The organism is Rhodopirellula sp. MGV (genome assembly GCF_002251265.1).
Taxonomy (GTDB): Bacteria; Planctomycetota; Planctomycetia; order Pirellulales; family Pirellulaceae; genus Stieleria; species Stieleria baltica_A.
In genome coordinates, this window is record NZ_NPDI01000010.1 from 57,672 (window position 1) to 115,342 (window position 57,671).

A 57,671-nucleotide genomic window follows, 5' to 3' on the forward strand; every position below is an offset into this window, starting at 1 on the left:
AAACGGTTGATCCAACTTGTCAGCAGGTACTTGCCATTTGACTTTTCCTGAGGTGGTTGCGGCCAGCACGGTGGGACGCGACGCGATTGGAAGTTGGACGGACAGTTTCGGAGCGAGAGATTCCCAGTCGATGTCAAATTGATGGCTACCGAACGAGTCGGTCGACAAGGTCACGTCGCCGGTGACCGAACCGTCAAAGACTTTGGCGTCGAGTGCGGTCAGGCGAAAGGCGTTGTCGTCAATGGCATAGTCTGCTTTTAAAGATCTCAGGACGACGCTGTCGTCTGAATCGCCAATCGGCTCGCGCGGCGTCAGTCTAACTTCATTGGGTGCGAGGACGACGTCATGTTCGATGCGTCCCAGGTCGAGGCCAGCTAAGCGAAGCCTGGGAGAGGCAATTGCGGCATCGATCTGCAACGGGTTGTCGTTGGGCTTGCCGGAAATCGTTCCCTGTACTTTGCCTTGAAGGTCGATCTTGCCGTCGATCAGTTCGGTAAACGACCCGGCCGGAAAGTCGTCCGCGGTGAATCGCAGGTCAACTTTGGGGGCGTTCGCCAAGTCCATTGATCCGGCCAGTTCGGCCTTGAACGGCGGAGTGCTTTTGGATTCGACTACAGCGCCGCCGATGTCGACTCGTTGTTGTTTGACTTGGATGCTTGGAACGCTGACATCGAAGTTTAATTTGGGGCCGTACTGGACGTTCTTTGCCGCGACCTTACCGGTGATGTCCCATTTCAGTGGGGCATTCAAGTCTGTTGCTCGTCCTTTGACGTTCACCTGGCCATCGATCGTGGCGATCGACCACGCTTTCGCCCAATCGCCACCGAACTTCTCTAACAGGTCGAACACCGCATCGGTTTTCAATTCCGATAGAGTCAGGTTGCCTGCGAAATTCCCCCGCGGGATGAGTTCCATCGAAGCGTTTCCGGCAATCTTTCCCTGTCCTTGCTTGGCATCGAGCTCTTGCAGCGTCAGTTTCCCATCGCGAAAGTCAAGCACGGCACGGAGCGAATCGAAGATCAATTGATCGGATCGCACGTTTTGCCCCGAAACGGTCCCGTGAATTTTGTATGCCTTGCCGGTTCGAAGCGCATTCAGTGGGACTGAGACTTCGAACTTCACAGTGACGTTACCGTCGACTGCGACGGGGATTTCAATCCCCAAGCGTTCCAATCGCGACGCCAGCTTCCCGACTTCGATGTCCTCAAACGACCAGTCGGTTGTCCAGTAGCGATAGTTCGGCGCTTGTGCCAGACAGGACTTCGAGGACCCGAGCAGCCCAGTGGCAAGTAGGGCGGCAGCCAAGATTGTCAGGCGAACTTGGAAAAAATTACACATGCTTGGTCGTTTTCAGGACGGGAAGTCGTCTGGGCGAAGGTGAGCTGGACGCAAGAGTCACTGCAAAATTGGGGCCGCTAACATCCATCTGAAACGCTCTGCCGGTCTGCGGAGTCATGAGTTTTCCCGTCGATCGGCATATCGTTTGCATCAACGGTGGGGCAACAAAGAGGCGTCGCGTGTTGCGGTGCCACATGTTGAATTTCTCAGTGATGGAGTCCCAAATTATGTCTGCCGACGGCATGGCAAGCTATCAAACGGTTCATGGATTGTCGTTCCCAACCACGATTGCGGTACTGAAGTCCCAGTATCAGGAGCGTCGCAAGCAGCGCAAGAAAAACGCGCAACAAACCAAGTCAACGAACGACAACGCCCGGTTGCGTCTTAAACAGTCTGCGGAATTTTCGACCACCGCTTGATTTCGTCATCATTGGGCTCGTGATTATTCAGACCTTCGGCGAGTCCGCTATTTCAATGAAGTATCCCTTGGGGTGAACCGGTTAGGCGGGCTGTCACCCCAAGCGTTCACCGCATCGGTGGCAATACACCGCGCCGGTCAAGTGTTTTTGGGTCTCGCATCGCGGACAAGGGCGATCGGTCGTCGTTGCGTCCAGGTCTTTCTTATCGCCGGCGTCTTCTTTATCACTGGCATGGGATGTTAGCTCTGCCGTCACAAAGCCGCTTGGTACGATGATCAGGCTGTAGCCCAGGAGGATCAAAGTCGCGGAAATAACTTTGCCAGTGGTCGTCGTCGGCACGATGTCACCGTATCCAACGGTTGTCATCGTTACGATCGCCCAGTACATCGCCTGCGGGATCGAATCGAAGCGGCTGTCGAAATCCTGCGGGGGCACGCCGGCGACGAGTGCGGGCATGATCGTTTCGACAAAGTACATCAGCGTGCCGCTAATCGTGACGGCCACCATCACGACAATGAGGAACACGATGATTTTGTGCCTCGCGTTCCAGACTGCGTGCCATAGCTCATCGGCGTCGCTCATCATCCGCCATAGCTTCAGCACCCGGAAAGCACGCAGCAATCGGATGCTCCGCAAGATCACAAAGGAACGTGTTTGTGTTTGCGGGACGAACACATATCCGATGTAGGTCGGCAAGATACTTAGCAGATCGACGATGCCCCAGAAGCTAAACGCATATCGCAGCGGGTGTCTCGCACATGCGAGCCGGGCAAAATACTCGACCGTGAACAGGATCGTGAGACACCACTCGATCGATTCGAGAACGGCGAGTTCGCGTCTGGCGATCGAGGGAATCGTTTCCAGCGAGATAACAGTGATGCTGCACAGGATCGCGATCAGCAATCCGACATCAAACGCCCAGCCCGCCGGGGTGTCCGATTCGAAGATGACATCATGCATCACCACCCGCCACGACGGCCCATCGGGGCGTTGTGACGGTTTCGATTTACGGGTGTGGCGTGGTGCCTTGCTCAACCTCAGCCTCCGTTCGGGCGATTCCTAGTACGACCAACGACTAGGGTTCGATTTGCAGTCGACGTGGTGCGGTCACGGCTGGAGCAGCTTGGCGAACCTGCGATGCGTTCACGGCATCGTTTGGCATCTCGGCACTCGCTGCCATGATCCGTGGCTGTCGCTGTTGCATCGGAATGTCGATCGCCGGTGTCTGACCGTTGGCAGCCAAGGCCTGGTTTTCAGAAGCGAAGGCTTGGATGCGTTTGCGGATCGAAGGTTCGATTGGTGAAGCTAAGCCGTTGTCCAAATTGGATTGGTTGCGATGGATTGTCGTGGTAACCAACCCGGTTGGGCGTGTCGCGTGATTGTCAATTGCATCCCGGTGACGTCGATAGTCTGGCGAGTAGACCAACGACGAGTCTGTCATGGTGTTTTCAGCTTTGTTGCCAGGCAGGACGATTGTCGTCGGTGCCCCTTGGACGACTTTGCCTTCCTTGGTTTGGAAGGTCGCGACCAGGGAGACTCGTTTCTCGTTGCCACCGACCGGATCCCATGGAATCCAAACGCTGTAGCTGGCGCCAAAATCGCTTTGACTGAAGTGACGGGTAAATTGCTCGGGCGTGAACTTATACGGTCGGATTGCGGTGTCTTTGCCCACGGCGCCAATTTCGAAACCGTGTACGGTCAGCGTGCCTTCGACGGGAACCGATTTCGACTTTTCATCAAAGAAGAAGATCCGTCCGCCGAAGCCCCGCGTTGGTGTCTTGCCGCCTTGAACCAACACGTCGCTGGTCCACGTCGCGGCGAGCTTCGCAGGGTTTGGGTATGGCTTTGGAGGTTCGTCGCCTTTTTTGGACCAAGGTGCCTTGGTCATCCACTGGGGCGTACTGAAGAACTTGGCCAGCTTTACGTCTTCGCGAGTCGTGGGCGAAGTGCATCCGGTCATTGCCAACGGTCCGGCCGCCAGCGCGACGATGATTGCGGTTTTTAGTTTGCGTTGTTTCATGGGTCAAACCGATTGAATCTTTCTCGGAGATCTCGCGAGCTGACTCGCATCTGTTAGGTTTCATATTCGAACAGCCACAAGGCAGACAGGGCGGGACCTGTCTGCCTTGTGATGGCGTTTCCGCCGACATGCCAGCGACTTATTTGCCGGGCGCCATCCAGCTGGCCGGCAGAGTCTGTTCGCGGTTCATCGTGCCGGCCGGTCGTTGAAAGGACGACTGGTTGATGACCGGGGTTGGCAACACCGATTGATCGGTCGGAGACGCGATGTCGTCCTCTTCCAGAATCAGTCCGGGTGGTGCAATCTCCGGTGCGATACCGGGTGCCGGAGTGATCACCGGTCCGCTCGATTGATCGCGATAGATTGACGCCCCGTTGCCAGAAGTCGAGAACTCGGCTTCCAAGTCGCGTGAACGGTCAGGGGCCAAGCCATCGGGAACATTGCCGATCACCATTTCACCGTCGACGGTCGGTTGCACGTCGGGGTAGATCGTCGGGCCGATTGCTGGGCCCCACAATCCGTAGCCGCCGCTCAATCCCACGTCTCCGTGTGCTTCGACAACGTCGGCCAAGCACCAGCTCATTCGGCTGGACTCGGTTTGTTTGACGTATTCGAGATCCTGGTCGCCGGTGATCAACATCGGCGTCATCACGATCAACAGTTCGTTACGGGCTTCCGATTCATAGTCGTACTTGAACAGGTTGCCCAAGATTGGGATGTTCGACAGGTACGGCATACGTCGGCTTTGGTTGGCACGTGATTTTTGGATCAATCCGCCGACGATGACGGTTTGGCCGCTGTAAACCGACAAGGTGACTTGTGCGGTCGTGTTGATGATGTCTTCGATCAAGACCGTTTCACCTTCGACACCCGTTGGTACCAGGGTCCCGGTGCCTTGATCGCGGTCCGAACGAGTGATGTCCAAGTTCAGTGCGATCGTCCCGTCACGTCCGATCCGTGGCAAGATATCCATGATCAAGCCGACTTGGATGTCTTGAATCTGGGGCGAGATCACACCGTTGCCAGAGACCGTGTTGCCGCGGAATCGGGCGATCTCACGACCGACTTCGATGCGGGCGTTGGTGTTGTCAGCGGTCATCAGTTTGGGTGTGCTGATGATCTGTGCTCGTCCGGCGTCTTGCAACGTTCGGAACAGCAAGCTGACCGATTCGCTGGCCGCGTTGAGGACAAAACCGCCGTATCCGATCGATGGGTTCGTTTGGCCCAGTCCGAATGTCGACACCGCACCACCGACAACGTCTTCGCGGTTCAGGTCGTTGACGTTGGCGACACCGGCGTTGTTGAAGTTAAACCCGGAAGCCCCCGTCGCTCGTGTGCCAAACGTGTCCGCGACGGCTTGGTCACGGCTGAAGGCTAGCGAGTCTTGTAGGCCCAGTTCGGTACCGATTTCGAATTGGTCATTCAACGAAACCTCTGCCAAGACAACTTTGATCAACACCATTGGGCGTCGTCGGTCCAAGCGGTCGATCAGGGCACGGACTTCTTCATAGAGTCGTGGCGACACGCTCAACAGGATGCTGTTGGAGTATTCTTCCGCCACTGCGATGATGTCACGATCGAGCAAGTCATAAGCACTGAGGCCCTGTTGGAATTGCTGGATCTGGGTTTGTGATTGCAACCGCGAGCTGACGTAGCTGGTGATCGCGTTGGCGACGTCGGCGGCGTTGTTGTTTTTCAACCAGATGACTTCGGTGATCCGTTCGGCAAAGCCTTCGCTGTCCAGACGGATCAGGATGCTTTCGACGACTTCCAAGTCCGACGCCGAACCGCTGGCAACGATGCTGTTGGTACGGATGTCCGTCGAAAATCGAAGCGGTACAAGCGAGCTTTCGGTGGCTGCGGTTGACGATGGCAAACCGGCCAGGTTGGCCCCACCCACACCCGTTCCGCCGGTGGCGGCTTCGGATCCGAACAGTTGCTCGAGTGCGGCGGTCAATTGCGTCGCATCGCCATTTTCGACCGTAAACACCTTCACCAGCGAATCGATGCCAGGGGCACGGTCCAATTGGCGAATCAGTTCGGCGATCAAAGGCATACTGGTCGAAGGTGCACGGACGACGATCGAGTTGCCGGTTGACTCGGCAGAGATCGTTGCACCGGAGAGGATGCCCGATTCGACGATCCGTTTTTCTTCGCTGTCGACCGAGACGATCGTCAGCGATGCCGATGGCGCGGTCGCATCTTCGCTGGCCGTCAAGTCGCCGCCGGAAAACGCGTCCTGCAAGGTCGTCGCCAAGTCTTCGGCGATCGCGTTTTGCAATTGGAACACTCGCAGTTCCATTTTCGCACTTGTCTTTTCGACGTCCAGTTCGTTGATCAGGCGTGTGACCTCGGTCATATCACGAGGCGAAGCGCTGACGATCAGCGAGTTGGTGCGATAATCTGCCGAGACGCGAACCCGAGTACCAAGACCGGGACGTTGATCTTCTTCCGAACCCGGACGCTCGACAAAGAATCCGCGAATCGTTTCTTCGGCGTCGACTGCGGATGCATTTTGCAATCGGAACACGCGAAGTCGGCTTCGCGGGTCAACCGGAAGATCGATCTTTGCGATCAACTCTTCCAGCGACGCGATCGCTTCGGTGCGTCCGATCAACAACAGTGCGTTGGGGCTATCCAGCGACGTGATGCTGACGTCCCCTTGGCGGCTTGACAGTACGTCATCGTAGAGCTGTGACAACAACTCCGAGACCGCATTGGCATCGGCATGTTCCAGCGTAACGATCTTTGAATCGGGCTGGGTCAATTCGGCTTTGGATTCGATTTCTTTGATCAAGTCCATCACACGCTGTACGTCCCGTGTGGTGCCTTTGACGATGATTTGGCCCAGTTCCGGGACGTATTCGATTTGAACGTCGCCCAAAGGTCCGGCCGGTTCATCGCCAGCTTCGCCCATCACCTCGCCGGCTGGCGGCGTGGTGTCGGCCGACTGGTCGGCTTGCAAAACCGCGTTTTGGAAAATGCTTTGCGGGGCGGCCGGAAGCGGATCGTTGCGAAGTGCCTTCAGCAGACGCATCGTCCGTTGAACCGGCGCCATTTCGGCGTTTTCCAACCGATGGACTTTCGTGACATCGTCATAGCGGTTGGGCACACGGTCGAGTGCACGGATCATTTTTTCCCAACCCGGGATGACCGGATCGGGAGCGTGCACGGTGATGAAATTTTGACGGCGGTCGACTTGGACCATCGTGCCACGCATCGGCGAGACGTTCATTTGGAACGTGACTTCGTTGCCGTTGTTGCGGGTGGTCATCGGGATGTCGCTGCCGGCGGCCTGTTTCAGGTCGCGTTCGAACTCGCGCCAGGAAATGTTTTCCAGACGCATCGAGAGCGGTGCGGCAACCGATGACGAGGTTTGGCGAATCGCCCCGGCAACCATGGTTTGGACTTGCCCTGCGATCGTTGCTTGCGTGCTGGGCGGTGCCATCACGACCAGCTGGCTGTTCTTTGGATCAGGGGCGATAGTCACGCCCGGCAGATCTTGGAACCGCATGTTGAGTGCGGTCGCGATCGATTCGACGTGCTGGGCGGGAACCGCGAGCTTGCGAAGCTGTGGGGCCTGGTTGGGACCAGCCAGTGCCGCTTGGGCCTGGGGCGAAACCACGCGTGCCGATACGGGATCGGCGTTGACCCCGGTACTGGCAGCTGCGGGCATGCGGAACGAAGCCGCTTGGCCGGGCACCTGCTGCGAAGGGTTGGCGGATGGGTATGTCGCTTGCGGACGATAGGTCTGACCGATCGCCGTCGGACCGCAACAGGCGGCAACCACAATCGTACTGATCTTCGCAACAACGAACGTTCTCGCCCGGTCGGTTACCGGGCAGATAAGCTGTCGCAGTCGGCTGCGACAGTCATCGGAGATCGCGTTTGGGTGCACGGGTAACACCTTTAGTTCATCTGGGTACATTTCGACGATTTGCGGAGCTCCAAGAGCGCTTCCTCCGCCCATCAGGACAGATCGTCGTTGCCCTTGCATTCGCTACAGTCAAACTGACCTCGATAGTGGGACGCGATCGTCTAATCAGGCATCATTCGCATAATGCGTACCGACCACAAAGCTTCGGTAGGATAGGAAAACTGTGACGGCATGTTATGGTTTTGGTGTCGTTAAAGTTTGCCTGACGGTCGAGGTCGGTTCGGCAACGTCCGATAGCGAGAGGATGTTGCAAGTCCGTGTTCATCAATCGGACGGATCGACTTGGTCTGGGCATGCAACGGCCTGTCGTGAAACCGCGCTCGCGAAATCACCACAGATCGCAACTCTCGATCTCCAACGGCTAAATCATGGCAACCATCGGCGGACAGATCCTTTGCCAAGCTCCCGACCGGTCGAGCTCGATCCGGGAAGGCGTTGTGCGGATCGAAGACGATCGAATCGTTGAAGTCAGCTTTGAAGCGATTTCGGGCTCGGTCGATTGGGGCGATGCCGAGACGTTTATCACGCCTGGGTTCATCGATACTCATCTTCACCTGCCACAATTCGATTCCATTGGTGCGTTTGGGATGCCACTTTTGGATTGGCTTTCCGAAGTCATCTTTCCTGCGGAAGAAAATTGGAATGACATGGACTACGCGCGGTCGATGATCGCTCGCGTAATCGACCAGTGCTTGTCGGTGGGTACGACAGGGATTTGTGCGTACGCCACGTCGTCATACGATGCAACGATTACCGCGCTGGACATGTTTCAACGCGTCGGACTGCGAGGGGTGATCGGGCAAGCGATGATGGATCGCGCCGCACCGATGTCGCTGACGGTGCCAACGGAGCAGTTAATAGAGCAGGTCGAAGCAGCGCTTCAGCAATTTCCGCCGACAGGGCGCATGGCAACTGCGGTCACACCACGGTTCGCTCTATCGTGCACCGAGTCGGCTTTGTTGGCGGCCGCTGATTTGGCCCGTCGCTTCGACGCGATGATTCAAACCCACCTCGCCGAGACAAGACGGGAATGCGAAGTCGTCTCCAAACATTTTGACGGAATGCCTTACGTCGACGTCTATGACAAGATGGGACTGGTGACCGAACGCAGTGTCTTCGGTCACGGTATTTATCTGGACGATCTTTCGGTGGCTCGGCTGGTGCAAGCCGGATCCGTGATCGCGCATTGCCCCACCGCGAATTCGTTTTTGGGCAGCGGAACGATGAACCGCAACGATCATTTAGCACACGGTGTTCGCCTTTCGCTGGGCAGCGACGTTGGCGCCGGTTTTGAACGCAGCATGGTCCGAGTCGGACGGGCGATGATTGAAGCGGCGATCGCAAAGCAGTTTCAGTCTGACGCGTTTCGCCGCACCGGGATGATCGATTACGCAAAAGTACCGACGGCACCACAGGCGTGGTATCAAATTACAGCGGGGAACGCGGAAGCCGTTCGCTGGAAAGACGGCGGGCGGATCGAAGTCGGGCAGCCGGCGGATCTTGTGATCGTCCAGCCCGACGTGCCTTGGCGATTAGCACGTTGTCCGCTGTCAACGCTGATGTATTCCTGGGACGATCGCTGGGTTCGGCATACAATCGTCAACGGACGACACTACACAATTGGCCCAAATGGGGCCGGCGTTCGCACGGAAAAGGGCGAATCACTCGGAGCCGTACGTTAATGATCCTGCACATCGACATGGACGCGTTTTATGCCTCGATTGAGCAGCGTGACCATCCGGAGTATCGCGGCAAGCCGGTGATCGTCGGTGGCGGAAATGGACGTGGTGTGGTTTCGGCGGCTAGCTACGAAGCTCGTGAATACGGCGTACACAGTGCAATGCCTGGTCGTCGTGCCGGACAACTTTGTCCGCATGGGATCTTTGTCAAAGGCAGGCATTCACACTACGCGGCCGTCGGTCGGCAAGTCCGTGAGATTTTTTCACGGTACACGCCCTTGGTCCAACCATTGTCGCTTGACGAAGCGTTTTTGGATGTGTCGGGGACTTTGCGGTTATTCGGTGATGCGGAAACCATCGGACGTCGCATCAAAGCAGAAATTGCCGAAGAACTGGAATTGCCGGCGAGCGTTGGTGTCGCGCCGCGAAAGTTCATTGCCAAGATCGCCAGTGACATTGACAAGCCGAACGGGTTTGTTGTCGTCCGCGAAGACGAGATCCATTCGTTCCTCGACCCGCTGCCTGTCGAACGAGTGTGGGGTGTGGGGAAGGTCGGCGCCCGTCGGTTGCATCAATTGGGGTTTCGTACGATCGCCGACATCCGACGGTACGACGAGTCGCTGCTAAAGTCGAAGCTTGGGGCTTGGGGGGCACACCTGTGGCGGTTGGCCAACGGGATTGACGAGCGTGAAGTCATCCCAGACAGAAATGCGAAACAGATCAGCCACGAGCGGACGTTCTCCGAAGACCAATCGGATTTTGAATTCCTGCACTCGGTCGTTTGCTTCTTGTGCGAGCAAACCGCGATGAGGCTGCGACGCCACGGCCGCAAAGCGAAGTCGGTTGGTCTAAAATACCGCCGGGAAGACTTTCGTACCTTTTCCAAGTCAAAGGTCTTGGAAACGCCAACCGACGAAACGGCAGTGATCATTCGCGTCGCGACCGAGTTGTTGGCAACGATGCGTCAAACGGAGCCTCGCCCTGTCCGATTGATCGGAGTATCGCTCTCCGCGCTGGTGGGGGCGGATGCCCCGACACAGATGTCGCTGTTTGATGATCCCGGGTATGTACAAGCCGAACGCCGAGTCGATCGCGTGATGGATCAACTTGCCGACCGATTGGGCGATAGCCGGATTTACCGCGCCGGCAGCCATGATTGGCGTAAACGTCCACGGGAATAAGGCCGCGAAATACTCACTGGCCTGACATTTGCTCTCCAATGTGTCTATGTCGGGATAAGATCCCCCCATCCATTACACCAACGAACCTCACGCGAGACCTAATTAACTCCATGACTTCGATTGAAACGCTGGCAACCGACCTCGATGGAACTCTCATCCCGCTCGACGATTCACCATGCTATGCCGAGGCTCTGCGGTCGCTGAAGCTATACGTCCAAGAACACCAGCTGCAATTGCTTTTCATTAGCGGACGGTCCTGGCAATTGATCCGAAATGCGATCGAAGAGGTCGACTTGCCGTGGCCGGATGCCGCGATTTGCGATGTTGGAACTTCGATCTTTGTCGCTTCTGATACTCGGACTTCGGCTGGTGCGACGGACCGGCGTGACTACTCCCATTCCGAAGACTATGCGGACTGTTTGCGGAACATTCTGTCCGGCTGGAAAGCGGAAGACATCCTGCGTCAGATCGACGAACTGGACACGGCGCTGTGGCCACAACCGGATGATTGCCAGTCAGAGTTCAAGATCAGTTTTTTCTTTGAACTTGATCAACAGGATTCGGTGTGCGGCAAAGTCCAGGCTTGGATCGATGCGAACCAAGCGCCGGTGTCGATCGTCGTCAGTCGCCAAATCGACGGGCCACTCGGATTGATCGACGTGTTGCCGAAAGGGGTTCACAAAGGCTTCGCTCTGAAGTGGTGGCTGGAACACCACGACATTCCGCTGCAGGGCGCCGTCTATTGTGGCGATTCCGGAAACGATTCCGCCGCGATGGCCTGTGGTGTGAACGGAGTCGTCGTCGGTAACGCGGATCAGCACTTGCGATCGGCGATGGAAGCAGAGCATCCCGACAACGTTTATTTCGCCGAATCAAAGGCGACCGCCGGTGTGCTCGAAGGATTAATCCATTTTCATCAGGCGAGCGACGTTCGGCACAGTGAAGTTCGCTAGTCGCTTGCAGCGTTCCACTGATACTTCCGGCGTGGTTTTCGAACTCACGTTTCCGCACTGATTCGCCTCGATTCCTTTCTAGATTCAATCCATGTACAGCGAAACGACCGGTAGCCGTAAGACACTCGGTGATGTTGACATTATCTATCACCAAGGGATCTACCATCTCTTTCACTTGGTGTTGCCCAATCACGACTACATTGCGCACGCGGTCAGTAATGATTGTTTCCATTGGCGGCGTGTCGAAAACGCCCTGCATATCGGTGATCCCGGAAGCTGGGATGATTCGATGTTGTGGACGATGCACGTTGGAAAAGACCCGCATAATCCAGGCAAATGGAGGATGTTCTACACGGGGTTGTCACGTCGCGACCACGGTTTGAAACAGCGGATCGGTATGGCGACGAGCGACAATTTGTATGAATGGAAAAAGTCCGGCGTGAACTGGGTCGACCGACGCTCGCAGCTTCCCTACGAATTGCCCGGCCGTCCGCCTCAGCCGCCTTACGAATATGACGAGCTAAGCACTTATCCGATCGGTCCCGATTCGCTGTATTACGAATCGTCGGTCGACGAGGGCCGGCACTGGGTGTCCTGGCGTGATCCGTTTTACTACCGTGAGCACGGCCGCGGCTGGTTGTTGTGTGCCGGTCGTATCAAAGATGGTCCGATCGTTCGTCGCGGTTGTGTTGCCGTCATGGAAGAAACGTCGCCGAACCAATTCAGCCCTCGTCCGCCGTTGCACCACCCCGGACTTTACGATGATATCGAAGTCCCTAATCTGTTGCGTCTTAAAGATGAGTATTACTTGATTGGCAGTATTCGCGAGGACGCCAAGATCAGGTACTGGCATACGTCGAACATCGGGAAACCGTGGCGGAGCTACGATGACAACGTCTTGATGGCTTCGGGGAACTACGCCGGTCGGATATGCCATGACGACAAGGGCGTCCTACTTTGGTGTTTTTACACTCCCGGGCGCGATGGTGCCGATCGCACGGTGCAGAATCTGATGCCGCCGCCTAAACGCTTGGTCTGCGCCGACAACGGGCGACTGCGAGTACAGTCATACGAAGGGTTTAACGAACGTGTTACTTCAACGATGACGACCGATCAGCTGTCACCGATGAAGCCGGCGCGCCCGGGGGATCAAGTGGTTTATGGCGATTGCAAAACGACCATTAACAGTTCAACAGGATTCCAGGCGTTTCTTTTCGAACACGATGTAGACTGTTTTCGGTTGTCGGCACAGATCAAGATGATCGACCAAGGCAAGTGTGGACTGGTCTTTCGAATTAATCGGGCCACCCACGATGGATATTACCTGTCGTTGGACCTAACGAAAGGAGTCGCCCAACTGCGATCGTGGGGGACAGGAGCGGAAAATGTCGGCGAAACCATGATGCAGTTCAAAACACTGCAAGGTGGCTATTGGTACAACCCGATCGCCGGAACCGCACAGTTGCAGCTAATCGCTCATGGCAGCTACATCGAATTGTCGATTGACGACCGAGTGATACTGTCGCTCGCCAACCAGGATTTTGATCGCGGTGCGGTCGGGATCTACGCTGAAAGTACCAAGTTGGAGGTCTGCGACTTGGTTTTGGAACGCTTGGCTTGGCCGATGCAGTCCGATGAGCACCTCACCGTCGGGTAGCGTCTTTCAGTTTTACTATCGCGTTAGCCAGACACTGACAGCAATAAACAGTGTCATGATCGCAAGTACCAATAGATACGACCAACCCACAATCGCGAACGGTGCCGCCGGCTTACGTTCCTCCAACGGATGGTCATCCGGATTGGTGTGGCGTGAATCGGTTCGCAGTGGGCTCTTATGCAGTGGGTTCTTATGTTGTGTGATGGACTCGCTCATTGGGTTCTCCCGTAGGTTTGAATTCACCTGTCAGCACTTCGAGTGGATTTCGCTAGGCTGAGTGGCAATTTGGGGTCTGAAAATCGGATCGAAAGCCGATCCGGTAGAGCCACTGTCTCGCATCAGTCATGCCAAAAAGTGCTCTCTTGGGGTGATTACCTCTTTCTGCCGTCCGGCGAACTGCACCCGGATGCAAATCGTCCATGCCGGTTGGTCAGCGATCAATTGTCGCATTGGGACTTCTATGATTGTTGTGTTTTCGAGCGATCATCGTTCTGGCGTGGTCTGCCAGCGACGGTAATCAGCCCAGATCGATTCGGAAAAAACGAACTTTCGGTTGGCATAGTTGTTGCGTTGCAGTGGTCCCGTTCACCGGTTTTCGCGAATCGCGAACAACAAACAACAGCGGTGACAAACTGTGCTTCACATTCGAAAGGCGCAAAACATGAATCTAGAAACTCAAACAGATCTCGATAAGACGACGCTAGAAGCGGCAAAGAATCTGGTGCAGGCCTGCATTGATTCGGCCAATGGCTTCCAGGAAATCGCCAAAGACGTGAACGACCAACAGCTCGCGGAGTTGTTCCAAAGCATGGGAGAAACGCGTCGAAAGTTGGTGGAAGAGCTCCAGGAGCATGTCGTCATCTCTGGCGACCAGCCGCCGACCGAAGGCACTTGGCTGGCTGCACTTCACCGCTCGTGGATCGATCTTCGCGCATCGATCTCTGGCGGAGATCCCAAGGTGATTTTGGTCGAAGCCGAGCGCGGCGAGGACTACATCAAACAGGCCTATGAAGACGTGATCAAGCGGACCGCTGGTAGCGCACTGAACAGCGTTTTATTGCAGCAGTACCAGACCGTCAAAAAAGGACACGCATCCGTTCGGGCACTTCGTGAAGCAATGGTGGAGTAAGCGGTGAGTAAGCGAAGCATTCTATTTGTAATTGACGCGATGGCGTTCGATGTAGTCCGGGATTGGCTTGCCAACGATCGACTGCCAAACATCGCACGCGTGATCGCCGACGGGGGATCATTGCATCCCTGTATTTCGATTTTCCCTTCGATCACACCAGCGGCGACATGCTCGATCGCGACCGGATGCTACCCCAAAGACCATGGGATCGAGGGCGCGTGTTGGTACGATGCAGAGTCGAAGGACACCGCGTACTTCGGTGACGACCTGCGGTTGGTCGTTCAAGAAGGCATGCGTGATTACCTGCTCGACTTTGGCGACCGCTTAAATTTTGAGCGTCTGAGGGTTCCGCTGATCTATGAGCAGCTTCATGCGCAAGGAATCGATTCGGCAAGTTTGAATTTCATGTGGTTTCGTGGCCCACACGTTCACGAGCGAACAACGCCGCTGGGAATCCGACTCGCCGCTGGACGCTTGGAGAGTGAAGTTTCCGGTCCAAAGTATCTCAAGCTCGGTGACTTCGTGCATGACCTTCCAGAGGGCGTTGGCGAGGTCGAGGGCATGGAGACCGGGATGTTCGGCAAGTTCGGTTTTCATGACGACACGACCGCAGCTTGCATGAAAGCGATGGCCGCAGCGGACAAGCTTCCGCCGGTAACCGTCGCGTACTTTCCGCTGAATGACAGCGACGCGCACGAAGAAGGGCTGACGGTTGCCGCATCGCGACGACTGACCAAGTTTGACGAGTTTCTTGGCGAGTTTGTCGAGCTGATCGGCGGTTGGGAACGCGTTGGGGAAGATTACACCTTCATCATGGTCGGGGATCATTCGCAATCGGAGCCCCACGGCGATGAGATGAAGTTGATCAAGTTAGACGAGTACCTGACGGACTACCGGCGAGCCGACTTCGCCAAGGGAATCACAGAGGGTGCCCAGTTGATGGTCTGTCCCAACATGCGGGCCGCAGCGATTTATTTCGCCGACGACTGTTTAGATGTTCGCCGTGAGGTCGTTTATCACGTGCTGAAGGATCCCAATGTTGACCAAGTGATCATGGAAAACCTTGAGTTCCACGGCGCACGGAAGTTCGTTGTCGCGACATCCGATCGTGGCCGTTTGGAGTTTTGGCGTGCTGACCAGGAAAATCCAGCGACGCCTTGTGATTTAGATGGCTACAACGAGGTTCATGAAGCGACCGATCGCTTTGGAAATCGCTGGGCGTTCTGTGGCGAGCTCGATGTGCTGGATTGTCGAATTGACGAAGCGGGCAAGCTGATCGAAGGCCTTTACCCCAACGCGTGCGAACGGATCGAAGGTGCGTTCACTGCAGGCGCTTCGCCGGTGTGGGTGACGGCTGTACCGGGTGCCGAATTTTCGGTCCCCGAGACTTCTCAGCACCCCGGTGGCAGCCATGGTTCGCTGCACAAGGAGGATTCCGTTTCGGGGTTGATCGTCAGCTCGGATCTTAGCCCCGAGCTGAAGCGATCGGGGCGTCCGCCATCCCGAATCATTGATGTGATGGAGTATTGCTTGAACAGTATCGGTGCGAAGCGACTTGAGAAAGACGAAGTCGATGTGCCGAGCTATTCCGTTGCTGCGGATCGTTGATCGGCAACTCCCTTTCCACGTTTTTCCATCTCTTTTCGTTTTGTCCAAAGGCTCTAAGTTGTTTCGTTTGCTGATCGTCCTGTTTTTGCTGCAGCCAATGATTGCGGTTTCGGCAGCAGATCCGTTGTCAGGATCGGGATCAGCGGATGACGCATCGGCCGATGTCGACGCCGATCAATCAGAACCGACTACTCCAGTATTGGTGGATTCGGTTGTGAGTGATCGTGCCATCGAAGACCGTCTGCAATCGATCTTTCAAGCTCGCGAAGACTTTGAAGATGTCAGCGTTTCGGTCGAAAGCGGTGTTGTCGCACTCGGTGGCCACTTCACGTCGCAAGAGGATGCGGATTGGGGGATTCGGCTCGCCGAACGCACGGAAGGTGTGGTGGTGGTTGATGAAGAATATGAAATCGAAAACGAGATCGACTTCGCCGAAAACTGGCACGTGATCTCACGCAGCCTCGGCGGATTGTGGACCGATTTTTTACGGCGAACACCGCTGTTGATTGCCGGAGTTTTCACGATCTTTCTGACCGCCCTGATGTCAAAGGTCGTCGCTTGGGGGTTAACCAAGCTGTTCGAGAAGCAGTCGCGTATTCGCACCAGTCTACGTGACTTGATTTTCCAATTGGTCACGATTGCTGTTTGGATTGCCGGCTTGCTCGTCACTGCCGTCGTTGTGTTTCCCGGCATGACGCCCACAAGAGCGTTAACGTTGCTTGGTGTCGGGTCAGTGGCGATCGGTTTCGCATTCAAAGACATCTTCGAAAACTTCTTTGCAGGAATCTTGATCTTGTGGCGTTACCCGTTCGACATGGGAGATTTCATCTCGAGTGATGACCTTGTCGGTCAGGTCGAAGAAATCACGATCCGCAACACCATGATTCGACGTCTCGATGGAGAACTGTCGGTGGTGCCCAATGCAACGTTGTTTAAGAACACGGTCGACGTGTTGACGGATAAACATCATCGCCGCGTTCGCCTGATCTGTGGGGTAGCTTATGGCGAGGACGTTGATCGGTCGCGGGACGTCATCGCCGAGGCAGTTCGCCACTGTTTGACCGTCGACGGTGATCGCTTGGTTGAGGTCTTCGCGAAGGAATTTGCGGATTCCAGTATCAATTTTGAAGTCGCTTGGTGGACAGGGTCGACACCCGGCGAGGTAAGGCGGAGTCGTGACGAGGTCGTTTCGGCCATCAAGTCGGCACTTGACCGTGAAGGTATCGAAATTCCGTTCCCGTATCGCACCCTGACCTTCGCGGACTCCGTTCCGCTAGCGATTCAGGGGGGAAATAACCCCGAAAACGCCGTCCCCGTCGACGTAGCGACATCCAATCATCACAATGGACCGAGTTAAAAGCAGATGAAGAATTGATCGCTACAGGAATGCCTGTTTTAGTAAGCAAAAAACCAGGGTTTGATCGGCAACGACGCTCCCCATACCAATGATAGACACGAATGCCCACCGTACTTGTAATTGACGATGACCCGTCAGTTTTTCTGTTGACCAGAAAAGCGCTCGACGGGATCGCTGATATCGTCACCGCCGAGACCGCTGATGAAGGTCTCGATCTTATCAATCGACAGAAGTTTGACGCTGTCTTGTTGGACATCATGCTGCCGGATCGCAACGGACTGGCTCTGTACTGTGAAATCCGCGAGAAAGATCGCCGGTTGCCCGTCATTTTCATGACCGTTGAAGCCGCCAGTGGAACCGCAATTGAGGCGATGCAGCTCGGTGCGTTCGACTATGTCGCCAAGCCATTGTCGGTGTCTGCACTGCGGAGTCTGATTTCTCGTGCGATCGAGCAGCGCGAATTGGCATCCGTTCCAGTCGCGATCGTTGCCGACGAGGAGCTTGCCAAGGAATCCGGCGAGCTGTTTATTGGCCGCAGCAGCCCGATGCTGGAAGTCTTTAAAGCGATCGGCCGTGTCAGTAAACAAAACGTTCCTGTCCTCGTCCGTGGCGAAAGCGGTACAGGTAAGGAATTGGTCGCTCGCGCATTGTTCCAGTACAGCCATCGCGCCGACGGACCATTCTTGGCCGTCAACTGTGCGGCCTTGCCCGATACGCTGCTCGAAAGCGAGCTGTTCGGCTATGAAAAAGGCGCGTTCACTGGCGCCGATTCGCGTCGGATCGGTAAGTTCGAACAGTGCAACAAAGGCACCTTGTTTCTTGACGAAATCGGCGACATGGCGTCGATCGTTCAGGCCAAGGTGTTGCGAGTTTTGCAGGACCAACGGTTTGAACGCATCGGTGGCAATAACGAACTGAAGACGGACGTGCGGATTGTTGCCGCGACCAACCGACCATTGGAAGAGATGGTGGCGGAGTCGACGTTCCGCGAAGACTTGCTGTATCGATTGAACGCAGTGACGATTTACCTGCCGCCGCTTCGGGAACGCCCCAGCGACATTCCGATGCTGATTCAGCACTTCCTGAGCCAAGCGAAAGTCGAATTCAACAAACCTGACTTGGAAGGCGCGTCACCGGAAACGGTCGAGATGCTGAAGGGCTATTCCTGGCCTGGGAACGTCCGCCAGTTGCGAGCCGTGGTCCGTCGCTGTGTACTCGATTCGGCCCTCCCCGTTTTGGTGCCTGAGGTTCTTCCGAAGGTCATCAAAGAAGAATTGGCGAGTAAGAATGGGCAGTCACACGCGGCAGGAACTGCTGGCGAACCAATGCTTGAGTCTGGTGGTTCGACGGCCCTTGCGGCAAACACACTCGATTCCGATTCCGCAGCGAGCGTGATGCCAGCCGTTGGGGGTGGCGGAACATCGGGGATTCATGCACAAAATCCCGAATTGGTGCCTTTCGCACCGGACGATTCGGACGCGGATGAACCCAATGGACTGGGCTTGCCCGCCCTGGTCGACAATCTGTTCGAAGAGAAGTCAACGGACATGTATTCGGAGGTAATCGCATATGCGGAACGCTATTTGCTACTGCGAGTCCTCCGCGAAACTGAAGGCAACCAAAGTAAGGCGGCGGCTATTCTCGGAATCACTCGCGGGAAGCTTCGTGACCGTATCGCCAGTTACGATATCCGACTCGAGAGTGGAGTAAGAATCGGTGAATGAACATCTTGCAGTAAAGGAGCGCTTCGCAGGCGCACTCAAACGTCTCGACGGAGATTTTGAACTGTTGTGTGAAATGGCGGCGGTCACTCTACCGGACTGTCCCGATGTGATCGCACGCATTCAGAATGAGCTTGAAGAAGGCGACTGTGCGAAAGCATCGTCGTCGTTACACAAGCTCAAAGGCATGCTTAGCACGTATGAAACAGAAGGCGTGGTGATCGAGATCCAAGAGATGCTCGCCATGTCGCGCCGCGGCAATTTGGACGAGTGCAAAGCGATGTTCGATAAGGAACTGCCTCGTATCAACAATCTGATCGAAGAGATCCAGGTGTTGTGCGATCAAGCCGATTCGAATGCCTAGCGCATCGGTTTTGTGAACCGTCGCTGGTGATGCGGCCAAAGCGACGTTGCACGAACCGTTTAAAGCGAACGCAGAATTGCGTTTCTGGATGTCTTCTCAGCCGGTCGGCGCTAACCAAGATTCTGGCCGGCATTGAACTCTTCGGCGGTGACTTGTCGCTGGCCGCAACGGAACCGTCGCTAGCGCGATGCGGCTAAGGGGAGTCGCACGAACCGTTTGAAGCAAACGCAGAATTGCGGTTCTAAGTGTCTTATCAGCCGAATGGCGCTAGCCACGGTTCCCGACGGGCATTGAATTCTTCGGCGTCAACTTATCCCCGACCGCAACGGAACCGTCACTAGCGCGATGCGGCTAATGTGATGTCGCATGGACCGATTGCGGCGGCGTGGTTGCCGCCTCTGCGACTTGCGATTGCCTTAATAACTCAGCTTTCGAATCGGGCCGACTTGCCAACCTGGATATTTCGCTGCGGCGGCGATTCTCGCTGCTTGGCTGTTCTGCCCGTAAACGACGACAGTCGTCGGGTACCGATACGCGACACGCGGAATGAGTCCGACTTGCCAAATGTCGGTGACGCCTGCGGTCGCTGCTTGCAACTGTAGATCCATCAAACGTGCTTTGTTTAACACGACGTTGGATTGCGTCGCATTCGATGCCATTCGGCCATAGCTATCCAGCATCAAACGTTCGAACTGCCCAGTGCTGTCACGCGAACTTTCATCGACTGTATCGGCTTGGGCTGCAACCCAGCGATCGTAACCCGGGCGAATTGCCGCGGCGTCCTCGCTAACGAGTATCTCTGGCGGGATCGTGATCTTCCCACCGTCTGGTAGCGCTAGTTGGATACCTCGAACGTCATATTCGAGTGGGCCGGTCCCAAGATCGATTAAATGATCTTCCAGGTCGGCCGGCGTTTTGATTTTCACGTTGTCGATCTGCTGAATCACCGTTGGCAAGATCACCGCATAGGCACGCGGCAGTTCTTTCAGCGGAATATTGTTGACCATGACCTCAGCATCACGCCGTTTCAGTATCAACGTCTGCGTTCCAAAGCCCAGTAAGCGACCGTTAATCGCGTGTCCGTCAATCAATCGCCAACTCGAATCGGTCGAGGGGAGCGGGATTTTTTCATTCGATGGTTCCGTTGAGGTTTCTGTATCAACCGCTTTAGAAGCAGCCATGTTGGCCTTCGCTTGCGAGTCGGCCAAGAACGCTTGGTCTTGTTTGGAAAGCTGGTCGATCTGAAAAACCAGCAATCCGTCTTCGGCGGTTCGCAACACGACTTGCTTTGCGTCGGAGGCGACGAGGTCTGCATCAACTTTGTACTCGCCGGATTGGTCGCTCCACTGTCTCGCTTGGAGCAACGCGGGTGAAAAGACTGAGGGTAAGGCAAACGCAGCGATCGCTAAAGATCGTTTGTAAGGGTTCATCATGGGATCATTTTTGTGTGAAAGGGTGAACTTGGCTTTGGGGCTCCAATGTCGTTTCTTTCCAATCGCAAAACGGGTGCCAATTGCCAGTAAAACGTTCTTTCGATGGCGTCTTTAGACGAGCGTCAAGTGGTGTCGTTTCGGTCAGGCTGGTTGCCTTTCGATCGCCAATTCTGCTCTTGAATGGTGACACTTTCACAATGGCATAGCGGATGCACTGTGGAGAGTTCAGGCCTTGGGGGATAACGCAGCGTGTTGCTAAACCCCCTTTGGGCTGCGAAGGACAAACGACATCACCTCAGCTTGAATCCCATCAATGAACGAAAAAGTCGCACCGACACTCAGTTTTTACATCGTGATCTTAGTGGTCGCCGCAATCGCGGTTTCATTGGTGCTTGCCTACGACGTTTTGATGATTCTGTTCCTAGGGTTGATCTTTGGGATCTTTTTAAAGTTCAGCCGCGATGCGGTGTCGAGAACATTGCGTCTTCCCGAAGGTTGGTCACTAGCGATCGTGGTAACGTCGCTATTGGTGCTGCTGACAATCGGCGGGGCCATCTTTTTTGTCCAAGCGCAAAGCCAAGTCGACCGGATGGCCAAAACGCTTGATCAGGGCGTTGATCGATTGCTGGACACAGTGCATGGCTATCCGACCGTTCAATCGATGTTGGTCTCCACGCCGGTACTGAGCGAGTTCATCAAAGGGAAAGAGTCGGAGTCAAACGACACGGGGACAGACTCGTCGACTCAAACGGAAGGCGGTAAGAACCGCAGTGACCAAGCGAAGAACGAGAGCGATCAAGCGTCCGAGCCAACCGGTAAAAGTGGGCAAGATGATCGATCGTCCGATTCGAATTCCGATTCAGGCAAGCTGTCGAACGGTTGGCAGTCCCCGGTCCAAAACGCGGCAAAAGCTGTTGGCCGACTCTTTCAAACTACGCTCGGTTTCTTCGTCAATAGTTTGCTGATCTTCTTTGTGGGGGTGTTCTTGGCCAGTTCGCCGTCGACGTATCGTGAAGGGTTTATTCGGCTGTTCCCAATCCGTCATCGCCAGCGAGTGTCCGAAGTCACATCGGAAACGGTGCATACGCTGTGGCGATGGGTGCTGGGGCGCCTCGCAACGATGGCGATCACTGGATTTGGCGCGTTCTTGCTGCTGACCGTGTTAGGGATCCCAATGGCAACCACGATTGGAATCTTGACGGCGTTATTAACCTTCGTTCCCAATATTGGTGCTGCCGTCGCGTTCGGCTTGTCGCTGTTGATGGCCTTGCCGGAAGGCACCACGCCCGCAATCTTGGTTTCGGTCGGCTACGTCGGGTTGCAGCTCTTGGAAAGCTATGTGATCACGCCGTTGATTCAGCAGAAGCAAGTCGCGATGCCACCGGCGCTACTGATTGCGTTCCAAGCATTTTTGGCCGTCGCCCTGGGGTTCTTGGGTGCCGTGATCGCGTCGCCTGTCTTGGCTGCCGGGTCGACGATCATCAAGATGGCGTACATCGAAGATGTGTTAGGAGACAGGAACGGCTAGTCGTTGATCGGCAGACATTCCGCCAGACCGACACGATACCTCACAGTGGCGAGAAAATGCCGGTGAACTGTTTTGATAAACTACAACGGAATCGCATCGCCGATGGACTCCTGTGATGCTTATCATAGTGCGTTGGTGATTGTCTTAGCTGTCTCCCCTGCTCCGCATCGGATTTGCCCCACATGAAGACCGAAGGCCCTTTGGAAACGTTGGATGATTGGGAAGACGACTTGGCCGCACGCTATCCTGCGGGAGGCAAGGCGACTGAAGAGTTTCGAGATTACAGCGAACAAACACGCCCCGGCGTTCGCGAGTTTTATCGTCAAAACCACCGCTTTCAAACCTATGACTTTGTCACGCAAAAGCGGAAAGAGTTCTTAGGCCTCAACCGCCGCAAGATGACGGTCTGGCAAGCGATGGAGTTCTTGAATCAGTTGGTTGACGAAAGCGATCCAGATACGGACCTTTCGCAAATCGAACACTTGATGCAAACCGCTGAAGGGATTCGTGCCGATGGGCATCCACGCTGGATGATCCTGACGGGGTTGATTCATGACTTGGGCAAGATCCTGTGCCTGTTCAATGAGCCACAATGGGCGGTGGTCGGCGATACGTTCCCTGTTGGATGTCAGTTTTCTGATCGAATCGTGCTTTCCGAGTTCTTTGCCGACAACCCCGATTCGAATGACCCACGCTACAACACCAAGTATGGCGTCTATGAACCCAATGTCGGTTTGGATCGGGTGCTGTTGTCTTGGGGGCATGACGAATACCTGTATCACGTCGTCAAGGATTACTTGCCCGAGGAAGCCTTGTACATGATCCGGTATCACTCGTTCTATCCACAGCATCGCGAATCGGCCTACGATCACTTGTTAAGCAATCATGACCAGCGGATGTTCCGGTGGGTCAACAAGTTCAACCCGTATGATCTTTACACCAAGAGTGATCAACGTCCCGACGTCAACGCGCTGAAGCCCTACTACATGGAACTCATCAACGAATTCCTACCGGGGGAACTGAATTGGTAGGACCGTCCTGTCTCTAAGTGGCCTGCTGATCCGTGAATGCAGCCGAAGAAAACGCTACGTTCGCGGAGCGAAAGGCGAGATTGGAAAATCAACTTCTGCTAAGGCAGTTGAAACAATTTCTTTGCGTTCTCTGTCGTGATTTCAGCCAACTGTTCTGGCGCGATTCCGCGAGCCTGCGCGAGGCACCGTAGTGTGTGCTCCACACGTGCCGGTTCGTTGGGGCGCTTGCCACGCAGCGGTTCGGGGCTGAGGTATGGCGAATCGGTTTCGATCAGCAGTCGGTCCAGTGGGACCTTTTTGGCCACTTCGCGAAGGTCATCGCTTTTCTTGAATGTCACCATTCCGGCAAAGCTGATGTGCAGCCCGTGGTCGAGGCACTTGACCGCGTTGTCCCAATCGCCCGTGTAGGAGTGCATGATACCCGGCGGCACGGTGCTTTGACGGTCCAGCTGAGCAACGATCAGGTCGATGCTTTCGCGCATGTGGATGACCATCGGCAACGAAGTTTGTCGGCACAGTTCCATGTGCCGATCAAAGAAGTCGTGTTGCATCTCGATCGGCGTGTCGTCCCAGTAGCAATCCAAGCCTGTTTCGCCAATCGCGCGCACGCCAGGATAGCCGGCGAGTTCTTCGATCACCGCAAAGTCATCTGGCTTGGATTCGGCAATCGAGTTCGGTTGAATGCCGACAGCGGCAAACAGAAAGCCTGGGTATTCGGCGGCGAGGTCACACGCACGACGACTGGTTTCGGCATCGATGCCGATCACCATAATGCCTTCGACACCCGCGTCGCGGGCACGCTGGACGACGTCCTGAACCGAATCATCGAAGGCGTCTGTGTTCAGGTGCGCGTGGGTGTCAAACAGTCGTAGCGTCATCAAGCTGAGAAGAAATATCGAGTCAGGTGATAAAAGACGGGTGCGGCAAAGCAAACGCTGTCGATCTGGTCCAGCACGCCGGCGTGCCCTTGAACGAGGGTGCCGGTATCGGTCACGCCACGGTCGCGCTTGATCGCACTCATCGTCATTGCCCCGCCACAAGCCATCACTGTTACGACGGCGGCCAATACACCTGCTTCCCAGGGGTAAAACGGCGTGGCCCAATACAGTGACGCGGCGATCAATCCGGTTGTCACCATTGAACCCAAGACGCCTTCCCAGGTTCGCGAGCCGTTGATTCGCTCGGCGATCACATGCTTTCCGGCAAGTTTGCTCCAGCCGCGTTCCAGCACTGATGCGAGTTGTGCGATCACTACCAAGAAAATTAGCAAGCTGACATTGCTGCCGGTCCACTTTTCACCGCCGGTCCGGACCAAGTCCAAGTCCAACAGTGCGGGCGCGTAACTTAATGCGTAAACGCAGATCAACAGGCCTGCCTGGATCTTTGCACTGCGTTCGAGAAACCGTTTGTAATCACCGGCAATTGCGGCACGAGCAGGAATGAACAGACTCGCGTATACCGGAATCATAATGCTGTAGAGGCCGTAGTAATCGTTCTGGGGAACGAAACTGGGCGGGTGGCTGCCGAAAGCAATCAGGGTGTATTGCAGCGGCGTAAAGATGAAGAACACCCAGAACAGCGTCCGGTGATCACCACGTCGCGTTGGCGTCATGGTGATAAATTCGCGTAGTGCCCAAAACGAGACGAGGCCAAAGAGGACGACCACGCCAATCCGTTGCAGCAAGAAACCGACGACAAAGATCGCCGTCATCAACCACCAAACTCGGAGCTTTTGGTTGAATCGCGAGACCAATGCCGCGTCAACGCCCATCGTCTCGCGACGGGCGAGCAAAAAACCAACGAGGGAGGCGATTCCAAGTGCGGTTAAAATCACCGCGATCAAGATCAGCGAACGCGTGGTCAACCAAACACGCACCGCGGCGTCCGCCACCGAAGACATGTCTCCGTTTGTCGGCGCCGCCGCAGCACTTTGAATTAGCAAACCAAGTTTGTCGATCATCTTGTTCCGTCCGAGTTGATCGGCCCCGCGCGTTACGACGCTTGAATGCGTTCCAGAACGGCGTCACCCATCGCTTCCGTTCCGATCGAATCGCCGCCACGCGCCAAATCAGCAGTACGCAATCCGGCCGCCAATACACCGCTGACCGCGGTTTCGATGGCTTTTGCTTCGCTTTCCAAGCCCAGCGAGTGACGCAGCAACATTGCACCAGCCAAAATCGTTGCCAACGGGTTCGCGATCCCTTTGCCGGCGATGTCGGGTGCCGAACCGTGGATCGGTTCATAAAGTCCAGGACCGTCGCTTCCCAGTGAAGCGCTTGGCAACATACCAAGTGATCCAGGCAGCATCGACGCTTCGTCGGTCAAGATGTCGCCGAACATGTTACCCGTCACGACAACGTCAAAGTCTTTCGGGCGATTGATCAAGTGCATCGCCATCGAGTCCACCAACACCACGTCATACTTGACGTCGGGGAACTCGGTTTCCATCACACGTGCAGCAACTTGACGCCACAGACGGCTGGGTTCCAAAACATTTGCCTTGTCGACGCTGGTCAGTTGCCCGCGACGACCTTGAGCCGCTTTGGCCGCCAAGCGGACGATCCGCTCGACTTCGCTGACCGAGTAAACCATCGCTTGCGAAGCTGACTCGTCTGCGCCGCTGCCGCTGCGCCCGGATGGACCAAAGTAAATGCCACCGGTCAGTTCACGCAGGAACAAGATATCGGTGCCTTCGATGATCTCGCGTTTCAGTGGCGACGAATCGACCAATTCGTCGTACAACTTGATCGGACGCAGGTTTGCGAACAGGCCCAGCTCCTTACGGATCTTCAACAAGCCGGCTTCGGGGCGTGTCTTAGCACTCGGGTCATCCCATTTCGGACCGCCAACGGCACCCAACAAAATCGCTTGCGAAGTGCGGCACGCATCGATCGTATCCTGTGGCAACGGATCACCGGTTTCGTCGATCGCGATGCCGCCAATCAGATGCGACGAGAACTCGAAGTCGTGACCAAAAACGGTGGCTACCTTTTCCAGAACACGGTGGGCTTGAGCGGTAATCTCGGGGCCGATGCCATCGCCCGGCAACAATACGATTGAAGCTTTCAAGGTGGTTGCTTTGTGCGGTTGGGGAAGTTCGTTTGGGGGGCGTGCTGCTGTCGATCGAATGTCTTTTTGCTGGGGTGACGCAATAGGACGCGACAACTCGTACCGCGTGTCAACGAAAGCTTGAAGTTTCGGGGACGCGGTAATGCACGAGGAATCCGCTACTTTAACGCAGGAGTTCGCCTTTCCCCAGTGGTGCTTGCCAAGTTGTTCGCCCATGCGTTGCAAAAGTAATGTTGTTGTCGAATTGGCCACCACCCACTCTGTTTTTTCGGTAGCCCGGTTTTTCGATTGTCTGGGCTTTCCGGTTTGTCAGGGCCCGCCGAAAGGACGTCGTTATTTGCGGAATCTTCGCGGAGTTGTCACCTCGGCACCGATGGTACAACCGCGATCGCCCGCAACATCGGCGCGACCTGCTGCCTTTCCATCGTCCGAGCGGTGAAGACGACCGATTTAAACGTCACTCGCTTGGCTGCGTTGCACGGTCACTTTAAACACACCCGTTGCCCCTCTTGGAATCCGCTAACCGGGACGCGTCGAAATGATTTCTCATGACCCCTCCCCCAAAGCAGCCATGTGGGGAATGGCCCGTGCATCGACCTGGGGAACGCCCAAATCGTCGTGGGGGCAAACGCTGGAACCGATCGTCGTCCAGCCTTCCGCATCTCGCACCGCTTCGATCGCCGACGATTTTTCCGAAGTCGAGCAAGCGATCGATCAAGTCAAGGTGCTGCACCTCGTCAACGGCGAGCACTTTAGTGGCGCCGAACGTGTTCAGTCCCACCTCGGCCGCTGTTTGCCCGAGTGCGGCGTCCAGGCTGATTTCGTTTGTCTGAAGCCCGGTAAATTCGCTGAAATCTTGCTGCAGCAGCACGGCAAATGGGGATGCTGTTACGAAGCACCCATGGCACACCGGTTGGATTGGCGTTGTGTTTGGAACATCCGCAAACTGATCCGACGTGAACAGTATCAACTGTTGCACGCCCACACGCCGCGCACCGCGATGATCGCGTCGATGGCGTCCTGTTTGACCGGCGTCCCCTGGGTCTATCACGTCCACAGTCCGGCGGCTCGCGATTCGGCCAATCCGATCGGAAACCGAATCAACTCGATCATCGAAAACGTTTCGCTGATCGGTTGCAGTCATCTGATCACCGTTTCGGAAAGCCTGCGTCTGGAATGCATGCGGCAAGGCGCCGACGAGTCGAACGTCACTGTCGTGCACAACGGCGTACCCGCGATCTGTCCGCCACGTGATCATCGGCCCGAGGTCGGTGGGACTTGGACGATCGGAATGGTTGCGTTGATGCGGCCGCGCAAAGGTTTGGAAATCGTTCTCGACGCGTTGTCAAAACTGCGTGACCAAGTCGACGTTCGGCTCCGTATCATCGGCCCTTTCGAAACGGCCGAATACGAAGAGGTGATCAACGACCAAATCGCTCATCTGCAAATCTCCAGTCTGATCGAACGTGTTGGCTTTACCAACGATGTCCCCGCTGAACTCGCCAAGCTCGATGCGATGGTATTGCCAAGCCTTTACGGCGAAGGGTTGCCGATGGTCGTTTTGGAAGCGATGGCGGCTGGCGTTCCCGTGATCGCAACTCGCGTCGAAGGGACCCCCGAAGCGATCACCGACGGTATCGAAGGCTTGCTGGCCGAGCCGAAGGATGCCGCATCGCTGGCAGCCAAAATCGAAGCCCTAGTGACCGGGCGGCACGACTGGGACCAGATGTCGAAAGCTGCATTCAAACGTCACGCGCGTGATTTCTCCGATCATGCGATGGCCGCCGGTACCGCGGCTGTTTATCGCAACGTGTTAAGTCAGAAACCGGCCAAGTAGACGAGTGCGTTTGGCCTTTGCCGGATTTTAGGTGGCTGGTTGAGGCAGTTGTGGCTGGTCAGGCGGGAGCCTGAAAGGCAGTGTGTGACAAGGCGGGAGCCTTGTCACAAGTGAGGTGATTGCGTTTGGTCTTTGCAGTCAGCTTCTGCCGGTTTCAATGTGGCTGGTTGAGGCAGTTGTTGCTGGTCAGGCGGGAGCCTGAAAGACAGTGTGTGACAAGGCGGGAGCCTTGTCACAAGTAAAATGAGGTGATTGCGTTTGGTCTTTGCAGTCAGCTTCTGCCGGTTTCAATGCGGCTGGTCGAGGCCGTTGTTGCTGGTCAGGCGGGAGCCTGGAAGACAGTGTGTGACAAGGCGGGAGCCTTGTCACAAGTGACAGTCAATGAATTCTTTAGTTGGGCTGTTTTGCAGACGCTGCCCGAGCTTCCATCCCGGCCCGCAGCGTTTCCACGATTTCGTCGACGTCGTACACGCAGCCACCCCATGCGCCGCCACCAACCTGTTGCAAGGCGGCCCACAAACGCGTGTCGTCGGGAATGTCTTTTTCGACGGCCAACTGTGGATGCGGCGTTCTTTCGGCGAGCAGTTGTTCCGCCGGCGTTCCGTCTGCCGATTCGATCAGATTCACCGTGCCTTCGAGTGTTTGCCGATTGACTTCAATTGCGATCACGTCGCCATCGCGGACCTTGGCAATCGGGCCGCCCGCCAAAGCTTCCGGGCCAACGTGTCCGATACAAGCACCGGTGCTGACACCAGAGAACCTTGCATCGGTGATCAACGCGACGTGTTTGCCAAACGACAGGTACTTCAGCGCCGACGTGATCTGATACGTCTCTTCCATTCCGCATCCCAGTGGCCCGCGTCCGATCAGCACGATTACATCGCCTTCTTTGATCGGCGGTTCGGTTTGACCTTTGACCGCCGCGATTGCCGAACGCTCGCTCGTAAAGACTCTCGCTGGCCCGCGTTTGCGATAGACGTCGTCCTCGTCGATCACGGTCGGGTCGATCGAAGTTGCCTTGATCACCGAGCCTTCGGGACAGAGATTACCGAACGGAAAACAAACGGTCGGCGTCAGTCCTTTTGTGGCGACGTTGCTTGGCGGAACGATCACGTCATCGGGATCGACTCCGTCCGATTCGGCCAGCCGCTCACGACAAAAACGGCGTCGATCGCTGTCTTGCCACTGATCCAAAATCTCGTTCCATGTCATCCCGGCGACTGTCTTCGCTTCACTGCGCAGCAGTCCCATTTCACGGAGGTGCCAGGCGACTTCGGGGACACCGCCGGCCAAGAAGAACCGCACCGTTGGGTGACCGACGGGGCCGTTGGGCAAGCAGTCGACGAAACGCGGCACCATGCGATTGACACGGCTGAACGCGTCCGCGTCGGGGCGTTTCAGTCCGGCGGCAGCCGCGATTGCGGGAATGTGTAACAACAGGTTCGTGCTGCCGCCGACGGCCGCATGGATCAACATCGCGTTGAACACCGAGTCGTCTGTCAGCACATCGGCGAGTGTCTGGCCGTTGGCAACCATTTGCATTGACGCATCGGCGGAGTCACGCGCCATTTGTGTCCAAATCGGTAGTCCGCTCGGTGCCAGTGCCGCGTGTGGAACCGTCATCCCAAGTGCTTCGGCGACGACTTGGCTGGTCGCCGCGGTGCCCAGGAACTGGCATCCGCCGCCGGGAGTTCCGCAAGCGCGGCAGCCTTCCAAAGACGCTTCTTCGAGAGACATCTCGCCACGTGTGTACCGCACGCCGATCGACTGGACTTTCCCGGTGTCTTCGCCGACGGTCGCGGGCAGCGTTACGCCACCGGGAACCAACACGCAGGCGAGGTCTTTGGTGCCCGCGAGTGCCATCATCATTGCGGGCAAGCCTTTGTCGCAGGTCGCAATCCCGATGACCCCTTTGCGCTGTGGAAGCGATCGGATCAGTCGTCGAAACACGATCGCCGCATCGTTGCGGTACGGTAGCGAATCGAACATGCCACGCGTGCCTTGGCTTCGTCCGTCACAGGGGTCGCTGCAGTAAGCGGCAAAGGGCACGGCTTTTTTGGTCGTCAGTTGTTCGGCGGCGGCACGAACGAGCAAGCCGATTTCCCAGTGCCCGGTGTGGTAACCCAGCGCAGTGGCGGTGCCGTCTTCATCGCGAAGTCCGCCTTGAGTGCTCAGGATCAAGTACTGATCGCCAAGTACACGTCGCGGGTCATATCCCATGCCAACGGATTGGGTCAGTCCGAATAAGTCACCGGATGACCAAGATCGCAAGATCTCATCGGAGAGCGGCAACGAACCCGAAGGCCCCGGCGCGTGGGTGATCAGTTCGTCGGGGTTGTCAGGAGTCTGAAAGAAGGAGGGCACGTCAGCAATCACCAGGCGGGAAGATGGGAAAAAGGCAAACCTCATTTTACCCACGCGAGCGGACGTTCCCAACCGGGGAAGAAGCAGCGGAAGTTGACGCGATGAGGGCGCTCACGGTTTTCGCTGGAGTCTAGCCTTTAGGCGATTCTCGTTGCCTGCGGAACGTTGCAGGTGCGATTGGGTCGAGGCAGCGATGCCGAACGATCGAACCCAAGGACTCATCGCTTCGTCCACTACGGGAATGTTGAGATGGCTCTCGCCCGGATCGGGCGAGAGGCGGCAGGTGCTGCTGCTTAGAGTTTGACGGTGACGGTTTTGGATTCGGTGTAGGGCTTGAGTCCTTCTTCGCCGAGTTCTCTGCCGTAGCCGCTCATCTTGAATCCGCCGAACGGTGCGGCAGCGTCAAAGACGTCGTAGCAGTTCACCCAGACGGTTCCGGCTCGGACTCGCGCGGCGAAGTCGTGTGCGTTGGCGATGTCACGGGTCCACACTGCGGCAGCCAATCCGTAGAACGTGTTGTTCGCTCGGCGGATCATGTCTTCTTTGTCGTCGAAGGTCAGCACGCTCATCACCGGGCCGAAGATCTCGTCCGTCGCGATCGACATGTCGTCGGTCACATTGTTGAAGATCGTTGGTTCGACAAAGTAACCTTGTTCGCCAACTCGGCTGCCACCGGCGACACAGTCGGCGCCTTCGTTTTTGCCTTTGTCGATGTAAGACATGATCTTGTCGAACTGCGCGCGGTCTACCTGTGGACCTTGGTCGGTGTCGGAGGCGAACGGGTCGCCGACTTTGCGTTTCAGCGTGAGCGCGGTCAGCTTTTCAATGAACTCGTCGTGGCAGGATTTTTCGACGAACACGCGACTGCCTGCACAGCAGCACTGCCCTTGATTGAGGAACAGTCCGATGTAGGCACCTTGGACGGCCGCGTCCATGTCGGCATCGGCGAAGACCACGTTGGGGCTTTTGCCGCCCAACTCAAATGTCAACCGTTTCAGCGTGTCGGCGGAATCGCGAGTGATGATTTGTGCGGTGCGATGCTCGCCCGTGAACGCGATCTTGTCGATCAGCGGGTGCTTCACACAAGCGGCGCCGGCGGTCGGTCCAAAGCCGGGAACGATATTGATCACGCCGTCTGGGAAGCCGACTTCTTTGGCGATCTGTGCCATCGCCAAACAGGTTAACGGCGTTTGTTCGGCAGGCTTCATCACCACGGTGCAGCCGGCGGCCAGCGCGGGGCCCCACTTCCAAGCGAGCATCAGCAGTGGGAAGTTCCAAGGGATAATCTGTCCGGCGACACCGATCGGTTCACGGCGGGTGTAGCACAAATAATTGCCGCGAATCGGAATCGTGCTGCCGTGAAGTTTGTCTGCGTAGCCTGCGTAATAGCGGATCGCGTCGATCGCCAGTGGCAGGTCGGCGGCCAAGCTGTCTTTCAGCGGCTTGCCGTTATCGAGCGTTTCCAGGGCGGCCAAGTAGTGAATGTCTTCTTCCATCCGGTCGGCCAGCTTATACAGCAATCGGCCGCGATCACGGGCATCCATCTTGGGCCAAGCACCGGTTTCGAAAGCGTGCCGGGCGGCTTTGGCTGCCGCATCGACGTCTGCCGCGTCGCCTTCGGCAATTTGTGCGATCTCCTGTTCGGTGGCGGGGTTGAAGGTCGCGAAGGTCTTGCCGCTGACAGCGGGAACCCATTTGCCATCAATGAAGCATTCGGTGTGCTTGACGTCGACATCCGCAGCCGTCTTGGGCGCCTCGGGCAGCGTCGTACTCATACGTAACCTCGTGATCATGGGGAATCGGGGAATCTGTACTTTGTTGTACCCGATCGGAAAGCGGCCAGTGGAATCAGAGGGGTGAATCAGTGGGGGAAATCTGTCGAGCGGACGGGAGCGGAGATTGGCCGTAATCGTTCGAGGAGATTGCTAGAACTGCGAATGCTCTTGACGCGGCTTTGTCAATCGTCTTAGGGTGCTTCGAAGCATGGGTGAAGTCCCAAGGATACGGCCGATCGCTTGACGATGACTTTGGCGATAATGATTTCTGTCGCGAAAAGGCCGGTTCTGCCACGAAAGGCTGGCCCTGTGCTTTTGACATTGCCGATCACCATGGATGGTGTGCAAGTACAAATAGGAACGAAGAAGGCCGCAAGGATGCCGAATAAAAAGCAACTGAGACAGCAACTGTTGGTCACAGGATGTGCAGCGATCGTTGCCTGTTCGACCGGATGTCGTAGTGCAATGCCAAAGTGGAACATGTTCAGCTTTGGTAAAACTCCATCGGCGGAAATGCTTGCCGGTAACGGCCCCACACATACTTATCCGCCACCGCCAAGCGCGTCGGCGACTCCGATGGCGATCGCGTCTAACGCGGCGGGCACCACCGAAATGGTTGCCGATGCCGGTGGAATCTCGCCAGCGACACGCGTTGCCGCCAACAACATGGCTGCCGCACAGGCGAACGGCTTTGCCCTTGCTAGCGGAACGTCTGCCGCAAACGCGAGCGACGCACCGCAGTATGCACTTAGCAGCAACGTGACGGCCGACAAGAATGCTTCGGTACCAGCGATCCCGACTGGATATCAGTTCGGATCCAAGGCCGCCGCTTCGCCAGCCTCGATGACTGCCAGCACCAACTCGGGCTATCAAGTTCCGAGTTCTTACCCAGCACCATCGACCGCACCCGCTACAGGTGCACCGTCTGGAATGGGCGGCAGTGCTTACCAGTTGCCAAGCTCGGCGACTTCGCCGATCGCAAGCACCGGTGCGACGATGCCATCAGCGTCCGGCAACACCGGTTTTGCACTTCCAGATGACGTCATGAACAGCGTCAAACAAGCTTCGGCAGGGGCAACGCAATCGCAGCCCTTCATGCCAAAATCGATCACGCCAACGTCCGCGACCAGCGAACCAGCCGGGACCGCAGTGTCCGCGCTGTCGATGCCCTCCACTGGTGCAACGGCTTCGTCCAGCATGACGATGCCGGGCGGAACGCCCGCCGCAACCGTTGGCACAGGAAACAGCAAACCATCGTTCTCGACCGCGAGTGCCTCGCTGCCAACGGGAGACAGCTCGCTGTCGCTTCCGTCTAATGGCGTGCAAGGCAACACTGGTTCGTTCGGTGGTTACGCTCCCGGTAGCACTGGAGCATCATCGGGGTACCCAGCAACCAGCGGTTACCCCAGTCCAGGCACCAATGGCAGTTTTTACCGCTAGGCCAAGGTACGGTTCACTCAGTCGATCGTGACGTTTGACCGTTCGTTTGCTGATTGATCGCCGCAGAAAACGCGGCGGATCGAGATGTGACGAGCGACATGTCGAAGGCGTTCGTTTTGGCGTTGATCTGTACCGGATGCTGCATCACGCATCAGGAGTCAACGCCGATGAATCTGTTGTTTCAACTCGCGATGGTCGTCTGTACCAGCGGGTCTTGTTCAAGCTCGATTGTCTCGTCACCGCTCGGTACAAACGGGACAACACAAGCCAGCGTCGATCTGGTGGAGCTGAATCATTTCTTAGATGATCACGGGCGTGAAGTCTTTCGCCAAGTCGTGTTCTACGACTGGTCACGCAAAAGCAAACAGTTTGAAGTTCGCGCGTGGCGTCTTGTGAAGCACCCTTCGCAATTGCCGCGGCCGCAGCATCTGGGCGAAGGTTTCATGGTCCGTTGGCAAGACAAGTACATCACTCGCGAAGTCATCGCCAAGACGATGCGCGAGACGTACAGTCAAGAGGACCCCGAGCGAATCAATCGCAACATCCTGCCCGAAAATGAACGCCGCCCCCTCTGGCCCGCCGCAGACTAAAACGTTGGAGTCTAGCCTTCAGACGATTCTGGTTTCCTGCGGTGCGTTCCAGGTGTGATTGCGTTGAGGCAGCGATGCTGTGCGATTGAACCCGGGGACTCATCGCTTCGTCCACTACGGGAAGATGTTGGAGTCTAGCCTTTAGGCGATTCTGGTTGCTTGCTGAGCGTTTGAGGTGTGATTGTGTTGAGGCAGCGATGCCGAAGGATCGAAGCCAGGGACTCATCGCTTCGTCCACTACGGTTTGCGTATAAAAAAACAGCCTCGCGTTTTGACGCGAGGCTGTTCTCGTTTTTCATTCGGGCTGATCGGAAGATCAGTCGCGGACGATGGTGCGGCCGTGCTTGGTGATGACAACGTCAACGCATTTGCCACAGCACTCGAACTTGTAGGTCAGGATCTTGCGGCCCAAGAAACCGGGGCGGCAGCCAACGTAGCAAGGAACTTGGCCAGCGCATTCTGCAGGAACGCAAACGGTGACAGGGTACTTGCAGCAAGTGCAAGGATCGACAACGCAGAAAGTCACTTCAACCGGAGGAGCTGGGCAGCAAACAGGTGCTGGAGCGCAGCATGGTGCAGGTGCTGGTTCGCAGCAGCCGGCATCAGCGGTCGAAGGAGCCAGAGTCGACAGACACAGTGCGGCAACTGCCACAACAAACGAGACGCTTTTCATAGGTAATTCCTTCTGGAACAAAGTTGCGAAAACAGGTGCCGCTACCGAAGGAAGTCGAGCACCAAGCGTAGGTGGTTAAGCTTTGCTCGTAGTTAAAGCTTGTGCAAGCCCCCTATCCCACCATCTTTCCTGAGGAATTGAGTTCATCAGCACGATTTGGTCTGGCCAAATCCACGATCGCTGCCGAAACGCCCATCGGCGTCAGGTGACCAATCGATGTTTGAATTCACCGGTGCGGTCTTTGGTTTCCGGTGACTCAATGGATCGAGCGCGCGTTAACGTCCCAGAGTCGCAAGTTGAGATTGCGTTCGAAGTCTTGATTGATCCTCCGGTGGTCAGTTCTGTCACCGCGAGAGTCGTCTAGTGGAGAGCTCGGCAACACTACTGTCGCGGTTGCTTCAGAGGTCAGCGCGAAATGATTCCGGTTGTCTCGGTTTGTGATGCGGAACCCAGGGTCCGTGTGGAATCATTCAGCGTAGCTCTACCGCAGAAGGCAATTCACGTCGGTGTTGTTTCGTGGTGCAGCCAGCGGCGCGATTAGCCTGTTGAATCAATCTGTCAGTTTATTCGGATTGAGTCGACAGTTAGTCAGGGGAGGTCGTGTGTCGATCCGTTTCGTCGCTTCGATCGCGAACCCCTATTTGCTCAAGTACAGCTTCCCGGCCGAAGTGAGGCGCAGGCGATAGAGTTCGGCGCCGTGGCGGATCCAAACTTCGCGGTGTCCCTGCAAGATCGTTTCGGATTCGATAATCGATTGGCTTTCGTGCTGCCGGATGTTGTTCGTTGGCGAAACGTTTGGGGAATCATTTCCAGGTCGGTCACCCATTGCTGCTCCATTCAGGCACCGCACGGCCGAGTCGTATCGGCCGATCGCGCGGGATTCAAAGTGGCTGTGGATCGAAACACAGCGAAGACGAACCGAGTGACCCTTGCAGATGCTGCGCCATTGGTATTGGCCAGTCATGCGAATTAATCCGGTTCGACTCAGGGGCGGCGTTTTGGCTCGTTTCACTGCTCCGGCGTGGACGAAAACACGAGTGAGGCGACGCTATGGTGGCGGAAAATGTGGCTCTAGCGACGTTTATTTCGCCGCATCAGAGCGGATTGGAAACGGCTTTCTTGGGGGCCTAACCTGATCCGGACCGGTCGCTCGCGGTAGACTCGGGCGATTCGGACATGTGCCCTGCTCCACCCAACTCTGACTTTTCCTGCCCCGATCGAATCACCTATGAGTCAAACCTTCGAATGTCAACGCGTCGCAAGCCGAGCCGACCAGAAGGCTTTCATGCGATTGGAGAAAGAGCTTTACAAGGACGATCCGAACTGGGTGACACCACTTTGGGATGAACGCAAGCAGTTGTGTGGTTTCTCGGGCAAGCATCCGTTTTACAAAGACGCCGAGAGCCAAGCATTTTTGGTCCGTAGAAATGGCAAGGTGTGCGGGCGAGTGCTGGCGATTGTCAATCGTGCCCACAACCGGTACCACGACGAACAACGTGGCTTCTTTGGCTTTTTCGAATGCATCGACGATCAGGAAGCCGCGACGGTTTTGCTGGATCAGGCATGCCAGTGGCTGGCCGAAAAAGGCATGACGGATGTGCGTGGGCCGGTGAACCCGAGTTTGAATTACGAAGTTGGGTTGTTAGTCGACGGTTTTGATTCACCGCCAACATTCCTGATTTCGTACAACAAGCCCTACTACGAACGGCTGATCACGGGGACCGGATTCGAGAAAACGCAGGACCTGTTCTGCTACGAAGCCAGTATCGATGACCTCGATGATTTGGACCCCAAGTTGCAGTTCGTGATCGATGAGGCGACGAAGCGGTTCAAAGTCAAATGCCGTCCGATCAGTCGCAAGACCTTCGACGCGGACGTCAAGGCGTTTTTGCGGATCTACAACCAGTCGCTGCAGCGGACCTGGGGCTACGTTCCGATGAGCGACGAGGAGTTGGTCCACCAAGCCAACCAATTGAAATTGTTGATCGTCCCCGAGCTGACCAGCATCGCGGAAATCGACGGCGAACCGGTCGGCGCAGGTTTCGGTCTGCTCGATTACAACCAGGTCCTGAAAACCATGAACGGACACCTGCTGCCGTTTGGCTGGTTAAAGCTACTGCTTGGCAAACGCAAAATCACACGTTTGCGTTTGGTCAGCACCAATGTGTTGCCTGAATATCAAAAATGGGGCCTCGGGCTGGTCACGCTCGCCCGGATCTTGCCTGACGCGATCAAATTCGGAATCGAGACTGGCGAGTTCTCCTGGGTGCTGGAAAGCAATTCGCTCTCACGTGGCACTATCGAGCGCGGCGGCGCGCGAAAAGCCAAAACGCAGCGGATTTATGACCGAAAGTTGTAGTGTTTGGTGCGATCGGTAATTGAACTGTCAAATTGGGGCGGTAAGGCGTGAAACGCTGGCAACCACTGGTCAGCCTTGCCGATAAGCTTCATACTCACGCCCCATTTTATTTCCAATCCTCCGAGCTCCTTGTCTGCTGCCGATAGCCATGCCACGTCAAATTGCCGTGATTACGGGGGTCGGGATCGTCAGCTCGATCGGCATCGGCCACGAAGCGTTCTTCAAGGCGCTTCTTGAACAATCGAGCGGGGTTCGCACCCTCGCCGATCGGATGGATGACGAAGCGATGCCGGGCGATAGCGACCCCGAAGACGGCGTTTGGATCGGCGCACCTGTCGTCGACTTTGACGCCAAGCAATTCGTGCGACCACGCAAAGCGCTGAAGGTCATGTGTCGGGAGATTCAGACCGCGTTTGCGTCAGCCCAGTTGGCTGTCGAGCACGCCGGTCTAGCGGATCAAATTCCAGCAGTGGCTTCCGCAAGTGACTCTGCCGACGAGCAGACTGGCATTCAGCCGGAGCGGTTGGGCACCGTCTATGGTGGCGAAATCTACTTCAACCCGCCGACCGAATTGATGGAATCGATTCGCCGCTGCGTCGACGAAGACGGCGAACTTCATCCCGAGCAGTTTGGCGAAGCGGCCCGCAAAGAGGTCGTGCCGTTGTGGATGTTAAAGTACCTGCCGAACATGCCAGCGTGTCAGGTCGGTATTTCGATCAACTCGCAAGGCCCTAATAACTCGCTGATTCTGGGCGATGTTTCCGGTCCCGCGGCACTCCTGGAAGGATGCTCGTACCTGGACCGCGACTTGGCCGATATCAGTATGGTTGGCGCGACCGGTACCCGAATCGGTTCGATGCGGATGGCCTATACCGGTGACTTGCCGACGGTCGAACGCGGCGATCATGCGATCGCTGATGCGTCGCGGCCCTTTGACCCGGACGCCAGCGGCGTTGTCGGCGGCGAAGGTGCGGCGTCGATTTTGATCGAGACAGAACAGTACGCTGAAAAGCGTGGCGCGAAGGTGTTGGCAAAAATCCTGGGGATCACGTCAAGGTTTTCGCCGACCGAATCGATGAAGCAGATGCGTCGCGACAACGATCGCCAGCCGCAGTACTCACGGGGCGCTGGCGACGCGATCGGATTGGCGATCGAAGGGGCGCTCGAACAGGCGGGCGTCACTGCAAGCGACGTCGCTGTCGTCGTTTCACATGCGATGGGTGATCAACAAGTCGACTCAGGCGAGATCGAAGCACTGAAACGCTGTCACATCACCGCACCAGTGCTCCCCGTGATCGCTTCGCTCGGTCACACCGGTGCCGCAGCTGGAATGATCGAAGTTGCCACCGGCGTATTGATCATCGCCAACAAAACAATTCCCGCGGCGCGGCACAGTGATGTCGCCAAAGAAGTCAACTTGGTCAAGCAAACGACGCCGTTCACCGCAGGCGTCGTGCTGTGCATCACTCATACGACCGAAGGCAGCGCCACCGCGGTGGTCTTGGGACGCTAGTCGCAATCTTCAATCACTGTGTCTTTGCAAGCCAAGTCTTTGCAAGCCAGTCAGCAAAAGTTACTTGCGGCCTTGGGGAATAAACGCGTCGAGTGCTGCCAGATTTGAACCGTCATTTTGGTTGGCAAATCGGACACCAAGAATCGCGATGCGATCGGCGGCTTGGCTGAGTTGTTGCCCGTTGTTGAGTTTTAGTTGGACGCCACCAACGACGTCTAGGATTTCATTCAGCAGCGGTACGTCGACTTTTTGAGCGACACTTTGCAGCCGTTTGGTCGCGCGGCTCGCACGTTGGGCCGAGGTGATGCCAAAGGTGGCCTTTTCGGTGGCCGCGGCGGTGGCACGCAGTGAGGCTTCGAGTTCTGCGATCATGCCAGCGACAAACATCACGCGGAGTTTTTCAGGCGATCGTGTGACGTTCGACTTGCCTTCGGTTTCGATAAAGTTGTGACGGATCGTGCCTTGGCTCCACGAAACGAATTCGAACTCGGTTGATCCCGCTGAGTGACCGCCGACGTTGACGAGTTCTTCGTCCGCAGTCGTGTGGCAGCGTAAGCAGCTTTGTGCGACCAAGTAGACGTTGGTCGGGTTTCGCATTCCGGCGGCAACACTTTTGCCGATGCGTTGTTCGCGGTGCTGTGGCGATTCGGCGAGTCGGGTTAGGTTCGGTCCGCCGTAATCGTGATGCAAGTCCAGCCACTGTTTGGCTTCGCCATGGCAGGATTCACACGAGACCCCTGCGATGACGTTTACGGTATCGCCGCCAGACGATTGCTGTGTGTAGTGGCAAGCGACGCATCGTCCAGAGTGCTTTATCGAGCTGAGTCCCAGTTTTGATGCGATTTGCTGAGCTTCGGGGCGTCGGTGCAATTGGTCAAACGTTTGCGCGTGCGGGGTGGATTGCCACACGGTGATCTCGGGTGCGTGGCATTTCACACAAGCGTCGTTGCCGAGTACCAATTGCGGATCGACTGGCTTGGCCGGATGCAAATATTGGGCGTCACTTGATGTGTCCGCAGTCACCCAACTCGTTTGCGCATCGCTGACCGTTACCAACAGCAGGACTAACGATGTGGCAAGCGGCGCGGTGATCAAGGAGCGGCAAATCATGACGTTGTCTAGAAGGCTTGTGCGGGAGCAGGCATAGTGGGTCTGCGGAAGTCTAGGTCACGTTTAGTGGCCGAAATTACCGGGGGGTAACGCTTCGTCTTGCGGGGGTGGTTGTGGTTTGGATTAATTGAGGGGTGCGGAATGGTCAAAGCCCGCAATCAGCACAATCGTTCTGCCATCAAGGGCGGCGAATTCGGTGGCAAGCTGCGGACTGGTACTCCGGGGCCACTTCGCCTGTGGTTGTGTATATGCTAGGAAGTCCGAAAACCTGTCCGCGATGTCCATCAATCTGTAGTCCTGCAATGCCACGAAGCCGGCTTGGCCCTTTGGCAATCGAGTCAAAACTGGGCGATCATCCTTCGACCAGTTCGGTGTGGCGCGCGGTTCACGTGCAGTTGAAAAAGTCGGTGGCGGTGAAAGTCTTCAGTGCGCCATTTGGTGGGACTCCCGAGGCGCGGCAGACCTTTGCCAACGAATGGGAAACGCTCAAGAAGCTTTCTCATCCGGGCGTCGCGCGTTGCTACGGTGGCGGATTCGAAGACGCCGATGCTTACTTGGCTTATGAGCTGATCGAAGGCGAAACGCTGTCCAGCCAAATCGAACGCAATGGCCGATTGAGCTGGGAAAACACCCTTGAAGTCGCCCAAGGTGTCGCCGAAGCACTTGAGTATCTGCACGGCCAAGGAGTCGTGCACGGCGCCATCGTTCCCGACAAAATCGTCGTCTCGGGATTTGCGCCGGTATTGGTCGATTTGCGGTTGGATCGCTTTGGGTCACCCTTTCGTACTTCGCGTCCACCGAGTGTCGATCAGTTCGCGCGGCAAGCACCGGAGTTGATCGCCCCTGACGTCATCAATCCTTCCGAACACAACAGTGCGGCGTCCGACCTGTATGCCCTTGGGGCGATGTTGTATCACGCGATCACCGGTCGTTTGCCGGTTGATGGCGACACGATCGAAGCGGTCCGGCAAACTGCTTCGACATTCGTTCCAGAGTCGCCGGCCAGCATCGTGTTGCAGTGCCCGGTGTGGTTCGACAAATTGATCATGCAGCTGTTGGAAAAGAACCCAGCGAACCGCCCCCCGTCAGCCACGGCAGTCAAGTTGCAACTTGCCGAAGTCCGCAAGCGTGCCCTTTCTCGCGCCGGCGTTGCCGAGCATGTCAGCAGTGGCTTTAGTCCTCTGCAAGTGACTAACCAACAAGCGAGAGACGAAGCCCGTCAGTTGCTTGGGCGTGGCGTGGTTGATTTGAGCGTTGCGGAAGAGGAAGACGATGAAGTCCCTGACGCCACGGTCTGGCATGATCAGCCATGGTTTTTGATCGGCGGTTTGGTGGCGATTTTAATTCTGTTGGCGTATGTCGCGTGGCCGGCAAGTGAAGCAACGCTGCGGGCTCAGGCCGAAAAACTGATCGCGATCGACACGCGTGCGTCACTCGCCGAAGCAGAGAACCAACCGCTACGCCAGCTGATCGTGCGGTTCCCGGATGGTCCCAATGCCAAGTGGGCTCAGCAGCAGGTCGATCGCATCAACGTGTTGCAATTTTTGCATCAGTTGAAAATTAAGATCAAGAACAACCTTCCGATCAAAGACCAAGGCGAGCTTCTGCATAAGCAGGCGCAAGCATTCGAAGAGAACGGTGACATTGCCCAGGCGCTTGATAAGTATCGCAGTATGGTGACGGTACTTGGTGATGACGCTGACTACGAAACGGCTGTCAATGCGGCGCGGTACAAGATCGGTGTGTTGGGCGAACAATCGGAACAAGCCAGTGACGCTCGTAAAATCGTACAGCGACGCTTGGAAGAAGCTGACGAACTCCTCGCCGAAGGCCAAGTCGTCGAAGCTCGCAAAATTTGGTACAGCCTTGTCGAGCTTTACGGTGACAATTCCGAATTGAAGCCATTGATTGACATCGCGCAATCAAAGCTCGCCGAAAAGTTGCAACGAGATTAATTCACCGTCCCGCGTCCGAATTCTTAAAATTCGCGGGTTCTTAACGGCAAGTAAACGTGCCCGGTGGGCCGGTCAAAGATGATGGTTTCAACACCATTTCTTACGGCAACCTGTTTGGTGTGTTAACAAGATATCAACAATCGTTCGCTAAGCTCTGCACCAGCTCGTAAGACAGTTTACTTACACCTCCATGAGGAGAGGGGCAGGTGCCATGCGTTTAGAAACGCCAGTGGCGGTCGCTGATTCTTCAACGACCACCGCACTTCCCGCAGCCGTGACGCCTGACAAATTGTCGGGAACACCAATCATCAAATCAACGGCTTCCAACGTTACTGCGGTGACGTCCTCCAGCGCGATTTCGTCGCCCAAGCCAGTCCGGACTCTGCTGGTCAGCGATGTGCACCTCGGTTGCAAGCATGCACGGGCGGAGGAGTTCTTGAAGTTTTTGACCGGTTATCGCCCCGAAACGCTGTATTTGATCGGTGACTTTATCGACGCTTGGAAAATCAATGCCGGTTGGCACTGGCCGGAGTATTGCGACCGGATCATCAATCATCTGGTGTACCTGACGGAACAAGGCACCACGATTCACTACGCGTCAGGAAATCACGATTCGTTCTTACGTGGGCCGGCATTTCGGACGTTGTTGCCGGCAGGTTTTCCGCACGTCAATATCGCTGACGAATTCGTCTTTGAAACGCTACGTGGCTATCGAATGTTGGTGATCCATGGCGACCTGTTCGATCTTTTCGAAACACGAGCACAATGGATTTCGAAAGGCAGTTCGACGATTTACGACGCATGCCTAAGTTTTAACCGTTGGGTACAACGTCGATTTTTAGGCGACCACCGGAATCCCTATGGCGCGTGTGCGGCGATCAAAGGACGGGTGAAACGCGGCGTGAAGTTCATCAGTCGCTACGAAAGAAAAATCATGAACCACGCCTCACAGAAAGACTGCGATGGAGTGATCTGTGGGCACATTCACACCCCGATGCTGAAGCATTCCGAAGACACGTTCTATTGCAATACCGGCGATTGGGTCGAGAACTGTACCGGGATTGTGGAGCACCATTGTGGTGCGTTGCAGTTGGTCAGCCGTTACGGCAAAGAAATCACCTTGGATCTTGAACAAGCGCCCAACGGCGATGCTGCTGTGGGACAAATGGAGATGTCGGTCGCATGATTCGAAATTGGATTGGACGGCGTTGCTTTTCTGCGATTCATGGCCGCAACTTGGTCTACAACACTTGCTGGGAAGACCCACGCCTCGATCGCGAAGCGTTGCAGCTTTCTGAAGACGATACGGTGTTGGTGATCACGTCGGCCGGGTGCAACGCGCTTGATTACGCATTGCAAAACCCAAGAGCGGTTCATGCGGTCGATATGAATCCGCTTCAAAATGCCTTGTTGGAACTCAAAAAAGCTGCGATCAAGTCGCTTTCGTTCGATGACTTTTTTCAAGTCTTCGGAACCGGATACCATAACAATTGGTCGAGGATCTATCGCGATCAGGTTCGCCCGAATCTCGCTAGCGACGTCGCCGATATCTGGGACAAGCGACACAATTTTTTTGACGGGACAAGCCGCCGCAAAAGCTTCTACTTTCGCGGAACATCCGGGCTGTTTGCTTGGATGATCAACGGATACTTGAATCGGCCGCGTGGATTACGTGAAGCCGTTCATGAGATCTTGCAAGCCGAAACGGTCGAAGAGCAATCCCAGATTTACCATGCCCGCGGTGTGGACAAAATGCTGTTCTCGCGGCCGATGCGTTGGGCGCTGCGTCGCGATAGCGTAATGGCAATGCTCGGCGTTCCACGCAGCCAACGGATGCAGCTCGATCGTGGGTATCCCGGCGGCATCGGTAAGTTCATTCAGGACCGAATCGAGCACGTCTTTACGCGTATCCCTCTGCACGATAATTATTTCTGGCGCGTTTATTTGACGGGCAGCTACACCCGCGAATGCTGTCCTGACTATTTAACAGAAGCTGGCTACGAGCGACTGTCTGGCGGAATGGCCGATCGCATCTCGACGCACACCGACACGGTCGAGTCGTTCTTACGTGGGCACAACGGAACCATCTCGCGGTTTGTGTTGCTCGATCACATGGATTGGTTGTACGAGCATCATCCGCAATCGCTTTCGGCCGAGTGGCAACGCATCATCGAGCGTGCCGCGCCGGACGCTAGGATTCTTTGGCGAAGCGCCGCATTCGATGTCGACTTCGTTGATCCATTGGTGGTCGCAAACGACGGTCGCCAAACAAGACTTGGCGAGTTGCTTCGGTACCAAAGCGACTTGGCAAATCAATTGCACCAACATGACCGCGTGCACACCTACGGCAGTTTCTATATCGCGGACCTGATCGGAGCGGCGGCGTGAGCGACACGGCACACCTTCCACAAACGCGATCGGGAAAGGGGCGGTTGGCCGACCTGAGAGTGCTTTGGCATCTAATGCTCAGTCCCGTCAAAGGACGCACGCACGCCGAGCGATTGGAAAGTTTTTATGGGGGCCAGGCTGGCGACTATGATTCCTTTCGCGAACGGTTGCTGCATGGTCGCGACGATGTACTCGATCATCTCTGCTTCAATCCCGGAATGAGCTGGGTCGATATGGGCGCCGGTACCGGACGGAACGTTTTGCGTGTCGCCGATCGGATCACCGACATGAAGGAAGTCCTTTTGGTCGACCTTTCGAAGTCGATGTTGAACGTCGCACGTGAAAAACTGAATCAACGCCAACTGGGCAACGCATCTTGCGTGCACGCCGATGTCACGATGTTGGATTTGCCCGATGAAAGCGTGGATATCGTCACGTTCTTTTATTCGTTGACGATGATTCCCAACTGGTTTGCCGCAATCGAAGTCGCGCACCGGATTCTGAAGCCGGGCGGCACCATCGCGGTGGCCGATTTTTATGTCTCACGAAAGTATCCCGACAGCGGGCAGCGGCAACACTCGAGTCTGACTCGGTTGTTTTGGTCGAATTGGTTTTCGGCCGATGGCGTGTATCTCAGCTCGGATCATCCGGCGATGCTACAGCACCGCTTTGAACTGGGCTGTCTGAGCGAGCGATTCGGCAAGGTCCCTTATCTGCCGCTGCTCCGTGCACCTTACTACACCTTTATTGGACGAAAGCCAGAGGTTGGTCATTAAAACGCGATGGGGAGGACATCCGATTCCGCGACACTCGATACGACGTCGACTTTGGTGGCTGGCGTATCGACAAGCCAACCAGTCTCCACCAAGAACACTCAGTCAAGCGGTACTACACCACCGACCGATCGTTCCGCGTTTGTACAACTCTGTCGTGGTTTTATTCGGTATCACGCAAGTCCGTTGAACGTGACGCTGCATTGCTTGACGACGCCGATGGCGGTCTTGGGTGTCTATCTGATTGCCAGTTGGATTCATCCTAATGCATTGGCGATACTTCCGATCGGACACGCGATTTGGATCGCGGCACTCGCGCCGGCGGGGTTGGCATCTCTAAGTGCTTTATTGATCGCAGGGCTAAGCGGCGTCGCGTGGATTTTTCCAGATCAGGTGATCTTGGGGAGCGTGCTGCTGGTGGTCGGATATGTCGGGCAGGAGGCCGCGCATTGGTTCACCGGCGAAGCGACTTTTCAGAGCAGCTATCGCGGATCGGTTCGCTGGCTGCGTGATTTTTCGGATCACACGATTCTATTGTTGCCGTTGCTGATCGTTTCCGCGACACGTCGCAAAAGCACGCCTCTGCGGCTTTTGGTGGCCCGGCAAGCCGTGCTGACAGCGAAGCTCTCGCCCGAGATCCATCGTCAAGACTTCGATACGCTGCTGAATTGGGTTCGACAGCGAACGCCGACCTTGGAATCGAGTACGCATTGGTGGCAACACGATTTGGAAGGTGACGCGGGCGAAGCGTTCTCGCGATTGAGTGCTGACGAAACGCTACTGCAAACGATTCGGCGGTTTCATGGGCCGGGATATGAAGTTCGACCGGCGTACGGGATGAACGAAGTTTATGTCACTGGACCGCCCAAGAAGATCTCATCGGACACCGTGTTCTACATGGGGCATGTCGATGGGCCTTGGGGCGTCTTTCCGGGGGCGTCGCTCTATCGGTGCATGTTGGCGCTCAATGAAAACTTGGAGGTGACGACGCACTATCCAATGGCCGGCTTGTCGCCTGAGCAACCGGTCAGTTATCGGTTGCGACACGGTGATGCGGCGATCTTCGATTTCAATCGCGAGTTGCACTACATCACTCGTGAGCTGCGACCCGACCAGCCAGAGCCGCGGATCAATTTAAAGCTGCACTTTGTGGCGTATCCCAAAACGTGCCGCTGGTATGGGAAGACACTTGAATGGCTGACGACGAAGTACGACATCTCGGCAAGGCATTTGTTTTTGCAGACCATTCGCCCCGACAGCTGGTTTGCCGGTGTCAAGGCGCGTTGGGTGTTGGCTTGGACGAAGATCTTTGAGCTGATAGTGCAGCACGTCGGTTGGACGAACCTGGCGTACGTCGCTTTGGCGGGATTGGTGTCAGCATTCATGGTGCTGGTCGATTCTGTTTCGTCGCTCGGCATGTTTTTGGCGGCAACCAGTTTCGTTCACTATGCGATCTATCTCGGGACGCTGCACGAGCGTTCGCGGATCGCGTTCGCGCGGTTTCGGCGTGACGCGATGTTTTTCAAAACGTTGTCGCTAGGACAGCTCTTCGTGCTGTACGCGATTGCAATTTTTTCTGGCCAACTTGGGTTGCCGGAGATGTTTTCGTTGTTCGGCGTCATGGCAGGATTTTCGTTGGCCGGATGGTCTGCGAAAGTATTGGGCATGACGCGAACGCTGTATTCATCGGAGCTTGGGTTTGAAAAGCCGCAGCGAATCACAAGAGCCCCGTTCGGAACTATTTCACACCCGATGATTATTGGGGCAGCGATCGGGATCGCTTCGATGGGGCTTGCGGAGGGATTCCGGGCCTCGTTTGGCTGGCTGATTATCGGCCACCTCGTCTGTTACGCGTCAGTGCTGGCTCAAGAAGTCGCGGTGCATCGGCGTTGGGAAAAATCTCAGGAATTTCCCGCAAAACAGAATGTCTAACCCGCCTTGGCGTTTGCCCTAAGCCAGTGTCCATGTGTTGAAAAGGTAGCGAGGGGCAATTTGTGAGCCCGTTCGGCGCTGGTAAGACGGGCAATCTGTCCTCGATCGCATTGCCAATCGAACCGGTTCGGCGGTACGTCCCTTCCGAAAATGGCCGGAGAACGCTAACCTTTTGGAAAATTCGACAGTTAATTCCGTCCCACTTTTGCTTAAACGAAATCACGCCAATGAGTGTTGCATCGACCGATATCGATACCCTTGCCGTCGACACCATCCGCACGCTCAGTATGGACGCGGTACAGACTGCCAACAGCGGTCACCCAGGCACGCCCATGGCGCTGGCGCCGATCGCGTATCAGCTGTTCAATCACACGATGCAATACGATCCGAGCCACCCTAACTGGCCGAACCGCGATCGTTTTGTTTTGTCGTGCGGCCACGCGTCGATGCTGTTGTACAGCGTCCTGCACTTGTCCGGCGTGAAAGCGACCGGCAAAGACGGCAAAGTGCTCGACGAACTGTCGATCAAATTGGACGACATCAAACAGTTCCGCCAGATCGGCAGCGTTTGCGCCGGTCACCCCGAATACGCCGAAGCGGCCGGGATCGAAACGACAACGGGCCCCTTGGGTGCCGGTGTCAGCAACAGTGTCGGAATGGCGATGGCACAAAAGTGGCTGGCTGAAAACTACAACACCGACGAACACACGCTGTTCGATTACAACGTCTACGCAGTGTGCAGCGACGGTGACTTGATGGAAGGCGTTGCTTGCGAAGCGGCATCGCTGGGCGGTCACCTGAAACTCGACAACCTGTGCTGGATCTACGACGACAACAAAATCACCATCGAAGGTGATACCGATATCTCGTTCTCCGAAGACGTCGGCAAGAAGTTCGAAGGTATGGGCTGGAACGTCCTGCACGTCTCGGATGTCAACACGCTGTCGAACCTTGCCGACGCGATCGAAAATTTCAAGGCATGTAGCGGCAAGCCGACCATCATCATCTGCAAGACCACGATCGCTTGGGGCTCGCCCAACAAAGCGAACACCCACGGCGCACACGGTGCTCCACTGGGATGGGACGAAGTCGAACTGACCAAGAAGGCGTACGGTTTCCCACCAGAAGAAAAATTCTACGTTCCCGATGGCGTTGTCGAGCACTTCGACAACAACCTGGGTAAACGCGGGCAAGCCGACTACGAACAGTGGGACGGCGTTTGGTCCAGCTACAAAGCGGCTAACCCGACCAAAGCTGCCGAGCTTGAGGCAATGTTCAGCGGACGCTTGCCAGCCGGTTGGGACAAAGACATTCCCGTCTTCGAAGCCAGCGAAAAAGGCGACGCGACCCGCAACAGCAGCGGCAAAGTTCTCAACGCAATCGCCAAAAACGTGCCATTCATGATCGGCGGTTCGGCTGACTTGGCACCGAGTAACAAGAGCGATTTGACGTTCGAAGGTGCGGGCGAGTTCCTGCCGAATCAGTACGGCGGACGCAACCTGCACTTCGGTATCCGTGAACACGCGATGGCCGGTGCCGTCAATGGTATCTGCTTGACCGGTCTTCGTGGCTACGCTGCGACGTTCTTTGTGTTTACCGACTACATGCGTGGTGCGATGCGATTGTCGTCGATCATGCATCAACCAACGCTGTACATCCTGACGCACGATTCGATTGGCGTCGGTGAAGACGGACCGACGCACCAGCCGATCGAGCATTTGACCGCGTGCCGAGCGATCCCAGGCCTGAACGTGTTCCGGCCTGGCGATGCCAACGAAGTCGCTGAGTGCTATCGCACCGCGATGGAAACCACCGATCACCCTGCCGCGATGGTTCTGTCGCGTCAGAACATGCCAACCCTGTGCCGCACCAAATACGCGTCGGCCGAAGGTTGTGCGAAAGGCGGTTACATCCTGTCGGATTGCGAAGGCACCCCCGACGTGATCCTGATGGGCAGCGGCAGCGAATTGAACCTGTGTGTCACCGCCGCTGAGAAACTGACCGAAGCTGGTAAAAAGGTTCGCATCGTCAGCATGCCGTGCTTGGACCTGTTCGCCCAGCAAAGTGCCGAATACCAAAACCAGGTCTTGCCACCAGCAGTTACCAACCGCGTCGCGGTTGAAGCTGGTTTGCAGATGAGTTGGGACCGTTGGTTGGGCTTAGATGGCAAGTTCGTCGGGATGCACGGCTACGGTGCCAGCGGACCATACAACTTGGTTTACGAGCACTTCGGTATCACCGCCGACGCTGTTGTCAAAGCAGCTGGTGGCTGATCATTGAAAGTCCCGAATCAGCAGAACCGCCCATTTACCGGAGCAAACATGACGCCGATGATCGACGTCGTGTTTCTGCTGATCATCTTCTTTCTGGTCTCAAGCCATTTGGCACGTCAAGAGTCACGGCTACCGGTCGATTTGCCGGTAGCCGATACTCATGACCCTCTTTCGGTTGATCCGGTGTCGTTGACGATCACCATCAACCAAGACCAGCAGCTACTTGCCGGTGGCCAGCCTGTCACGCTAGACGGCTTGGCAACGCTCTTTGCTGAAATCCGCGATCGTGATGGCGAAACCGCTTCCCTGCGGATTCGTACGGATGGCGTCGTTCCGTATCAGGTCGTCGAGCCGGTGCTGCACGCATCTGCGGTCGCAGGTGTCGTGGATATCAAATTGGCCGTCAAAGAATCGCGTGGAAGCTAGCTGATGCGTTTACCTGCGTCCCGTGCCAGCAGCGAATTGGAAGTCAAGATGACGCCGATGATCGACGTCGTCTTCCTGTTGCTGATCTTCTTTGTCTGGACCAGCAGTTTTGAAACTCCCGAGTACGATTTGCCCGGTGCGATCGCCGAGAGTCCCGAAGGCGGAAGCACCGCAAATACCGATTCGCCGCCGCCGGTGGAGCCGTATGACGAAGTCATCATCCGGCTAGGAAAACGCGAGGGCCTGCTGTCGATTCAGTTGGCGGGCGATCCGGTGGAGTCGTTCGAAGAGTTGCAAGAACGGCTGGCCGCGATCATTTCGCTGGGCGTACAGCCGCCGGTGATTATTGATCCAGAAGGCACCGTGCAGATGGAGCAAGCGGTAAGGGCATACGACATTGCCCGAGCCGCCGGTGCGGACCGTGTTTTGTATGCAACGGTCGCACGCTAAGAAACCAAGTCGAGCTTGCTAAATCATCCGCCCAGCCGATTGAATCCGCCACCGCGGCGGCGAGCGTTTCCGACGTTGGGAGTCGCTGTCGCGGGTGTGTTTGGCGTCGCGTTCGGTTGACCCGGCTGATTGGGGTTGGCTGGTTGAGCGTTTCCTTTGGCCTGGTTGTTGAAGGCACGCAGAACTCGTTCGATCGCTTCGTCACTCGTTTTTCCGGACACGGAGATGATCTGCATGTCACCAGCCGGTTTGGCTGCCATGTCGAGTTGGTTGATCATGTCGACAACCAGTTCCAGCAGCGGTTCGCCCTCGGCGCTAACCAGCAGGGTGTTGCCGATGCTGTCGACGCCCATCGACAATTTGCCTTTAAAGGAAAAGTCAACATCGCCTCCATCGCGACCGTTTTCGGTATCGACGAGTCCACTTCCCTGTTGCCGGTCGCGCCCGGAGGATTTCGAACTATCGCCGCCGCCACCACCAGCGTTTCCACCGCCGCCTTGATTGCCGCCACGTTGGAAAGTCTTGTCGTTGCTGCTGAGCAAATCGCGGTAGGCTTCCTTTACCGTTTCGGCGATGCTTTGTGGGTCCCCGTACTGGATTTTGACCAGCTTGGTGTATCGCATTCGACGCTTGTTTACAGGTTCGGCGACGTCCCAGAGTTTGATGAGCTCGGCGATTGTTTTAAGTTGGGATGACGTCGCCCCGCTGACAACGATCGTGTTGGTGTCCGGTTCATAAACGAATCGCAGCTTGTTCGTTTTTCCAAGCCCTGATGGGCTCTCTTCGTTTTGCTGGTCAAATCCATAGATCCAGCGATAAAAGTTGCTACCAGAATCGTCGTCTTCGTCTTCCTCTTCGAAGTACTCTTCAAGATTCAGTTGTACGTATCCGGCCGACTGGTGTTTAATTTTGAAAACGTGGTAGGGCCGCTTGGGCGGTGCGAACTGCAGCATCAGGTTTTCGAGTCGGTCGAGTGCTTGTGTGTTCGGACCGACCAGCACCAAGTTCCCGTCTTCGTCGAGTTCAATCTTGATCGCGGTGTCTTGCGATGAAGCGTCGGTTGACGCCGCGTTTGCATCGATTTCTGCTGTGGGCTCGTTTGTTTGCGGCGACGCGTTTTGGCCAAACAGACGATCGAAATCACTCGCCGATCGGATTTGGGAACGCATCTCGTTGCTGTCAGATTGCAAGTCGTCTTCGGTGGGATCTTGGGCCGCAGGTGTTGCCGTAAAGGTCGTACCCGATCGCCGTTGCCCCGTAGAGGCCTCCAGGCCATCATCGGCTTCGGTATCCGATTCGCTATCCGACGGTTGGCTTTCGTCGTCAGTGTTGGTATCCGGTACAACCGGATCGACAAAGAGTTCTTCGCTGGGCAGTTCTAGCGGTGTGTCAGAAATCTGAGCCCACTGTTGTTTCAGTCGCTGCAAGTACTCGTAGGTTTCGGGAGCGGAGGACGCATCGACGCGGCGGACCATGCTTTTACTTCCACCTGGTGGTGGTAATTCGCCGAGTTTGATCAAGAGGTTGCGAACTTGTTCCATTTCAGAATCGTTCGCCCACAATAGGACTTGGCGGTAGCGGGCATTGGCGGCAACGCGGAATTCGTCTTGGTCTTTTTTGTCGTCGTCGTTACCGCCAAAGGGATAGTACATAAAGCGACGAGAGCTATTGTCATCGTCTTTCTTTTTGTCTTTGCCCATCAGGAACGAAATCGACTCGGCAACTTCGGATGCTTCGAGTCGTCGCAACTGGAGTACTTCAAACGATCGACCGCTCCCATCGAGTCGTTTGATGAGCCGTTCGATGATGTAGCGATCCGCTGCGGAGCCGGAGACGATGATCGCGCGATTGTTGTCGTCGGCTTGAATCTGAGTCGAAGGCTCGAGAACGTTCATCTGAGAGATGATCTCGATCAACTTATCGGGATCGATCGAATACAGGCGAAAGACATCCACGCGCGATTCGACGTCGGAAAGTGAGTTCAGGCTTTGACCAGGGACATCGATGCGGGTGAGAAATTCGGTCGCAACGGCAATCCGATCAACCGGGGCGCGAATGAAGACGGAATTTTGACGTGTGTTTGCGACGATCGAAATGTCTGCGGTTTTGGTAGGGGCCGGAGGTTGGCCACCGTTCTGACGAGCCATTTGCTGCATCATTTGCATTTGCTGGGGCGTCATCGGTGCGGCTTGTTTTTTCTCCACACCAAGGAATTCTTCCAGCATCTTTTTGGCGACTTCGGCAGAGATGTGCCGTAGTCGGAATTCCGGTGCCAAGGCTTCGCGACTTGATTGATTGCGTTCCTGGGAAAGCAATCTGGCAATCTGTTGAAGGTTAATTGCCGCGTCCATGGCTTCCAGCCGATTGGTGGTCGACAAGGCCGTCAATTGGCCGTTGCTACTGACCATCGGCTTGAGCTCTTCAGACATCTTCTGGCTCGAAAGCCAGCCGGTTTCCAAGGACACGCGAACAAATTTGTGGGGCGAAAGATTTTCAAGTTCCGCCTCGCTGACGCGTGGCACCATCGCCGGGTTGATGCCTTGCGTTTTGGCAACGGTGATCCCACCGGGCATTTCCAGCAAGGTGTATCCGCGTGCGAGCAAGTGTCGATTGAAGAGGTCCTTGGTTTGTTCGACGGTATAGCGTCCGGGCGATCGCATGTTGACCCGGTCGGCAGGCAGTTCTTGCCAATCGAGTGGTTGGTCGGCGATTTGGGCGAGCCATTGAACTAACTCGACCCAGGGTTGGTTGCGGAACTGGAACGCGACGCGGCCGTCTTCACCAACGGTGGCCTTCAATTCTTCGGGGTTCGCGTCGTCGGCTTTTTGGTCACCTCGGCGGATAATTTTGGGTTCTGGCGGTTCGGCTTTTGCGTCTCCTGGTGCGGCGGATTGTTCACCAGGTTTCTGTGGCTGATTTCCGTTGGGTGGTTGGCCAGGCGGCTGTCCTGGCATGGGAACGCCGTTCGGAGTCGCGACCGGTACGACCGCTCCTTGGGGCGTCGCCATGACTTGGATTTGTGCCGATACCAATGGCGACTTCAATAGGATCGCGATTGCGAGGCAAAGCAGTAAACGCATTTAGATGAGGGGGAGTGTTGTCGTCGGGGGAAAGGACGGCGCCGCTCCAGGGCGCTCATGCAACTCAACAGTGCATCTTTAGGGTAGACGAACTGGAATAGACATTGTGTCTCGATTTGTTGGCAGATTGGGCAGTTTTTCGCCAAAAAATCGACCTTCCTGAATCCCGTTTCGCTTTGCTAGTTTCCCGCAACGAGCACTGTGGACCGAACCGTTGAGTGACTCCCTGGACGAAGGATGCCTACACGGCTGACACGATATATTTTGGCGGAGATCTTGAAGATTTTCGTCGTTGCGCTAATCGCGTTGACGCTGCTGATCTTGTTGATCGGTGTCGGGCGGACGCTGTTGCGCGAAGGTCTAGGTCCGTTGGCGATCGTTCAGTTACTGCCTTATTTGCTGCCCGTTTCGCTACAATTCGCCTTTCCAGCGACCGCTCTGTTCGCCGTTTCCTGCGTGTATGGGCGGATGGCGGGGGATGGTGAGGTCGCGACCGTCAAAGCGTCGGGTATCTCGCCGTTGCGGTTGCTGCAGCCAGCGTTCATTTTCGCATTTTTGCTGAGTCCCTTCGCGGTTTATATCAGCGATTTGGCTGTTTCTTGGGGGCGTCCGGGAATCAATCGCGTTGTCATGCTGTCAATCGAAGACATCGTGTACCGCAAGATGAGAAGTCAGCATTCGTACACTGACGATGGCTTCTCGATTCACGTCCGAAATGTGAACGGCAAGAAACTCGAATATCCGACCGTGACGATTAGCAGCGGCGGCGTTCCGATCAAGTTTGAAGCCCGTGAAGGTCAGCTCGTCTTGGATGCCGAGAGCGAGCAATTGATGTTGAAACTGGTCGACAGTCGGTGGGTACGTGGCGAATCGCTGCAAATTTTTGCACCCGGTCCGACTGAGTATCCAATCCCCTTGTCTGATTCGCCAGACGGCGAGGATCAGGAGTCGACCCGCCCGGGAGATTTGCCGCTGCGAGTGATTGGGACCGAGCGGTTGCGGCAAGACGCGCGTACTCATGAGGCGGCTGGCGAACTCGCCGCACAAACGAGTTTCTCCATCCTGACCAGTCGCTACGAAGAGATCGTTGATGGTAAGGGACGTGAGCGGCGTGCTGAGCTAGACGCAAGTCGTCGTCGTTTGATGCGTTTGAAAATCGCCCCATGGCGTCGTTGGGCGGAGGGCTTCAGCTGCTTTTTCTTTGTTTTGATCGGTGCCCCGCTGGCGATGATTTCGCGTACCAGCGACTACTGGACCACGTTTGGGCGCTGCTTTCTGCCCACATTGCTGATGTATTACCCGTTGTTTATCCTTGGCCTCAATCAAGCGAAGGATGGTGCGATCCCTCCCTATGGGGTGTGGTTGGGGAATGTAGCACTTGGGGCGATCGGGATGATTTTGGTGAATCGTGTCCGCCGTTACTGAGCGAGTTGTCGGTTTCGGACGCTAGCGATAAGCCATGATGTGAATACACTGCGCGGTTTTAGCGGCGCAGTCCATCCGGGGGTCAGACCACCGAATTCGCCGTCTTATCTACCCACGCCTCGAAGTCTCGTTTTAACGTCGTCCTGCGACCGAACTGTCATGACAAGTGAAGCCTGCCAAGCGTTTGTTCAATCCATCGAAGATCGCACCTGTAAAGTTGGAATCATCGGTCTCGGCTATGTCGGCTTGCCGCTGATTGATGCGTTCATCACCGCCGGTTTCAGTTGCTTTGGATTCGACGTTGACGCCAGCAAAGTCGATTCGCTGTTGGCCGGCAAGAGCTACATCAAGCACATCGGCAACGAAAAAATTCAAGCTTGGCTGTCCAAGGAAAAGTTCGAAGCGAGTGCTGATATGTCGCGGCTGTCCGAGCCAGACGTTCTGTTGATTTGCGTTCCCACGCCACTCGATTCGGCCCGCGATCCTGACTTGTCATACGTCGTTGGAACTTGCGAAGCGATCGCCAAGGCACTGCGTCCCGGGCAGTTGGTCGTTCTAGAGAGCACGACGTACCCCACGACAACTCGCGATGTGATGGTTCCGATCCTGGAAGCCGGTGGATTGGTTGCGGGAAAAGATTTCTTCGTCGCATATAGCCCTGAACGCGAAGATCCAGGTAACCCTGACTTCTCGGCGGCAGGGATTCCCAAGGTTGTCGGTGCGATCAACGAGGACAGCCAAGCGTGTGCCGCGAAGCTATACGGATCGGCGGTTGCTGGTGTTATCCCGGTCGGGAACTGTGAAATCGCCGAGGCCGCCAAGGTTTTGGAAAACATTTATCGTGCGGTCAATATCGCACTTGTGAACGAACTGAAGACCTTGTTTGACAAAATGGGGATCGACGTTTGGGATGTGATCAATGCTGCCAAGACGAAGCCATTCGGTTTCCAGGCGTTTTATCCTGGCCCAGGGTTGGGCGGTCACTGCATTCCAATCGACCCGTTCTATCTTTCGTGGCTCGCTCGCAAGCAAGGCAGCACCGCCCGCTTCATCGAATTAGCAGGTGAAGTTAACCGCGCAATGCCTAATTACGTTGTCTCGCGGACTGCAGAGTTTCTCAACGAAGCACGCAAGCCAATCAACGGCAGCAAGATTTGTTTGTTGGGGATGGCTTACAAGAAAGACGTTGACGATCCCCGTGAAAGCCCATCGTTCGAGTTGATGGAGCTGCTATTGGCTCAGGGGGCTGACCTGACCTACAGCGACCCGCACGTGCCGAAGTTGCCCGCAATGCGTCACTATGACTTGCCAGCGATGGAAAGTCAGGAGTTGACGCCAGAGTTCTTGGCAAGCTGCGATGCGGTGCTGATCGCGACCGATCACACGGCGTTTGACTATGACGCGATCGTCAAACACTGCTCGCTTGTCGTCGATACGCGAAACGCGACACAGAATGTCAGCGAAGGTCGCGAAAAGATTCGCAAGTGCTAGGGCGCCAGCCAGGGCGTGACCTGATTCTTCATTTGGTTTCGCACTGGCAATGCGATCGGGTTTTGATAATCCGGTGGACGCATTGATCGGTCATCTGGACCGATATCTGGTAGTGGGAACGGATCGTGGACAATCGCGTTGGCCTGTTGGTAATTCATCGGGCCAGGCGGTGCGATCCAGCCACGATCTACCATCGCTTGGCATCCACCACTGCAGAGCACCAAGGCAATCACAATCAGCGAAGGGAGGGACTTCATCGTTGGTTCAGGAGAGAGTGCAGAACGCGTCACCCTCGCAGGGTACCGAACAGAGTGGATCGGGCGAAAGAGCGTTCTCAGTTTCACCGAATGAACATCAAAGGCAGCCTCTTTCTTAAGCGAATGTTCATTCGGGTTGCCTATATTCGCAAACCATCAAATTGACGCACGGACTTTTCTCCAAGTCGGCTTCTCTGGTTTGCTCAAAATCTCGCTCTTGCAGACAAATGGCTCTCGAAAAGGCACGCGATGGCGCGTCGAGACCTCGCCATTCCTGATCGGCCGCAACGATGATTGTCAGCTCACGCTGTCATCGCGAACGGTCAGTCGACGACACTGCATGATTGTCTTTGACAGTTCAAGTGTGTTGATCAAAGACCTCAAGAGTCGCAATGGCACACAGGTTGGTGGCGTGACCGTTTCTGCGGAAACTCCTGCACAACTCTCGCACCATACCGAGTTGCAGATCGGCAAGTACACGTTCCGGCTTTCGATTCGAGATTCAAAGACCAACGAGCCCTATCGGCCTGGGCTTCTCGATCTGTCCACGCTCTCCGGCGCCGAGGTCGACGCGACCCCAGAAACACAGGACGCACAACGCTTGATCGCAGAGCTTGACGACTTGGCATCAAGGTTGGAGGGAGGCGGGAATTCCAGTGTGATCGAGACGACGAACCTGCGGCATGCTGCAGAGGACGACACCGCCAAAGCCACATCGGATGCCAGGGAGGACAACGATGCAGCGAAAGTCGAGTCGTCTAGCGAGTCGAAACAGTCCACCGCAGAGGAGCAGCAGCGATCGGAAACCGATTTGACTGAATCCGGCGATGGGCCACAAAAGCTGCCCCAGCACCTTCGCCCAAAGGGGCCACGTGATAGTCAAGATGCCGCCGCGGAAGCATTGCGGAACCTCTTTATTCGCTAAACGAGGGATCGCTTTGACGGCAAGGTTTGCCGGTGACGAATGTTTCGCGCGTGAACAAAAAAAGCGGCGTCAAAATTGACGCCGCTTCAAGTTGCATTCGAACGAGCTTGCCGGAGACGTGACTACTCGGCAGCTTCGGTCATCGCGAGTAGTTCGTCTTTGCCGATCCGATCACAGAAATCGCCAAGCGATTCGCCCTCTTGGCGGTTGG

The 57,671-nt window shown here is 56.0% G+C and carries 43 protein-coding genes and 1 pseudogene (2 of these 44 cut by a window edge); 28 read left to right on the plus strand and 16 right to left on the minus strand.

The features are described from left to right. A protein-coding gene (locus tag CGZ80_RS04365; RefSeq protein WP_094411738.1) for an AsmA-like C-terminal region-containing protein crosses the window boundary here: on the minus strand, positions 1-1,338 show its 5' portion. The gene continues 1,506 nt to the left of window position 1, outside the view; the window shows 1,338 of its 2,844 coding nt (coding positions 1-1,338); the start codon lies at positions 1,336-1,338; its stop codon lies off the left edge, out of view. A 212-nt stretch (positions 1,339-1,550) separates the two neighbouring features. Between CGZ80_RS04365 and CGZ80_RS04370 the strand changes: the two genes are divergently transcribed. Then, complete coding sequence (locus CGZ80_RS04370; protein ID WP_143543737.1) at positions 1,551-1,757, plus strand: hypothetical protein; 207 nt, start codon at positions 1,551-1,553, stop codon at positions 1,755-1,757. A gap of 93 nt (positions 1,758-1,850) precedes the next feature. On the opposite strand, the gene CGZ80_RS04375 is transcribed toward CGZ80_RS04370, so the two are convergent. From CGZ80_RS04375 to CGZ80_RS04385, 3 genes are all read right to left on the minus strand, one after another. After that, positions 1,851-2,792, minus strand: coding sequence for an ion transporter (locus CGZ80_RS04375; RefSeq protein ID WP_233148225.1), 942 nt, complete (start codon positions 2,790-2,792; stop codon positions 1,851-1,853). A gap of 40 nt (positions 2,793-2,832) precedes the next feature. Continuing rightward, entirely contained in the window at positions 2,833-3,777 is a 945-nt protein-coding gene (locus CGZ80_RS04380) for a hypothetical protein (protein WP_094411742.1), read from the minus strand. A gap of 139 nt (positions 3,778-3,916) precedes the next feature. Beyond that, complete coding sequence (locus CGZ80_RS04385) at positions 3,917-7,747, minus strand: secretin N-terminal domain-containing protein (RefSeq protein ID WP_233148226.1); 3,831 nt, start codon at positions 7,745-7,747, stop codon at positions 3,917-3,919. Between the two features lie 335 nt (positions 7,748-8,082). On the opposite strand from CGZ80_RS04385, the gene CGZ80_RS04390 reads away from it, so the two are divergent. The 4 genes from CGZ80_RS04390 to CGZ80_RS04405 all read left to right on the plus strand — a co-directional run bounded on the left by CGZ80_RS04390 (position 8,083) and on the right by CGZ80_RS04405 (position 13,184). Beyond that, positions 8,083-9,396, plus strand: a complete 1,314-nt coding sequence (locus tag CGZ80_RS04390; protein ID WP_094411744.1) for an amidohydrolase family protein — start codon at positions 8,083-8,085, stop codon at positions 9,394-9,396. Continuing rightward, positions 9,396-10,574, plus strand: a complete 1,179-nt coding sequence (locus CGZ80_RS04395; RefSeq protein ID WP_094411746.1) for a DNA polymerase IV — start codon at positions 9,396-9,398, stop codon at positions 10,572-10,574. Before CGZ80_RS04390 ends, CGZ80_RS04395 begins: the two co-directional genes overlap by 1 nt. Positions 10,575-10,684: 110 nt before the next feature. Beyond that, positions 10,685-11,527, plus strand: a complete 843-nt coding sequence (locus CGZ80_RS04400; protein WP_158222549.1) for an HAD-IIB family hydrolase — start codon at positions 10,685-10,687, stop codon at positions 11,525-11,527. A 91-nt stretch (positions 11,528-11,618) separates the two neighbouring features. Then, the gene (locus CGZ80_RS04405) at positions 11,619-13,184 is read left to right on the plus strand and encodes a glycosyl hydrolase (protein ID WP_094411750.1); all 1,566 of its coding nucleotides are present in this window, start codon (positions 11,619-11,621) and stop codon (positions 13,182-13,184) included. A gap of 15 nt (positions 13,185-13,199) precedes the next feature. Here the strand turns inward: CGZ80_RS04405 and CGZ80_RS04410 are convergent, their stop codons facing one another. Then, positions 13,200-13,400, minus strand: a complete 201-nt coding sequence (locus tag CGZ80_RS04410; RefSeq protein ID WP_094411752.1) for a hypothetical protein — start codon at positions 13,398-13,400, stop codon at positions 13,200-13,202. Between the two features lie 445 nt (positions 13,401-13,845). Between CGZ80_RS04410 and CGZ80_RS04415 the strand changes: the two genes are divergently transcribed. From CGZ80_RS04415 to CGZ80_RS04435, 5 genes are all read left to right on the plus strand, one after another. Beyond that, positions 13,846-14,313: a PA2169 family four-helix-bundle protein gene (locus tag CGZ80_RS04415; RefSeq protein ID WP_094411754.1), complete on the plus strand. Its 468-nt coding sequence runs from the start codon at positions 13,846-13,848 to the stop codon at positions 14,311-14,313. 3 nt (positions 14,314-14,316) lie between these two features. After that, complete coding sequence (locus CGZ80_RS04420) at positions 14,317-15,921, plus strand: alkaline phosphatase family protein (RefSeq protein WP_143543738.1); 1,605 nt, start codon at positions 14,317-14,319, stop codon at positions 15,919-15,921. Between the two features lie 58 nt (positions 15,922-15,979). Beyond that, positions 15,980-17,278, plus strand: coding sequence for a mechanosensitive ion channel family protein (locus CGZ80_RS04425; protein WP_233148227.1), 1,299 nt, complete (start codon positions 15,980-15,982; stop codon positions 17,276-17,278). Positions 17,279-17,379: 101 nt separating this feature from the next. Then, positions 17,380-19,002, plus strand: a complete 1,623-nt coding sequence (locus CGZ80_RS04430; RefSeq protein WP_094411758.1) for a sigma-54-dependent transcriptional regulator — start codon at positions 17,380-17,382, stop codon at positions 19,000-19,002. Then, positions 18,995-19,363 carry an Hpt domain-containing protein gene (locus CGZ80_RS04435; protein WP_094411760.1) on the plus strand — a complete coding sequence of 123 codons (369 nt, stop codon included), beginning with the start codon at positions 18,995-18,997 and terminating at the stop codon, positions 19,361-19,363. The genes CGZ80_RS04430 and CGZ80_RS04435 overlap by 8 nt, the downstream gene beginning before the upstream one ends. Before the next feature lie 416 nt (positions 19,364-19,779). Here CGZ80_RS04435 and CGZ80_RS04440 read toward each other — a convergent pair whose 3' ends face one another. Continuing rightward, positions 19,780-20,796, minus strand: a complete 1,017-nt coding sequence (locus tag CGZ80_RS04440; RefSeq protein WP_094411762.1) for an SHD1 domain-containing protein — start codon at positions 20,794-20,796, stop codon at positions 19,780-19,782. A 313-nt stretch (positions 20,797-21,109) separates the two neighbouring features. Here CGZ80_RS04440 and CGZ80_RS04450 point away from each other — a divergent pair, with 313 nt between their 5' ends. After that, a complete protein-coding gene (locus CGZ80_RS04450) occupies positions 21,110-22,324 on the plus strand; it encodes an AI-2E family transporter (protein WP_094411766.1) in 1,215 nt (404 codons plus the stop codon). Positions 22,325-22,506: 182 nt separating this feature from the next. Then, entirely contained in the window at positions 22,507-23,355 is an 849-nt protein-coding gene (locus tag CGZ80_RS04455) for an inositol oxygenase family protein (protein WP_094411768.1), read from the plus strand. Between the two features lie 98 nt (positions 23,356-23,453). Here CGZ80_RS04455 and CGZ80_RS04460 read toward each other — a convergent pair whose 3' ends face one another. Genes CGZ80_RS04460 through leuB form a run of 3 tightly spaced genes read right to left on the minus strand, consistent with a single transcriptional unit; the run spans position 23,454 to position 26,424 of the window. Next, positions 23,454-24,233, minus strand: coding sequence for a TatD family hydrolase (locus tag CGZ80_RS04460; RefSeq protein WP_094411770.1), 780 nt, complete (start codon positions 24,231-24,233; stop codon positions 23,454-23,456). After that, positions 24,233-25,315, minus strand: a complete 1,083-nt coding sequence (locus tag CGZ80_RS04465) for a phosphatidate cytidylyltransferase (protein WP_233148228.1) — start codon at positions 25,313-25,315, stop codon at positions 24,233-24,235. The genes CGZ80_RS04460 and CGZ80_RS04465 overlap by 1 nt, the downstream gene beginning before the upstream one ends. A gap of 32 nt (positions 25,316-25,347) precedes the next feature. Further along, positions 25,348-26,424: a 3-isopropylmalate dehydrogenase gene (gene leuB, locus CGZ80_RS04470; RefSeq protein ID WP_094411843.1), complete on the minus strand. Its 1,077-nt coding sequence runs from the start codon at positions 26,422-26,424 to the stop codon at positions 25,348-25,350. A 538-nt stretch (positions 26,425-26,962) separates the two neighbouring features. Between leuB and CGZ80_RS04475 the strand changes: the two genes are divergently transcribed. Continuing rightward, the gene (locus CGZ80_RS04475; protein ID WP_233148229.1) at positions 26,963-28,261 is read left to right on the plus strand and encodes a glycosyltransferase family 4 protein; all 1,299 of its coding nucleotides are present in this window, start codon (positions 26,963-26,965) and stop codon (positions 28,259-28,261) included. A 390-nt stretch (positions 28,262-28,651) separates the two neighbouring features. Here the strand turns inward: CGZ80_RS04475 and CGZ80_RS04480 are convergent, their stop codons facing one another. Together CGZ80_RS04480 and CGZ80_RS04485 are read right to left on the minus strand one after the other, a co-directional pair. Continuing rightward, positions 28,652-30,625 (minus strand): YjhG/YagF family D-xylonate dehydratase, encoded by a 1,974-nt coding sequence (locus CGZ80_RS04480; protein WP_233148230.1) that lies wholly within the window; start codon positions 30,623-30,625, stop codon positions 28,652-28,654. A gap of 293 nt (positions 30,626-30,918) precedes the next feature. Then, complete coding sequence (locus CGZ80_RS04485; protein ID WP_094411774.1) at positions 30,919-32,400, minus strand: aldehyde dehydrogenase family protein; 1,482 nt, start codon at positions 32,398-32,400, stop codon at positions 30,919-30,921. Between the two features lie 465 nt (positions 32,401-32,865). Between CGZ80_RS04485 and CGZ80_RS04495 the strand changes: the two genes are divergently transcribed. Then, positions 32,866-33,840, plus strand: a complete 975-nt coding sequence (locus CGZ80_RS04495; protein ID WP_094411778.1) for a hypothetical protein — start codon at positions 32,866-32,868, stop codon at positions 33,838-33,840. Between the two features lie 53 nt (positions 33,841-33,893). Next, a complete protein-coding gene (locus CGZ80_RS04500; RefSeq protein WP_094411780.1) occupies positions 33,894-34,430 on the plus strand; it encodes a hypothetical protein in 537 nt (178 codons plus the stop codon). 1,310 nt (positions 34,431-35,740) lie between these two features. Here CGZ80_RS04500 and CGZ80_RS28470 read toward each other — a convergent pair. After that, positions 35,741-36,067 carry a hemin uptake protein HemP gene (locus CGZ80_RS28470; RefSeq protein ID WP_233148231.1) on the minus strand — a complete coding sequence of 109 codons (327 nt, stop codon included), beginning with the start codon at positions 36,065-36,067 and terminating at the stop codon, positions 35,741-35,743. Positions 36,068-36,331: 264 nt separating this feature from the next. On the opposite strand from CGZ80_RS28470, the gene CGZ80_RS04515 reads away from it, so the two are divergent. Then, positions 36,332-37,462, plus strand: coding sequence for an N-acetyltransferase (locus CGZ80_RS04515; RefSeq protein WP_094411786.1), 1,131 nt, complete (start codon positions 36,332-36,334; stop codon positions 37,460-37,462). A gap of 148 nt (positions 37,463-37,610) precedes the next feature. Continuing rightward, positions 37,611-38,975 (plus strand): beta-ketoacyl synthase N-terminal-like domain-containing protein, encoded by a 1,365-nt coding sequence (locus CGZ80_RS04520; protein WP_094411788.1) that lies wholly within the window; start codon positions 37,611-37,613, stop codon positions 38,973-38,975. A 60-nt stretch (positions 38,976-39,035) separates the two neighbouring features. Here CGZ80_RS04520 and CGZ80_RS04525 read toward each other — a convergent pair whose 3' ends face one another. Next, positions 39,036-40,085, minus strand: coding sequence for a cytochrome c family protein (locus tag CGZ80_RS04525; RefSeq protein WP_094411790.1), 1,050 nt, complete (start codon positions 40,083-40,085; stop codon positions 39,036-39,038). 302 nt (positions 40,086-40,387) lie between these two features. On the opposite strand from CGZ80_RS04525, the gene CGZ80_RS04535 reads away from it, so the two are divergent. The 8 genes from CGZ80_RS04535 (at position 40,388) to CGZ80_RS04570 (ending at position 50,282) form a co-directional block, all read left to right on the plus strand. After that, positions 40,388-42,040 (plus strand): serine/threonine-protein kinase, encoded by a 1,653-nt coding sequence (locus tag CGZ80_RS04535; RefSeq protein WP_094411794.1) that lies wholly within the window; start codon positions 40,388-40,390, stop codon positions 42,038-42,040. A gap of 211 nt (positions 42,041-42,251) precedes the next feature. Beyond that, positions 42,252-43,226 carry a UDP-2,3-diacylglucosamine diphosphatase gene (locus CGZ80_RS04540; RefSeq protein ID WP_094411796.1) on the plus strand — a complete coding sequence of 325 codons (975 nt, stop codon included), beginning with the start codon at positions 42,252-42,254 and terminating at the stop codon, positions 43,224-43,226. Continuing rightward, on the plus strand, positions 43,223-44,428 hold the full coding sequence (locus CGZ80_RS04545) for a DUF3419 family protein (protein ID WP_094411798.1): 1,206 nt from the start codon (positions 43,223-43,225) through the stop codon (positions 44,426-44,428). The genes CGZ80_RS04540 and CGZ80_RS04545 overlap by 4 nt, the downstream gene beginning before the upstream one ends. Then, on the plus strand, positions 44,425-45,204 hold the full coding sequence (locus tag CGZ80_RS04550) for a class I SAM-dependent methyltransferase (RefSeq protein WP_315851406.1): 780 nt from the start codon (positions 44,425-44,427) through the stop codon (positions 45,202-45,204). Before CGZ80_RS04545 ends, CGZ80_RS04550 begins: the two co-directional genes overlap by 4 nt. A gap of 6 nt (positions 45,205-45,210) precedes the next feature. Further along, positions 45,211-47,133 carry a methyltransferase gene (locus tag CGZ80_RS04555; protein WP_094411800.1) on the plus strand — a complete coding sequence of 641 codons (1,923 nt, stop codon included), beginning with the start codon at positions 45,211-45,213 and terminating at the stop codon, positions 47,131-47,133. 227 nt (positions 47,134-47,360) lie between these two features. Then, complete coding sequence (gene tkt, locus CGZ80_RS04560) at positions 47,361-49,406, plus strand: transketolase (protein WP_094411848.1); 2,046 nt, start codon at positions 47,361-47,363, stop codon at positions 49,404-49,406. Positions 49,407-49,454: 48 nt separating this feature from the next. After that, positions 49,455-49,832: an ExbD/TolR family protein gene (locus tag CGZ80_RS04565; RefSeq protein ID WP_094411803.1), complete on the plus strand. Its 378-nt coding sequence runs from the start codon at positions 49,455-49,457 to the stop codon at positions 49,830-49,832. A 3-nt stretch (positions 49,833-49,835) separates the two neighbouring features. After that, the gene (locus tag CGZ80_RS04570; protein ID WP_094411805.1) at positions 49,836-50,282 is read left to right on the plus strand and encodes an ExbD/TolR family protein; all 447 of its coding nucleotides are present in this window, start codon (positions 49,836-49,838) and stop codon (positions 50,280-50,282) included. Positions 50,283-50,305: 23 nt separating this feature from the next. On the opposite strand, the gene CGZ80_RS04575 is transcribed toward CGZ80_RS04570, so the two are convergent. Next, positions 50,306-53,362, minus strand: a complete 3,057-nt coding sequence (locus tag CGZ80_RS04575) for a secretin N-terminal domain-containing protein (RefSeq protein WP_233148232.1) — start codon at positions 53,360-53,362, stop codon at positions 50,306-50,308. A 237-nt stretch (positions 53,363-53,599) separates the two neighbouring features. Here CGZ80_RS04575 and CGZ80_RS04580 point away from each other — a divergent pair, with 237 nt between their 5' ends. Both CGZ80_RS04580 and CGZ80_RS04585 read left to right on the plus strand, forming a co-directional pair. After that, positions 53,600-54,787, plus strand: coding sequence for an LptF/LptG family permease (locus CGZ80_RS04580; RefSeq protein WP_094411807.1), 1,188 nt, complete (start codon positions 53,600-53,602; stop codon positions 54,785-54,787). 159 nt (positions 54,788-54,946) lie between these two features. Further along, complete coding sequence (locus CGZ80_RS04585) at positions 54,947-56,278, plus strand: nucleotide sugar dehydrogenase (RefSeq protein WP_094411809.1); 1,332 nt, start codon at positions 54,947-54,949, stop codon at positions 56,276-56,278. Here CGZ80_RS04585 and CGZ80_RS04590 read toward each other — a convergent pair. After that, positions 56,275-56,535: a hypothetical protein gene (locus CGZ80_RS04590; RefSeq protein WP_094411811.1), complete on the minus strand. Its 261-nt coding sequence runs from the start codon at positions 56,533-56,535 to the stop codon at positions 56,275-56,277. The genes CGZ80_RS04585 and CGZ80_RS04590 overlap by 4 nt on opposite strands. Before the next feature lie 217 nt (positions 56,536-56,752). On the opposite strand from CGZ80_RS04590, the gene CGZ80_RS04595 reads away from it, so the two are divergent. Beyond that, the gene (locus tag CGZ80_RS04595; RefSeq protein WP_158222552.1) at positions 56,753-57,460 is read left to right on the plus strand and encodes an FHA domain-containing protein; all 708 of its coding nucleotides are present in this window, start codon (positions 56,753-56,755) and stop codon (positions 57,458-57,460) included. Positions 57,461-57,582: 122 nt separating this feature from the next. On the opposite strand, the pseudogene CGZ80_RS04600 reads toward CGZ80_RS04595, so the two are convergent. Next, positions 57,583-57,671: pseudogene (locus CGZ80_RS04600) on the minus strand (NADPH-dependent assimilatory sulfite reductase hemoprotein subunit); it runs 1,617 nt beyond the window's last position.

Coding starts and splice junctions, on each gene's coding strand:
- CGZ80_RS04370 (WP_143543737.1), top strand. CDS start 1,551: ATGGAGTCCCAAATTATGTCTGCCGACGGCATGGCAAGCTATCAAACG.
- CGZ80_RS04380 (WP_094411742.1), bottom strand. CDS start 3,777: ATGAAACAACGCAAACTAAAAACCGCAATCATCGTCGCGCTGGCGGCC.
- CGZ80_RS04385 (WP_233148226.1), bottom strand. CDS start 7,747: ATGGGCGGAGGAAGCGCTCTTGGAGCTCCGCAAATCGTCGAAATGTAC.
- CGZ80_RS04390 (WP_094411744.1), top strand. CDS start 8,083: ATGGCAACCATCGGCGGACAGATCCTTTGCCAAGCTCCCGACCGGTCG.
- CGZ80_RS04395 (WP_094411746.1), top strand. CDS start 9,396: ATGATCCTGCACATCGACATGGACGCGTTTTATGCCTCGATTGAGCAG.
- CGZ80_RS04400 (WP_158222549.1), top strand. CDS start 10,685: ATGACTTCGATTGAAACGCTGGCAACCGACCTCGATGGAACTCTCATC.
- CGZ80_RS04405 (WP_094411750.1), top strand. CDS start 11,619: ATGTACAGCGAAACGACCGGTAGCCGTAAGACACTCGGTGATGTTGAC.
- CGZ80_RS04410 (WP_094411752.1), bottom strand. CDS start 13,400: ATGAGCGAGTCCATCACACAACATAAGAACCCACTGCATAAGAGCCCA.
- CGZ80_RS04415 (WP_094411754.1), top strand. CDS start 13,846: ATGAATCTAGAAACTCAAACAGATCTCGATAAGACGACGCTAGAAGCG.
- CGZ80_RS04430 (WP_094411758.1), top strand. CDS start 17,380: ATGCCCACCGTACTTGTAATTGACGATGACCCGTCAGTTTTTCTGTTG.
- CGZ80_RS04440 (WP_094411762.1), bottom strand. CDS start 20,796: ATGATGAACCCTTACAAACGATCTTTAGCGATCGCTGCGTTTGCCTTA.
- CGZ80_RS04450 (WP_094411766.1), top strand. CDS start 21,110: ATGAACGAAAAAGTCGCACCGACACTCAGTTTTTACATCGTGATCTTA.
- CGZ80_RS04455 (WP_094411768.1), top strand. CDS start 22,507: ATGAAGACCGAAGGCCCTTTGGAAACGTTGGATGATTGGGAAGACGAC.
- CGZ80_RS04460 (WP_094411770.1), bottom strand. CDS start 24,233: ATGACGCTACGACTGTTTGACACCCACGCGCACCTGAACACAGACGCC.
- CGZ80_RS04465 (WP_233148228.1), bottom strand. CDS start 25,315: ATGATCGACAAACTTGGTTTGCTAATTCAAAGTGCTGCGGCGGCGCCG.
- CGZ80_RS04475 (WP_233148229.1), top strand. CDS start 26,963: ATGATTTCTCATGACCCCTCCCCCAAAGCAGCCATGTGGGGAATGGCC.
- CGZ80_RS04485 (WP_094411774.1), bottom strand. CDS start 32,400: ATGAGTACGACGCTGCCCGAGGCGCCCAAGACGGCTGCGGATGTCGAC.
- CGZ80_RS04495 (WP_094411778.1), top strand. CDS start 32,866: ATGCCAAAGTGGAACATGTTCAGCTTTGGTAAAACTCCATCGGCGGAA.
- CGZ80_RS28470 (WP_233148231.1), bottom strand. CDS start 36,067: ATGACTGGCCAATACCAATGGCGCAGCATCTGCAAGGGTCACTCGGTT.
- CGZ80_RS04515 (WP_094411786.1), top strand. CDS start 36,332: ATGAGTCAAACCTTCGAATGTCAACGCGTCGCAAGCCGAGCCGACCAG.
- CGZ80_RS04520 (WP_094411788.1), top strand. CDS start 37,611: ATGCCACGTCAAATTGCCGTGATTACGGGGGTCGGGATCGTCAGCTCG.
- CGZ80_RS04525 (WP_094411790.1), bottom strand. CDS start 40,085: ATGATTTGCCGCTCCTTGATCACCGCGCCGCTTGCCACATCGTTAGTC.
- CGZ80_RS04535 (WP_094411794.1), top strand. CDS start 40,388: ATGCCACGAAGCCGGCTTGGCCCTTTGGCAATCGAGTCAAAACTGGGC.
- CGZ80_RS04540 (WP_094411796.1), top strand. CDS start 42,252: ATGCGTTTAGAAACGCCAGTGGCGGTCGCTGATTCTTCAACGACCACC.
- CGZ80_RS04545 (WP_094411798.1), top strand. CDS start 43,223: ATGATTCGAAATTGGATTGGACGGCGTTGCTTTTCTGCGATTCATGGC.
- CGZ80_RS04555 (WP_094411800.1), top strand. CDS start 45,211: ATGGGGAGGACATCCGATTCCGCGACACTCGATACGACGTCGACTTTG.
- tkt (WP_094411848.1), top strand. CDS start 47,361: ATGAGTGTTGCATCGACCGATATCGATACCCTTGCCGTCGACACCATC.
- CGZ80_RS04565 (WP_094411803.1), top strand. CDS start 49,455: ATGACGCCGATGATCGACGTCGTGTTTCTGCTGATCATCTTCTTTCTG.
- CGZ80_RS04570 (WP_094411805.1), top strand. CDS start 49,836: ATGCGTTTACCTGCGTCCCGTGCCAGCAGCGAATTGGAAGTCAAGATG.
- CGZ80_RS04575 (WP_233148232.1), bottom strand. CDS start 53,362: ATGCGTTTACTGCTTTGCCTCGCAATCGCGATCCTATTGAAGTCGCCA.
- CGZ80_RS04580 (WP_094411807.1), top strand. CDS start 53,600: ATGCCTACACGGCTGACACGATATATTTTGGCGGAGATCTTGAAGATT.
- CGZ80_RS04585 (WP_094411809.1), top strand. CDS start 54,947: ATGACAAGTGAAGCCTGCCAAGCGTTTGTTCAATCCATCGAAGATCGC.
- CGZ80_RS04590 (WP_094411811.1), bottom strand. CDS start 56,535: ATGAAGTCCCTCCCTTCGCTGATTGTGATTGCCTTGGTGCTCTGCAGT.